This window comes from Limosilactobacillus urinaemulieris (assembly GCF_932750685.1).
GTDB lineage: Bacteria > Bacillota > Bacilli > Lactobacillales > Lactobacillaceae > Limosilactobacillus > Limosilactobacillus urinaemulieris.
The window spans coordinates 115,343-170,808 of the sequence record NZ_CAKOBX010000005.1; the positions used below are offsets into that span (position 1 = coordinate 115,343).

Annotated in this window: 49 protein-coding genes, 2 tRNA genes, 1 pseudogene and 1 other annotated feature (1 of these 53 cut by a window edge); of the genes and pseudogenes, 22 read left to right on the top strand and 30 right to left on the bottom strand. The window is 40.3% G+C overall.

Annotated features, from left to right (window positions below):
- The 12 genes from dnaB to dnaA all read right to left on the bottom strand — a co-directional run.
- A protein-coding gene (gene dnaB, locus MR181_RS05025) for a replicative DNA helicase (RefSeq protein ID WP_242335608.1) crosses the window boundary here: on the bottom strand, positions 1–938 show its 5' portion. Its footprint begins 463 nt before the window's first position; only the first 938 of its 1,401 coding nucleotides appear in the window; the start codon lies at positions 936–938; its stop codon lies off the left edge, out of view.
- A gap of 27 nt (positions 939–965) precedes the next feature.
- A complete protein-coding gene (gene rplI / locus MR181_RS05030; RefSeq protein ID WP_242335611.1) occupies positions 966–1,418 on the bottom strand; it encodes a 50S ribosomal protein L9 in 453 nt (150 codons plus the stop codon).
- Positions 1,419–1,423: 5 nt separating this feature from the next.
- A complete protein-coding gene (locus tag MR181_RS05035) occupies positions 1,424–3,448 on the bottom strand; it encodes a DHH family phosphoesterase (protein WP_191910954.1) in 2,025 nt (674 codons plus the stop codon).
- Positions 3,449–3,780: 332 nt separating this feature from the next.
- A complete protein-coding gene (gene rpsR, locus MR181_RS05040) occupies positions 3,781–4,017 on the bottom strand; it encodes a 30S ribosomal protein S18 (RefSeq protein WP_003716302.1) in 237 nt (78 codons plus the stop codon).
- Between the two features lie 32 nt (positions 4,018–4,049).
- The gene (ssb, locus tag MR181_RS05045; RefSeq protein WP_242335613.1) at positions 4,050–4,595 is read right to left on the bottom strand and encodes a single-stranded DNA-binding protein; all 546 of its coding nucleotides are present in this window, start codon (positions 4,593–4,595) and stop codon (positions 4,050–4,052) included.
- A gap of 36 nt (positions 4,596–4,631) precedes the next feature.
- Positions 4,632–4,928, bottom strand: a complete 297-nt coding sequence (gene rpsF, locus MR181_RS05050; RefSeq protein ID WP_003716304.1) for a 30S ribosomal protein S6 — start codon at positions 4,926–4,928, stop codon at positions 4,632–4,634.
- 198 nt (positions 4,929–5,126) lie between these two features.
- The gene (gene gyrA / locus MR181_RS05055; protein WP_277956493.1) at positions 5,127–7,646 is read right to left on the bottom strand and encodes a DNA gyrase subunit A; all 2,520 of its coding nucleotides are present in this window, start codon (positions 7,644–7,646) and stop codon (positions 5,127–5,129) included.
- Positions 7,647–7,732: 86 nt separating this feature from the next.
- Positions 7,733–9,679 (bottom strand): DNA topoisomerase (ATP-hydrolyzing) subunit B, encoded by a 1,947-nt coding sequence (gene gyrB, locus MR181_RS05060; protein ID WP_191910951.1) that lies wholly within the window; start codon positions 9,677–9,679, stop codon positions 7,733–7,735.
- On the bottom strand, positions 9,676–10,800 hold the full coding sequence (gene recF, locus MR181_RS05065) for a DNA replication/repair protein RecF (RefSeq protein ID WP_242335616.1): 1,125 nt from the start codon (positions 10,798–10,800) through the stop codon (positions 9,676–9,678). The genes gyrB and recF overlap by 4 nt, the downstream gene beginning before the upstream one ends.
- Before the next feature lie 8 nt (positions 10,801–10,808).
- The gene (gene yaaA / locus MR181_RS05070; RefSeq protein ID WP_102168016.1) at positions 10,809–11,030 is read right to left on the bottom strand and encodes a S4 domain-containing protein YaaA; all 222 of its coding nucleotides are present in this window, start codon (positions 11,028–11,030) and stop codon (positions 10,809–10,811) included.
- Between the two features lie 212 nt (positions 11,031–11,242).
- Positions 11,243–12,382, bottom strand: a complete 1,140-nt coding sequence (gene dnaN, locus MR181_RS05075) for a DNA polymerase III subunit beta (protein ID WP_242335618.1) — start codon at positions 12,380–12,382, stop codon at positions 11,243–11,245.
- 174 nt (positions 12,383–12,556) lie between these two features.
- Positions 12,557–13,876 (bottom strand): chromosomal replication initiator protein DnaA, encoded by a 1,320-nt coding sequence (dnaA, locus tag MR181_RS05080; protein WP_242335621.1) that lies wholly within the window; start codon positions 13,874–13,876, stop codon positions 12,557–12,559.
- 495 nt (positions 13,877–14,371) lie between these two features.
- On the opposite strand from dnaA, the gene rpmH reads away from it, so the two are divergent.
- The 13 genes from rpmH to tpx all read left to right on the top strand — a co-directional run bounded on the left by rpmH (position 14,372) and on the right by tpx (position 29,503).
- Positions 14,372–14,506, top strand: a complete 135-nt coding sequence (rpmH, locus tag MR181_RS05085) for a 50S ribosomal protein L34 (protein ID WP_003665227.1) — start codon at positions 14,372–14,374, stop codon at positions 14,504–14,506.
- Between the two features lie 129 nt (positions 14,507–14,635).
- Entirely contained in the window at positions 14,636–14,992 is a 357-nt protein-coding gene (gene rnpA, locus MR181_RS05090) for a ribonuclease P protein component (RefSeq protein ID WP_098044945.1), read from the top strand.
- Positions 14,993–14,995: 3 nt separating this feature from the next.
- Positions 14,996–15,826, top strand: coding sequence for a YidC/Oxa1 family membrane protein insertase (locus MR181_RS05095; protein ID WP_098044946.1), 831 nt, complete (start codon positions 14,996–14,998; stop codon positions 15,824–15,826).
- 177 nt (positions 15,827–16,003) lie between these two features.
- On the top strand, positions 16,004–16,783 hold the full coding sequence (gene jag, locus MR181_RS05100) for an RNA-binding cell elongation regulator Jag/EloR (RefSeq protein WP_242335624.1): 780 nt from the start codon (positions 16,004–16,006) through the stop codon (positions 16,781–16,783).
- A gap of 187 nt (positions 16,784–16,970) precedes the next feature.
- Positions 16,971–18,359: a tRNA uridine-5-carboxymethylaminomethyl(34) synthesis GTPase MnmE gene (gene mnmE, locus MR181_RS05105; RefSeq protein WP_242335627.1), complete on the top strand. Its 1,389-nt coding sequence runs from the start codon at positions 16,971–16,973 to the stop codon at positions 18,357–18,359.
- 10 nt (positions 18,360–18,369) lie between these two features.
- Positions 18,370–20,268, top strand: coding sequence for a tRNA uridine-5-carboxymethylaminomethyl(34) synthesis enzyme MnmG (gene mnmG / locus MR181_RS05110; protein WP_277956494.1), 1,899 nt, complete (start codon positions 18,370–18,372; stop codon positions 20,266–20,268).
- A gap of 149 nt (positions 20,269–20,417) precedes the next feature.
- Positions 20,418–21,659 (top strand): carboxylate--amine ligase, encoded by a 1,242-nt coding sequence (locus MR181_RS05115; protein WP_191910944.1) that lies wholly within the window; start codon positions 20,418–20,420, stop codon positions 21,657–21,659.
- Positions 21,660–21,676: 17 nt separating this feature from the next.
- Positions 21,677–23,584: an asparagine synthase (glutamine-hydrolyzing) gene (asnB, locus tag MR181_RS05120; RefSeq protein ID WP_242335630.1), complete on the top strand. Its 1,908-nt coding sequence runs from the start codon at positions 21,677–21,679 to the stop codon at positions 23,582–23,584.
- Positions 23,585–25,123 carry a UDP-N-acetylmuramyl-tripeptide synthetase gene (gene murE / locus MR181_RS05125; RefSeq protein ID WP_242335633.1) on the top strand — a complete coding sequence of 513 codons (1,539 nt, stop codon included), beginning with the start codon at positions 23,585–23,587 and terminating at the stop codon, positions 25,121–25,123.
- A 75-nt stretch (positions 25,124–25,198) separates the two neighbouring features.
- The gene (gene lepB / locus MR181_RS05130) at positions 25,199–25,804 is read left to right on the top strand and encodes a signal peptidase I (RefSeq protein WP_242335636.1); all 606 of its coding nucleotides are present in this window, start codon (positions 25,199–25,201) and stop codon (positions 25,802–25,804) included.
- Between the two features lie 219 nt (positions 25,805–26,023).
- Entirely contained in the window at positions 26,024–27,028 is a 1,005-nt protein-coding gene (locus tag MR181_RS05135; RefSeq protein ID WP_242335640.1) for a DUF1002 domain-containing protein, read from the top strand.
- Positions 27,029–27,576: 548 nt separating this feature from the next.
- Positions 27,577–28,944 (top strand): branched-chain amino acid transport system II carrier protein, encoded by a 1,368-nt coding sequence (gene brnQ, locus MR181_RS05140; RefSeq protein ID WP_242335643.1) that lies wholly within the window; start codon positions 27,577–27,579, stop codon positions 28,942–28,944.
- Positions 28,945–29,008: 64 nt separating this feature from the next.
- Positions 29,009–29,503, top strand: a complete 495-nt coding sequence (gene tpx, locus MR181_RS05145; RefSeq protein ID WP_242335646.1) for a thiol peroxidase — start codon at positions 29,009–29,011, stop codon at positions 29,501–29,503.
- Positions 29,504–29,579: 76 nt separating this feature from the next.
- On the opposite strand, the gene MR181_RS05150 is transcribed toward tpx, so the two are convergent.
- Positions 29,580–30,137: a PepSY domain-containing protein gene (locus tag MR181_RS05150; protein WP_242335650.1), complete on the bottom strand. Its 558-nt coding sequence runs from the start codon at positions 30,135–30,137 to the stop codon at positions 29,580–29,582.
- A gap of 178 nt (positions 30,138–30,315) precedes the next feature.
- Between MR181_RS05150 and MR181_RS05155 the strand changes: the two genes are divergently transcribed.
- The 3 genes from MR181_RS05155 (at position 30,316) to MR181_RS05165 (ending at position 31,365) form a co-directional block, all read left to right on the top strand.
- Positions 30,316–30,387: transfer RNA gene (locus MR181_RS05155), tRNA-Glu, on the top strand.
- A gap of 6 nt (positions 30,388–30,393) precedes the next feature.
- Positions 30,394–30,465: transfer RNA gene (locus MR181_RS05160), tRNA-Gln, on the top strand.
- Positions 30,466–30,702: 237 nt separating this feature from the next.
- Positions 30,703–31,365: an LPXTG cell wall anchor domain-containing protein gene (locus tag MR181_RS05165; protein ID WP_242335653.1), complete on the top strand. Its 663-nt coding sequence runs from the start codon at positions 30,703–30,705 to the stop codon at positions 31,363–31,365.
- 72 nt (positions 31,366–31,437) lie between these two features.
- Here MR181_RS05165 and MR181_RS05170 read toward each other — a convergent pair whose 3' ends face one another.
- Positions 31,438–32,460 carry a cation diffusion facilitator family transporter gene (locus tag MR181_RS05170; RefSeq protein WP_242335656.1) on the bottom strand — a complete coding sequence of 341 codons (1,023 nt, stop codon included), beginning with the start codon at positions 32,458–32,460 and terminating at the stop codon, positions 31,438–31,440.
- A 55-nt stretch (positions 32,461–32,515) separates the two neighbouring features.
- Positions 32,516–33,676: a MalY/PatB family protein gene (locus tag MR181_RS05175; protein ID WP_242335659.1), complete on the bottom strand. Its 1,161-nt coding sequence runs from the start codon at positions 33,674–33,676 to the stop codon at positions 32,516–32,518.
- Between the two features lie 265 nt (positions 33,677–33,941).
- On the opposite strand from MR181_RS05175, the gene MR181_RS05180 reads away from it, so the two are divergent.
- Positions 33,942–34,790: a DUF3737 family protein gene (locus MR181_RS05180; protein ID WP_242335662.1), complete on the top strand. Its 849-nt coding sequence runs from the start codon at positions 33,942–33,944 to the stop codon at positions 34,788–34,790.
- A gap of 112 nt (positions 34,791–34,902) precedes the next feature.
- On the top strand, positions 34,903–35,823 hold the full coding sequence (locus MR181_RS05185; RefSeq protein ID WP_242335667.1) for an L-lactate dehydrogenase: 921 nt from the start codon (positions 34,903–34,905) through the stop codon (positions 35,821–35,823).
- A 102-nt stretch (positions 35,824–35,925) separates the two neighbouring features.
- Here the strand turns inward: MR181_RS05185 and MR181_RS08860 are convergent.
- Positions 35,926–37,131: pseudogene (locus MR181_RS08860) on the bottom strand (chloride channel protein).
- A 153-nt stretch (positions 37,132–37,284) separates the two neighbouring features.
- Between MR181_RS08860 and rbsK the strand changes: the two are divergent.
- Positions 37,285–38,214, top strand: a complete 930-nt coding sequence (gene rbsK, locus MR181_RS05200; RefSeq protein ID WP_242335672.1) for a ribokinase — start codon at positions 37,285–37,287, stop codon at positions 38,212–38,214.
- 37 nt (positions 38,215–38,251) lie between these two features.
- Here the strand turns inward: rbsK and MR181_RS05205 are convergent, their stop codons facing one another.
- The 4 genes from MR181_RS05205 to MR181_RS05220 form a co-directional block, all read right to left on the bottom strand.
- Entirely contained in the window at positions 38,252–39,118 is an 867-nt protein-coding gene (locus MR181_RS05205; RefSeq protein ID WP_242335675.1) for an NAD(P)H-binding protein, read from the bottom strand.
- A gap of 102 nt (positions 39,119–39,220) precedes the next feature.
- A complete protein-coding gene (locus MR181_RS05210; RefSeq protein ID WP_242335678.1) occupies positions 39,221–40,015 on the bottom strand; it encodes an EAL domain-containing protein in 795 nt (264 codons plus the stop codon).
- Positions 40,008–41,321, bottom strand: a complete 1,314-nt coding sequence (locus tag MR181_RS05215) for a glycosyltransferase family 2 protein (protein WP_242335681.1) — start codon at positions 41,319–41,321, stop codon at positions 40,008–40,010. The genes MR181_RS05210 and MR181_RS05215 overlap by 8 nt, the downstream gene beginning before the upstream one ends.
- On the bottom strand, positions 41,321–41,824 hold the full coding sequence (locus MR181_RS05220) for an ABC transporter permease (RefSeq protein WP_242335684.1): 504 nt from the start codon (positions 41,822–41,824) through the stop codon (positions 41,321–41,323). The genes MR181_RS05215 and MR181_RS05220 overlap by 1 nt, the downstream gene beginning before the upstream one ends.
- 257 nt (positions 41,825–42,081) lie before the next feature.
- Between MR181_RS05220 and MR181_RS05225 the strand changes: the two genes are divergently transcribed.
- Together MR181_RS05225 and MR181_RS05230 are read left to right on the top strand one after the other, a co-directional pair.
- Entirely contained in the window at positions 42,082–43,224 is a 1,143-nt protein-coding gene (locus MR181_RS05225; RefSeq protein WP_242335687.1) for a GGDEF domain-containing protein, read from the top strand.
- A 27-nt stretch (positions 43,225–43,251) separates the two neighbouring features.
- A complete protein-coding gene (locus tag MR181_RS05230; protein WP_277956495.1) occupies positions 43,252–43,953 on the top strand; it encodes an EAL domain-containing protein in 702 nt (233 codons plus the stop codon).
- A 65-nt stretch (positions 43,954–44,018) separates the two neighbouring features.
- Here the strand turns inward: MR181_RS05230 and MR181_RS05235 are convergent, their stop codons facing one another.
- The 10 genes from MR181_RS05235 to MR181_RS05280 form a co-directional block, all read right to left on the bottom strand.
- Positions 44,019–45,203: an MFS transporter gene (locus tag MR181_RS05235; RefSeq protein WP_242335693.1), complete on the bottom strand. Its 1,185-nt coding sequence runs from the start codon at positions 45,201–45,203 to the stop codon at positions 44,019–44,021.
- A 213-nt stretch (positions 45,204–45,416) separates the two neighbouring features.
- Complete coding sequence (gene asnS / locus MR181_RS05240) at positions 45,417–46,715, bottom strand: asparagine--tRNA ligase (RefSeq protein WP_242335696.1); 1,299 nt, start codon at positions 46,713–46,715, stop codon at positions 45,417–45,419.
- Between the two features lie 29 nt (positions 46,716–46,744).
- Positions 46,745–47,755: an aspartate--ammonia ligase gene (gene asnA / locus MR181_RS05245; protein WP_242335699.1), complete on the bottom strand. Its 1,011-nt coding sequence runs from the start codon at positions 47,753–47,755 to the stop codon at positions 46,745–46,747.
- A 64-nt stretch (positions 47,756–47,819) separates the two neighbouring features.
- Positions 47,820–48,075, bottom strand: a binding site (T-box leader).
- A 69-nt stretch (positions 48,076–48,144) separates the two neighbouring features.
- A complete protein-coding gene (locus MR181_RS05250; protein WP_242335702.1) occupies positions 48,145–48,651 on the bottom strand; it encodes a DUF1440 domain-containing protein in 507 nt (168 codons plus the stop codon).
- Positions 48,652–48,657: 6 nt separating this feature from the next.
- Positions 48,658–50,094, bottom strand: a complete 1,437-nt coding sequence (locus MR181_RS05255) for a PTS transporter subunit IIC (protein ID WP_242335705.1) — start codon at positions 50,092–50,094, stop codon at positions 48,658–48,660.
- Positions 50,095–50,241: 147 nt separating this feature from the next.
- Positions 50,242–50,445: a helix-turn-helix domain-containing protein gene (locus tag MR181_RS05260; protein WP_191910920.1), complete on the bottom strand. Its 204-nt coding sequence runs from the start codon at positions 50,443–50,445 to the stop codon at positions 50,242–50,244.
- Positions 50,446–50,458: 13 nt separating this feature from the next.
- The gene (locus MR181_RS05265) at positions 50,459–50,959 is read right to left on the bottom strand and encodes a DUF2975 domain-containing protein (protein ID WP_242335708.1); all 501 of its coding nucleotides are present in this window, start codon (positions 50,957–50,959) and stop codon (positions 50,459–50,461) included.
- 146 nt (positions 50,960–51,105) lie between these two features.
- Entirely contained in the window at positions 51,106–52,287 is a 1,182-nt protein-coding gene (locus tag MR181_RS05270; protein WP_242335711.1) for an acetyl-CoA C-acetyltransferase, read from the bottom strand.
- A gap of 97 nt (positions 52,288–52,384) precedes the next feature.
- On the bottom strand, positions 52,385–52,999 hold the full coding sequence (locus MR181_RS05275; RefSeq protein ID WP_242335714.1) for a sugar O-acetyltransferase: 615 nt from the start codon (positions 52,997–52,999) through the stop codon (positions 52,385–52,387).
- Between the two features lie 126 nt (positions 53,000–53,125).
- Complete coding sequence (locus MR181_RS05280; protein WP_242335717.1) at positions 53,126–53,806, bottom strand: NAD(P)H-binding protein; 681 nt, start codon at positions 53,804–53,806, stop codon at positions 53,126–53,128.
- Between the two features lie 159 nt (positions 53,807–53,965).
- Here MR181_RS05280 and MR181_RS05285 point away from each other — a divergent pair, with 159 nt between their 5' ends.
- Positions 53,966–55,288, top strand: coding sequence for a C1 family peptidase (locus MR181_RS05285; protein WP_242335720.1), 1,323 nt, complete (start codon positions 53,966–53,968; stop codon positions 55,286–55,288).
- The last annotated feature ends 178 nt before the right edge of the window (positions 55,289–55,466 follow it).

The window sequence follows — 55,466 nt, forward strand, 5'->3', positions numbered from 1 at the left end:
TTGCCCTTTTCCTTAGCTAGTCGACGACACCGTGCACGAATTTCTGCAACCTTAATTCCAGCAGTATCATCAATATAAATATTAGCCTTAGAAAGAGCACCAGTTGCGATAAAGAGGCTGTTCCACTCATCCTGAGTTAGCTGCCCCGTCCGCAAGTGGTTGGCGTTAATGTTTCCCTCAGCACAGATCATCCGGTTAACAAGAGATTCTGCTCCCATTTCCAAGCTAAAGATTGCCACAGCAGTATCTGAACTAGTCGCAACATTCTGAGCAATATTTAGTGCGAATGCAGTTTTCCCAACAGCAGGCCGTGCAGCAATAATTACTAACTCGTCCTTATGCAGCCCAGTTGTCATTTCATCCAGTTGCTGATAACCAGTTGATAATCCTGTAACTTCACTATCGTTTTTCGATAAGTCATTAACGTGTTTTAAAGAAGCTTCTAGGACATCCTTAATGTTTTGAAAACCACTTTGGGTATTGTCTTGAGAAACCTGCATGATTTGCTGTTCAGCATTATCAAGCAGATCCGACACACTATCATTATCAGCATAACTATTATTAATAATCTTGGTTGCTGTATTAATTAACCGTCGTCTTGTTGCCTTATCATGAACAATTTTAGCATAATAGGCGACGTTGGCTGCTGTTGGCACTGCTGTAGCAATTTCAGCAATATAAGCAACTCCACCAATATTTTCAGTCTGATTATCCTTGTCCAGCGCACTCCGGATCGTCACCACATCAATCGGCTGATCTTCATTATTTAAATCAACCATCTTCTGAAAGATGATTTGGTGGGCTTTACGGTAGAAATCGCGTGGTTCTAAATATTCCATTGCATCAGCCAGGGCATCCTTACTTAAAAAGACAGCTCCAAGAACTGCCTTTTCCGCATCGATGTCACGTGGCTCTTCTTGCACTGGTGCATTATCCATGACGATACGCTCCTTTAATCAATGAGCTTACTTTTCGGCAATGTGAACCCGAATTTCAGCCATCACTTGTGGGTGCAGTTTAATTGGCACGTTAACATAACCCAACGCCTTAATTGGTGCTGCAAGCTCAATCTTCCGCTTATCAATCTTGACGTTGAATTGCTTTTGTAATGCAGTCGCAATTTGTTTAGTTGAAATCGAACCAAACATCCGGCCGTCAGTTCCAGCCTTTCCACTCAATTCGACAACGGTCTTGTCATCTTCAAGAACCTTCTTCAACTCTTTAGCCTCAGCCAATTCTTCAGCAGCGTGCTTTTCTTCTGCACGTTGTTGACCAGTTAACTGGCTCATTGCAGCGTGGGTAGCCTGTTTTGCGAGTCCTCGCTTAATGAGGTAGTTTTGCGCATAGCCATCGGGAACATCTTTTACTTGCCCACGCTTACCGCGGCCACGAACGTCTTGAATAAAAATAACTTTCATCTTAGTCACTCCTCAGTTGATTCTTTATTTCCATCATCCTCTGTTTTAGCCAATTGGTCAATCAGAGTTTGCTTAACTTCCGCAATTGTTTTCCCCTTAATTTGGGTTGCAGCATTAGCTAGGTGACCACCGCCACCCATTTTTTCCATGATTAATTGAACATTCACGTCACCCATTGAACGTGCGGAGATACAGATCATTCCATCAGCTCGTTTAGTAATAACAAACGAGGCCTCTATCCCGTTAACCTGAAGAAGCATATCTGCCGCTTGAGCAGCTGTTACCGGATCATAGATCTGGTCTTCCTCTCCAGCACAGATCGCAATTGAACCATTTAACTCTGCTAATGAGATTAAGTGATTACGTTTCATGAAACTATCTGCATTTTCTTTCATGAACATTTGGATCATCATCCCGTCAGCTCCGGCAGATCGTAAGTAACTTGCCGCATCAAATGTCCGGGTTCCCGCACTTTTGGTAAACGATTTAGTATCAATTTGAATTCCCGTCAGCATTGCCGTAGCTTCCAGTTTATTCAACCCTTTACCTTCTCGTGGTTGATATTCAAACATTTCTGTAATTAACTCACAAGTTGATGATGCATATGGCTCGATATAAACCAATAATGGATTTTCAGGAAACTCTTCACCGCGCCGGTGGTGATCAATAATCACAAGACGGTTTTGTAAACGTTCATAAAGTTCTGGAGCAATCGTAATTCCTTTCTTAGCATGGTCAACCATCACCAGAAGGCTATTAGGAGTGGCTTTCTCAAGAGCCTCTTCAGGGGTAATAATATGTTCCTTGATTTCCTGAAAATTATCCATTTGCTTCAGGAGACGCTGAACATCAGAGTGAGCCTGCTCGTCATCAACGACAATCCAACATTCACAGTTATTCATTTCCGCAATTCGGCGAATTCCTAAACAAGCACCCAGAGAATCCATATCAGGATTCTTATGTCCCATTACAAAGATTTGATCTGCCTGGGCCATTAGTTCTTGAAGGGCCTGACTAATCATTCGCGCTCGAACCCGTGTCCGCTTTTCCATTGGATTGGTCTTTCCGCCGTAGAACCGTGCTTCAGAATCCTGAGCGCGGACAACAACCTGATCGCCACCTCGTCCTAGCGCAAGATCAAGGTTGTTTTGAGCAGTATCAGCTAATTTTACCAGATCATTTTCACCATAAGCAATTCCAACACTTAACGTTACTGGTGAGTTCTGTTTTGAAGTATTTTCCCGAATAATATCGAGAATCTTAAACTTCTTTTCTTCCAACCGGTTCAATGAAATTTGATGTCCGATAATCAGGTAATTATCATCGTCAATTATCTTCATTAATAAGTGATTCTCTGCTGCCCACTTACTAATTTCTGACGTCACATAATTATGTAAATTAGAAACATCTGAATCGCTCATCCCCTGGGTTAGTTCAACATAGTTATCTAAATAGATGTTTCCCAGGAAGATTTGCTGTTGTTTATAACGCTTATTAATTTCTTCATAGCTTGTCACGTCCATCATGTAGATAACATGATTATCTTTTTGAACCAAGAATTCAAATTGACGATCCTGCCACGTAACGATCGTCGGCTGCTTATCATTCCGATGCTCATTTTCTAGTTTGGCAAGCTCGTTATCAACTTCTTTAAGTTTCTTCCCAACAACAATTTTTAGATCAAAGTACTTAGCCATATAAGGATTAATCCATTGAATTTCGCCCTGCTTATTCATCAGGATCATTCCTAAAGGCATTTCAAGCAACGCTTCCTGTTGTCCCTGCTCAACCCGATAAGTTAGATCTGCTAAGTACTCATGAGCATCAACGACGATCGTTCGTAAACGACTTATACTAAGCTGACTACCAAAAAGAGCCACCACTAGGATCGCAATCCCAAGAAGCCAATTAATATAAAATCCCAATACTAGACTAAGAATCGTTAAAATTAAAATGTAAATAAAATTCCACCGAACTGCTGGCTGTTTAAACAGCTCTCGCCAGTATTCTCGACTAATAAGATCTCTCATACTGGTCCTCCTGATTTTAACGTTTTTCGTTAATTATTAATTTTTGTTAAACAATCAGTATCTATAATATCACATTGGTCTATTTGACTGCATCTCAACACTTACGGAATGAAAAATCTTTTAAAAATAAAGCTGGGAATTAACCCATTCAAGAGCCTGGTTGGCTAACCTAGAACGACGAATGATAATGAATTCATCAGAGTCGTTCGTAGTTAGACTCGAAGGCTCGGGTTAATTCCCGCGATTAAACTCGGTAAGTTCGGTTACTATTAGTTACAGAGAGAGGCTGAGAAAAAACGAATCGTTTTTTCTCAGCCTCTTATTTTACGGAATTAATCTTCAGCAACGAATGGCAAAAGACCCATAATCCGTGCACGCTTAATAGCGATAGTTAACTTACGTTGGTTCTTGGCGCTAGTACCAGTAACCCGACGTGGTAAAATCTTACCCCGTTCAGAAATAAACCGACGTAATAAATCAGTGTCTTTGTAATCGATGTAGTCGATGTGGTTTGCGGCGATAAAGTCGACTTTACGACGACGACGGCCGCCCCGACGTTGTTGTGCCATGAAATTACCCTCCTATCTGGTTAAAGAATTCTTTAGAATGGTAATTCGTCATCAGATAAGTCAATGGATTGACCATCGTCCCCACCATTAGGGAATTGGTTATCTGGTTGACTTGGTTGGTTATTATTACCACCAAAGCCATTAGACGAATTAGATTGAGGAGCATTATTTCCAGGTTGCGGTTGATTATTATTGTACTGCGGTTGACCTTGACCACCAAATGGTTGTTGGTTGCCATATTGTTGACTACCACCGTTTTGGCGTGGTTCAAGCAGTGCAAAATTATCGACAACAATTTCGGTAACATAAACTCGGTTACCTTGCTGGTTTTCGTAATTCCGGGTTTGAATCCGTCCTTCGATACCAACTAAGGATCCCTTATGAGTAAAGTTACTAAAGTTTTCAGCAGACTTACGCCAAATGACGCAATTGATAAAGTCAGCATCCCGATCCCCATTTTGGTTTCGGAATTGACGATCAACAGCTAAAGTAAATGATACAACAGCTGTTCCACTGGTTGTGTACCGCAACTCAGGATCTCTTGTTAAGCGTCCAGTAAGTACTGCACGATTAATCATTAGATCTCGTCTCCTCTCTATTAATTGAAAATCAAATTAAGCTTCACGCTTGATGATCATGTGACGTAGGATATCATCGTTGAACTTAGCTAAACGATCGAATTCGTTTAAGGCTTCGTCAGTGTCGGTAGTAAGGTTTACCACGTGGTAAGTACCTTCAGTGTACTTGTCAATTGGGTAAGCAAACCGGCGTGTTGACCAATCCTTGGAATCAGCGATGGTTGCACCATTGTCCTCAAGAATCTTGTCAAAGCGAGCTACAAGGTCGCTCTTTGCAGATTCTTCCATATCAGGACGAATGATGTAAGTAATTTCATATTTACGTGTTTCCATGAATGTTACACCTCCTTATGGACTCTGGCTCTTCCCGTAAAGATTAAGAAGAACAAGGAGAGTAGACGTCTGTTACGTATACTCACAAGAATAAAATATACCACAGACATTGGTTTAAAACAAGGAACAGGTAACAAGAAAATCCTGAATTTGCGGTCTACTTAATAAAGACGTAACAAATCAGGATTTCTACTTTATTTATTCAGTTTTTTCTTCCGTAGTTGCTTCTTCAGTTGAATTTTCATTTGATAAAGAATCGTCTTCGTCATCTTCATCACTTTCCTTTTCAACCTTCGCAATCGTCGCAACATGCGTCCCAGCATCCATCTTAATTAGGTGAACTCCTAGTGCTGATCGACCAGTTTGCGATACTGTTTCAACACCGAAACGAATAATCACACCATGGTCTGTAACCAGCATAATGTCTTCGTCTCCCTTAACAGTTGTTAGGCCAACCAGAGGACCATTCTTCTTCGTTACGTTAACGGTCTTAACACCTAAACCGCCACGACCCTTAATTGGGTACTCGCTAGCAGGCGTTTGCTTACCGTAACCCAACTCACTAATTACTAGGACGTTGCTATCATCATCAAGTGGTGCAGTACCAATGACATAATCGTCATCCCGTAAGCGAATTCCGCGAACTCCTGCTGCTGAACGTCCCATTGACCGGACAACAGATGAGTTAAAGCTTAAGGCATAACCGTGGTGTGTTCCGATAATCATATTTTGTTGATCCTTAACTATATCGACATGGATCAGCTCATCATCATCGTGAAGGTTAATCGCCTTCAACCCATTACTTCGAATATTCTTAAACTCGGTAACTGGTGTCCGTTTTACGGTTCCCTGCTTAGTGGTAAAGAAGAGGAACTTATCATCGTCGTTAGTTTCATGTGAAACGTTAATCACAGCACTAATCTTCTCTTTGTTATCAATTCCAAGTAAGTTAATGATTGGAATTCCTTGAGCAGACCGACCATACTCTGGAATTTCATACCCTTTCATGGAGTAAACCTTTCCTGAATTGGTAAAGAAGAGGAGCAAGTCATGAGTATCACTAGAAATTAATTGTTCAATAAAGTCATCCTTGTGAACACCCATTCCCTTAACACCACGACCACCACGGTGTTGAGACTTAAATTCATCTACCGGCAACCGTTTAATGTAACCATTATGCGTTAAGGTCACAATGATTGACTCTTCCTCAATCAAATCTTCATCTTCAATGTTAGTAATATCACCAACTTGAAGTTCTGTCCGCCGCTTATCACCAAACTTCTTTTGAATTTCTAATAATTCATCGTAAATAATTTGGTTGATCCGTTCTTGGTGAGCAAGAATGTCTTTGTAATCGGCAATTGCTGCCATTAACTTCTTATATTCGGCCTCAATCTTTTCTCGTTCCAAACCGGTTAACCGGACTAACCGCATATCAAGAATTGCTTGGGCTTGACGATCCGATAGTCCATAGTTTTCCATCAACTGATTTTTCGCAATTTCACTTGTTTGGGAGTTCCGAATAATATTAATGATTTCATCAATATGATCTAAAGCAATTCGTAACCCAGCAACAATATGAGCACGGTTTTCGGCTTTTTTCAGATCAAATTCTGTCCGCCGCCGAACAACATTTTCCTGGTGTTCTAGGTAATACTGAAGGATTTCCTTCAAACTAAGGATTTTGGGTGCACCATTAACAATTGCTAACATATTGAAATTGAAAGTTGTCTGCATCAAGGTCATCTTGTACAAATTATTCAAGATCACTTCAGCACTAGCATCACGACGTACATCAATTACGATCCGCATTCCTTCACGGTCGGTTTCATCATTAACGTCAGTAATCCCTTCAATTTCCTTATTCCGAGCTAAATCAGCAATCCGTTCAATCAGCTTTGCCTTATTAACCATATAAGGAATTTCGTGAACAACAATTTGTTGTCTACCGTTCTTTCGTTCTTCAATATCGACTTTAGCCCGAACAACAATTGTCCCTCGACCGGTCTCATAAGCCTTCCGAATTCCAGACTTGCCCATGACAACACCACCAGTTGGAAAATCTGGTCCTGGCAAGACTTTCATTAAGTCTTCAGTTGTAGCGTCCGGATTATCCATCAATACGTGGATTGCACTAATAACTTCCCCTAAATTATGGGTTGGGATATTCGTTGCCATTCCGACAGCAATCCCTGAAGCACCATTAACAAGTAAGTTGGGGAACCGAGCTGGTAGCACAGTCGGTTCCTTTTCGGTTCCGTCATAGTTGTCTTGAAAATCAACAGTATTCTTGTTAATATCCCGTAACATTTCAACGGCAATTTTACTCATCTTGGCTTCGGTATACCGCATAGCAGCGGCACTATCACCATCAATTGAACCAAAGTTACCGTGACCATCAACCAACATGTACCGGTAACTAAAATCCTGTGCCATCCGTACTAGCCCTTCATAGATTGAAGAATCACCATGGGGGTGGAATTTCCCCATAACATCCCCAACAATCCGGGCAGACTTCTTATATGGCTTATCAGGAGTAACCCCTAATTCATTCATCCCGTACAGGATCCGTCGTTGTACTGGTTTCAACCCATCACGCACATCCGGGAGTGCCCGAGAAACGATAACACTCATGGCGTAGTCTAAGAATGAATTTTTCATCTGACTAGTCAGGTTAACGTCCGTGATCCGGTTATTTGATAGATCGTTTTCAGCCACTATCGTTGTTCCTCCTTTAAATTTGAGTATGATGCCCGAAAAAAGCGCTAATAGTTAACAAGCTTAATTCGGTTCACACACCAATCTTATAAATCAAGATTTTCTACAAACTTAGCATTCTTTTCGATAAATTCACGCCGCGGTGTAACCTTATTCCCCATCAACATTGGGAAGATTTCCTCTGCCGCCTTGGCATCATCAAGGTTTACCCGGAGAAGGTGGCGTTTTTCGGGATCCATCGTTGTTTCCCAAAGCTGTTCAGCATCCATTTCACCAAGCCCCTTGTAACGTTGAATAACAGGTTTAGGACTTGGTTGAAGTGAGTTAACAACCCGGTCAAGCTCTTCGTCTGATTCAATGTACTTTACAAATTTTCCTTGACGAACTTGGTATAGAGGTGGTTGGGCAATGTAGACATAGCCATGGGTAATCATTGGCTTCATAAACCGGTAGAAGAGCGTCAATAGTAACGTCCGAATATGAGCACCATCAACATCGGCATCGGTCATAATAATCAGCTTATGGTAATTAGCTTTGGTAATATCAAAGTCCTCGCCAAAGCCAGTTCCTAACGCTGTAAACAGCGACCGAATTTCATCATTTGCTAAGATTCTGTCAAGGGTCGCCTTTTCAACATTTAAAATCTTTCCCCGAATTGGCAAAATTGCTTGAGTCAACCGAGAACGTCCCTGTTTAGCAGAACCTCCAGCTGAGTCCCCCTCGACGATGAACAACTCAGAAATATTTGGATCCTTACTAGTATTATCAGCTAGCTTACCTGGTAAGTTGCTAATTTCCAGACCACTCTTTTTCCGGGTAACTTCACGTGCCCGTTTTGCTGCTACCCGAGCTTTAGAAGCTAGTTGTCCCTTTTCGATAATTTGCCGTGCTTCATCAGGGTGTTCAAGTAAGAATCGGTTAAATGTCGCTGCAAAAACATGATCAGTTGCCGTTCGTGCATCAGAGTTCCCAAGTTTTGTCTTAGTTTGTCCCTCAAATTGTGGATCCGGGTGCTTGATAGAAACAACCGCGGTTAATCCTTCACGTACATCATCCCCGGAAAGTGTTTCATTTCCCTTTAAGACTCCTGACTTATGTCCATAATCATTTATTACCCGAGTTAGGGCCATCTTAAACCCAGTTTCGTGCGTTCCACCTTCATAAGTATGGATATTGTTGGTAAACGTCAATAAATCACTTCTGTAAGAATCAGTGTATTGAAGAGAGACTTCTACAGTAATACCATTTTCTTTTCCTTCAACGTAAATTGGTGGTTCAAAGAGAGTGGTTTTCCCTTCATTCAAGAAGTCAACATAGTGTCGAATTCCACCTTCATAATGGAATTCTTGCCGTTCTGACTCCTTATCACGCTTATCTTCAATTGTGATTTTCAGTCCCTTGTTTAGGAATGCTAATTCACGAAGACGGTTTGTTAAGGTTTTAATGTTGTATGTAGTTGTTTCGCGGAAAATTTCCGGATCCGGCTTAAAGTGAACAGTTGTCCCATGAACATCTTCCGGCACGTTTTCATCAATTACCTTCATTGAGGTCTTAACGTGACCATGATCAAAGTCCATGTAGTAACGCTTCCCCTGACGTGAAACCTTAACATCAAGTTCTGTAGAAAGGGCGTTTACAACTGAAGCACCAACACCGTGTAATCCACCGGAAACCTTGTATCCGCCACCGCCGAACTTACCACCGGCGTGAAGAACAGTAAATACTGTTTCAAGGGCTGGTTTCCCGGTTTCCTTTTGGGTATCAACAGGAATTCCCCGGCCGTTATCGGTAACAGAAATACTATTATCTGGTTCAACAACCACGTTAATTTCATCACAGAATCCAGCTAGGGCCTCATCAATTCCGTTATCGACAATTTCCCAAACTAAATGGTGTAGTCCTTGAGCCGAGGTTGAACCAATATACATCCCTGGCCGTTTTCGTACTGCATCAAGCCCCTTAAGAACCTGAATTTGACTGGCATCATACTCGCTCGCTAACTCAGCTTTTGTTTCTTTTTGCTCGTCGCTCACTGTGTTTCCCCCTTGCTCAAAGTACCATGTTCAATTTCAAAGATTTTCGGTTGATGAATTAACTGCCGTGCAACATCATTTAAGCTTGTTGTTGTCAGAAAGGTTTGCACCTTATCTTGAAAGGCAGTTAATAAGTGTGTCTGACGAATAGTATCTAATTCAGATAGGACATCATCTAAAAGCAGTAACGGGTATTCCCCCGTCTGCTCCTTCATCAAGTCGATCTCCGCCAACTTAACAGATAATGCCGTTGTTCGTTGCTGGCCTTGTGAGCCAAACGACTGAACGTTTTTCCCGTTAACCATAAAGTGAATGTCATCCCGTTGCGGTCCATACATTGTGGTTCCCTTTTCAATTTCCCAATCTACATGGGACTGATAAAGGCCAAGCAAGTTTTGATATGCCTGCTCAACAGTCGTCTCCTCACTCAGCTTTAATTGGGTAATGTAGTCTAATCTTAATTGTTCAGCATTCAAGGATATTTTCTCGTGAAGCTGTGAAGCCCACTTTTCCAAATGCTGCAAGAATTGATAACGGGCAATGATAACCTCTGCACCGTATGCAGCCAACTGATCAGAAAGTACTCCAAGTAAAACCTTATCGTGTTGCTGACCGTATTTTAACTGCTTCAAATACTTATTTCTTTGACGCAGTAAGGTTCGATACTGCCCAGCATTATAAAGATACTTACTACTCATCTGACTAAATTCCATATCCATAAAATGGCGCCGCAGTGCTGGTGCTCCCTTAACTAGGGACAAGTCCTCCGGCGCAAATAAAATGGCATTTAGTTGACCAACATATGTAGATAATCGAGCCTGCTCAAGATGATTGACTTTAGCTCGTTTTCCCTTAGAAGTAAATTCTAGTTCTAGCGGAACGCGTCCACTCGTCTTTTGAACAATTCCGCTAATGGTCGCTGATTTATGCTGCCAATTAATGAGTTCTCGGTTGTTATGGGTCCGGTGGCTCCGTGTTAATGACAATGCATAAATCGCCTCTAACATATTCGTTTTTCCCTGAGCATTGTGACCAATCAGGACATTAACTCCAGGAGCAAAATGAACTGTCAGATCTTCGTAATTACGAAAATTATGTAAGTGCAATTCTGAAAGAATCATGCAAATTCCTACTTACTCTTAATCATAATTGGTTCATGTTCGGGAATGATAACAACATCTTCCGGATATAATTTCCGGCCACGACGATTCTCAAGTTCGTCATTAATCCGAACATCATGCTCCTTCAAAAACCACTTGGCTGCACCACCAGTTGGGATAATTCCCTCTTCCTTGAGCAGTTGTCCCAAGGTGATGAAAGGCCGATCTATTTTTATGGTCTTGGTTTCCACACTTAATCACCTACTTTTCACAAATACTATTATACCACATTTAAGAGGTTAAAAACGCGCAGATAGCCTTTTTAGGCTTCTTAGTGGTTATTAGTCTTTTTTGTCAAAATCAAGTTAAAAACGCTTAATTTGCTTAAAACACGATTTCAGCAAATTTTTAAAATAAAAAAAGGGTTATGACAAACTGGTTATCATAATCCTCTTACTTGTCATTAAAATGTCCGAACTGGCGTGATCAAATGAACAAAGTTTTCTGTATCTTCCGTTGGAACTAACGTAAATGGACGTAGTGGAGAAGTGAATGAAATCTTAACCGTTGATTGACCAAAGGATCGTAGTGCATCCTTCATGTAATTAGGATTGAAGGAAATTTCTAAATCATTTCCCTCAACCGCTGATGTGGCAACATCTTCCTCTACCATTCCGATATCTGGTGAATCACCGCTAATCCGAACCAGCTTTTCGCCAGGCTTAATGGTTAATTTAACAACATCATTCCTGCTTTCATGTGAAAGTAATGAAGCCCGGTCAATTGAAGATAAGAAAGTTCCGGCATCTAATTCCACTGTCGTATCTGATGTATCTGGAATCAACTGACTCGTTTCTGGATAATTTCCTTCTAACAATCTGGAGTAGAAGTGCGTATTACCAAAAATAAATAAAACTTGATTATCAGTAACTTGCATCTTTACGTCATCATCAACGTCACTAATCATTCCGGAAAGTTCATCCAAACTCTTCCCTGGAATAATAACATCGTAATTAACATCGCCAACACCATCTAATTGCACTTTCCGTTGTGCGAGTCGATGACTATCAGTAGCAACTGCTGTAAGTAATCCATCACGCAACGTTACGTGGATCCCAGCAAGGATTGGCCGACTTTCTTGTTTAGAGACGGCAATTACGGTCTGTCGAATAACTTCTTTAAGCATATCATTGGCAAGAATAACTGTATTATTTGCCTCAACTTCTGGTAAGTGAGGGAAGTTTTCAGCGTCTTGTCCATTAATTTGAAATTTGGCACTTCCTGAAGTGATATCCGCTTGGAAACCACTAGTAATTTCAATAGTTACATGTTTATCTGGAAGTTTCTTAACAATCTCACTAAAGAACCGGGCTGGAAGAACAATTGAACCAGGTTCGTCAATTTTTAACTCATAATTTTCATTGCTAGCGGCCATAACACTTTCAATTGTAATATCTGAATTACTACCAGTTAGTGTAATGCTATCGTTAGCTACTACCATTTTTAACCCAGTTAGAATTGGAATAGTAGTTTTAGATGAGATTGCCCGAAGAACATTATTTAATTGACTAATAAATGCTGAACGATTGATGGTAAATTTCATTATCAATGCTCCTTTGGTAGGTTTATATATATTTATATTAATACTTTAAAATATAGTCGAAGTAGTAGAGCCTGTTAATATTGTGGATAACTCAATTCGGCTAAGAAAAAACAACTTATTTGCTTGTGGATAACTTGTGGATAAAATTGGGAATAACTTCCTAGTTTTCCACAGCTACGCTTTTAATTTTGCTTTTAATGTATTTAGCTGATCTTGAAGTTCATTATCAGTTTGGAGCTCTTCTTCAATTTTATCAATTGCGTGAAGAACGGTTGTGTGATCTTTTCCGCCAAATTCTTTCCCGATTTTTGGTAATGAATAATCAGTTAATTCACGAGAAAGGTACATTGCGATCTGACGCGGAACAACAATTTGCTTGACCCGCTTCTTACCAATAATGTCGCTTTGGGTAATATTGTAAAAGTCAGCAACATTTTTTTGAATTGACGTGATTGTAATTGTTGTTTTAGTAGTCCTTTGCAGTCCGCGAAGAGCTTGTGATGCGAGATGCGGCGTAATTGGTTCTTGGCTTAAGTTAGAGAATGCCTGAACCTTGGTTAGTGCTCCCTCAAGTTCACGAATATTGGTATCGATCTGTCCTGCAATGTAGTTCAAGGTGTCATTTCCAATATTGATGTGATCTTCTTCAACCTTACTCCGCAAAATAGCAATTCGGGTTTCCAGATCTGGTGGGGTAATTTCAACCGTTAACCCCCAACGGAATCGCGAAACAAGACGATCCTGCAACTCTGGAATTTCGTTTGGAATTCGATCAGAGGTCATGACAATTTGCTTTTTATTGTCGTGTAGAGCATTGAAAGTATTGAAGAATTCAAGCTGGGTTCCTTCCTTATTAGCAAGAAATTGAATATCATCAATTAATAATAAGTCCAGATTACGGTACTCTTCACGGAATTTCTCCGTAGAGTTACTTTGAATAGAGTGGATAAAATCATTAGTGAATTCTTCGCTAGTAACGTATTTAACTTTTGCTGCCGGATTGAGTTGAAGCATATGGTTACCGATTGCTTCCATTAAGTGGGTTTTCCCTAATCCCACTCCCCCATAAATGAAAAGCGGATTATAAAGACCACCGGGACTTTCGGCAACTGCAAAGGCAGCAGCATGGGCCATTTTGTTTCCTTCACCAACAACAAAAGTTTTGAAGTTGTAGTGTGGATTAAGTGGCGTATCCATTTCAAAATTATTTGATTCCGCTGGTCGATCATTTTGATAAGGATCGAATTCTCCCTCAAGAACAAAGTGCGGTTCAATCTCTTGATTAGTAACCGTTTTGGCGTACTGTTTTAGTTCTGCCTTTAAGTTTTTTTCCCAAAAATCACGATGGACTTTTGTGGGTACTTCAACTTCTAATTGATTTTGAGAGAGAGAGAGTGGTTTTGCCGGAGCAATTAATGTGTCAAAGGTAACTTGGCTTTTGCTTTGACGAAATGAATTTTGGATCGCTTCCCATAGAGAATCGAGCTCAGTCAAAATAGTTCCCCTCCTAATAGTTATTAAATTACAAACGACATTTTATCATTATGAAAAAAAGTTTTCCACAGGTGAGTGGATAATTGAAAAATATTTACACAACACTGTGTGTAAATTAAAAAAAGGAATGTGGAAATTGAGGATAAAATAAAAAAATAGCAGTTTTCCACTATCCTTGTGGATAACTAAATACTATAGCAAAAGGGTTAAGCAGACTTATGAACAGTTTTATACAGGCCTGTGGATAACTTTAATAACAGGATGTGAATTGTTGAAAAATGCTGTGAAATCACGGTTAATAACTTATCCACAGGAAGAAGAAATACACAACGCTGTGGATTATTTTTGTTCTTCTGTGGATAAACAAAAAAATCTAAAAAAATTTCACGTTTAATATTTGAGAAAAGTATGTTATACTTCCAGAGTATGTTTGAAGAGATCGTCTTTTTAGACTATAAAAACCAAACCATTCAGATTGAATAGGAGGTGCATCGTATGAAGCGCACGTTTCAACCAAAGAAGCGTCACCGTGCACGTGTCCATGGCTTCCGTAAGCGTATGAGCACCAGTAACGGCCGTAAGGTATTAGCACGTCGGCGTCAAAAGGGCAGAAAAGTATTATCTGCATAATTACGGCCACTTTTATAGTGGCTTTTTTTATTGCAAGGGCAGGGCAGTCAGCTTGACGAGCTATCGTTTCGTTGAAGCTGCAATGTCCGGCCCTTTTTATATTTAATAAGGCTGGAGATCTACATTATTATGAGAAAATCATATCGGGTAAAAAAGGAAAGTGAGTTTCAACGAGTATTTGAAACTCATAATTCTGTTGCCAACCATAAATTTGTCATCTATCAAATGGCAAAACCAGGTCAAAAGCATTTTCGAGTTGGTATTTCCGTGGGGAAAAGGATTGGAAATGCAGTTCACCGAAACTGGGTTAAACGCCGGATTCGCCAAACACTTCTTGAAGTAAAACCTTATCTACGGCAAGACGTGGATTTCTTAGTAATTGCTCGTCCAGCTGCAGATGGCCTGGAAATGGCGGAAACAAAGAAAAACCTTGTCCATGCTCTTAAAAGGGCGCATCTATTAGAAGAGAAAAGTGAGGATCGTTAATCAATGAAAAAGGTAAAGCGTGTCCTAAGTCTTGCTGCAATTGGAAGTTTGACGCTTTTTCTTGCAGCTTGTTCAAATAAGCCAGTTACAAGTCACAGTACTGGTTTGTGGGATCACTACATAGTTTATAACTTCTCTCGGTTTATCATTTGGCTATCAAATAATTGTGGTGGCTATGGTATGGGGATCATTATTTTCACGATCATTATTCGGGTCCTCCTCTTGCCATTGATGTTCTACCAAACGAAGTCAATGCTGAAAACTCAGGAGTTAGCTCCTAAGTTGAAGGCAATTCAAAAGAAGTACTCATCACGGGATCGTGAATCCATGGTGAAGATGCAGGAAGAAACCAGTAAGCTTTATAAAGAAGCAGGAGTTAATCCTTGGGCTTCAATGTTGCCAATGATTATCCAATTGCCAATCATGTGGGCCCTTTATCAAGCTATCTGGCGGACACCAGAGTTACGGCATGGGACATTTCTGTGGCTCCAATTAGGACACACAGATCCCTATTACATTTTGCCAATTCTGGCGGCTCTATTTACTTTCTTAAGTTCATGGTTATCAATGGCTTCAATGCCTGAGCGAAATGCAATGACTTCCGCAATGACATGGTTTATGCCAATTATGGTATTCTTCATGGCATTAGGATTCTCTTCCGCAATTACTTTGTATTGGGTAGTTTCAAACGCCTTCCAGGTAGTTCAAACACTCTTATTGCAAAACCCATTTAAGATTCGCCGTGAACGAGAAGCTAAGGAAAAGCAGGCAAAGGCAAAGAAGCGCAAACTTGAAAAGGCTAAACGCCGTGCATACAGCAGTCGTCGGAAGTAGTATTTTCTACGATTAGACTCTCTAAGTTCGGAGATTACTAAGTATATTAGAGGCTGAGAAAAAACAAAACGTTTTTTCTCAGTCATTTTCTTTTTGGCGTAAATTAGAACCGATTTGTCGCGGCTTATGGTTCTGTTGTAAAATAAAACGAGTATTTATTTTGGGAGATGAAATTGAATGGGACGTTATACAGGAGAAACTGTTGAGGAAGCAGTTGCCTCTGCTAGTAAGAAACTTGGGGTAGCAGTAGATCAGTTAGAAATAAAAACTATCCAACAACCGCGTCATGGTTTCTTAGGAATTGGTCGTCGAGAAGCGATCGTTGAAGTATCTATTAAAAAGGCCCAAAAGAAAGATAAGAATAAAAAAAGTCACGGTTACCAAGAAGTAAACCAACAAACCAAGGTTCAGCAGCAACCAAAAACTTACCATAAATCAACACCAGACAATGAAGTTGATCCTGCTGAAATGAAGCGCCGCCATGAAGAAAACGTTAAGCGGGTGGAAAAAGTTAGTCAGGAGCTTGCGGATTACTTAAAGAACGTCTTTGCAAACTTGGGAATTGAAGTTAAACCAATTGTGAGCGATGTTCGTTCTCATGAGGTAAGAATTGATTTACAAAGTGAGCAGTCTGGACGAATTATCGGTCATCATGGTCGACGAATTAATGCAATGGAGCAGTTAAGTAACGCCTTTATGAATTATCATGGTGCAGAGAAGACAATGGTAATTTTAGATACAGCTAATTATCGGAAACGGCGTGAAGAATCATTGCACCAGCTGGCAGAACGTTCTGTAATGGAAGTTGTTTCAACTGGTCAGGCAGTCTTTTTGGATCCAATGCCTGCTCGAGAACGAAAACAGCTCCATCAAGAACTGCAGGAAAATGATCATGTTAAGACCTATTCTCATGGACGCGAGCCATACCGGAGCGTTGTAATTGCACCGAAAAATTAGGTTGCTTGCAGTCTTGTCAAAGGGTGAAATTTCTTATTTGACATTTTAATGTGATGAAATTAAAATAATTGCGGTTATACAATTTAAGATACTTGTTAAAGTAGTGAAAGTGCTTTGACCATGTGATTATCAGATTGACTGGTGAATAACGTGGGGGCACTTTTTTTATTAGAAAGGAGTCTGGACGGTGGCAAATACTGATAATGATACAATTGCAGCAATTTCGACCCCGGTTGGTGAAGGAGGGATCTCGATCATTCGGGTTAGTGGCGATGATGCGATCGCAGTTGCACAAAAGATCTATCGTGGCAAAGATCTGAATAAGGTACAGACTAATACCATCAATTATGGTCACATTATTGATCCCGATAATGGTGAAGAAGTTGATGAGGTAATGGTTTCAGTAATGCGAGCTCCTCACACATATACCTGTGAAGATGTAGTTGAAATTAATTGTCATGGTGGGTTGCTTGCGACTAACCGGATCCTTCAGTTGGTACTGAGCTACGGTGCACGAATGGCCGAACCAGGTGAATTTACTAAGCGGGCATTCTTAAATGGGCGGCTTGACTTATCGCAGTCAGAAGCCGTTATGGATTTAATTCGGGCAAAAACAGATAAATCAATGAAAGTTGCTTTAAATCAGCTTGACGGAAACCTTTCTCATTTAATTCGAAAGTTACGGAAAGATATCCTGGATGTTTTAGCTCAGGTAGAAGTTAACATTGATTATCCTGAATATGATGCTGTTGAGGAAATGACAACGAAAATGCTGAAAGAGAAGGCTACGGAAATTCGTCAACGGATTGAAGCGTTGCTGAAAACGGCAAAGCAGGGAAAAGTTCTTCGTGAAGGACTCGCCACCGCGATTATTGGCCGACCAAATGTTGGTAAGTCAAGCTTGCTAAATTCACTATTGCATGAAGATAAAGCAATTGTTACAAACGTTGCCGGGACAACCCGTGATGTAATTGAGGAATACGTTAATGTTGATGGGGTACCGTTGAAATTAATTGATACTGCGGGAATTCGTGACACTAAGGATCAGGTTGAAAAGATCGGGGTTGAACGAAGTCGAAAAGCCTTAGATGCTGCCGATTTGATTCTGTTACTAATTGATAATTCAGAAGAGTTAACTGCTGAGGATCGAGAACTTCTTGAAGCAACTAAAGACAAGCAACGGATTGTAATCTTGAATAAGACCGATTTGCCAAATAAGGTTGACCGAAATGAATTGAAGAAATTAGTTGGCAGCGATAAGTTAATCGAAACTTCAATTGTAAAGAACGAAGGGATGAACCAACTAGGGGAAACGATTAGTAAGATGTTCTTTGAGGAAGGAATTGAAAATAACCAAAATAGTGTAATGGTAACGAACGCCCGCCATATCGGATTATTACACCAGGCCGATGATGCCCTTGGTGATGTATTAAAGGGGATTGCGGCAGGGATGCCCGTTGATTTAGTCCAAATTGATATGACTCGTTGCTGGGATCTGCTTGGTGAGATTACCGGTGATAGTTACCAAGATGAATTACTGGATCAACTCTTTAGCCAGTTCTGTTTAGGAAAGTAGGAGGAAGAAAATGCAGACAAGTGAAGCAATTCAGTATGATAGCGACAACTATGATGTAATTGTTGTTGGGGCTGGTCATGCGGGAAGCGAGGCCGCTCTTGCCGCTGCCCGGATGGGAAATAAGACGCTTTTAGTCACCATTAACCTTGACATGGTCGCATTTATGCCATGTAATCCGTCAGTTGGGGGCCCAGCTAAGGGAATCGTGGTTCGGGAAATTGATGCTCTTGGTGGCGAAATGGGCCATAATATCGACAAGACTTACGTTCAAATGCGAATGCTCAATACGGGTAAAGGCCCTGCTGTGCGTGCATTACGGGCACAAGCTGATAAGCACGCATACCACCGCTCAATGAAGGAAACAATTGAAAAACAACCAAATTTGGACCTGCGCCAAGCAACCGTTGACCAGCTAATTGTTGAGGATGGCGTTTGTAAGGGGGTAATCACTAACACTGGTGCTCGTTCCCACGCTAAGACAGTTGTTCTAACCGTGGGAACTGCAGCCCGGGGGAAGATTATCATCGGTGAGCTCCAATACGAATCGGGACCAAATAATTCTAAGTCAGCAGTAAAACTTTCTGAAAACTTGGAATCATTAGGCTTTGATCTCGAACGATTTAAAACTGGAACACCGCCACGGATTAACGGAAATACGATTCACTATGACGAAACTGAGGAACAGCCTGGTGATAAGGCGGTTCACCACTTCAGTTTTGATACACCAGACGATCACTACTTGTCATTAAGTGAGCAAATTTCCTGCTGGTTAACATACACTAATCCGGGGACGCACAAATTAATTCGGGATAACCTTGATCGGGCACCGATGTTTTCTGGAGTAATTAAAGGCGTTGGTCCACGTTATTGTCCTTCAATTGAGGATAAAATTGTTCGATTTGCGGATAAGAGTCGTCACCAAATCTTCCTTGAACCAGAAGGCCGGGATACTGATGAATGGTATGTTGACGGATTATCAACTTCCATGCCAGAAGAAATTCAACAAAAGATTTTACATTCCGTTAAGGGACTTGAAGACGCCCAATTAATGCGTCCTGGATACGCAATTGAATATGATGTCGTTGCCCCATATCAACTTCACCCAACCCTAGAAACGAAGCTGGTTAAGAACCTTTATACAGCCGGACAGACTAACGGAACTTCAGGTTATGAAGAGGCTGCTGGCCAGGGCCTAATTGCCGGAATCAATGCTGGATTACGGGCCCTTGGCAAGAAGCCATTTGTCCTTAAGCGTTCAGATGCTTATATCGGAGTAATGATTGATGACTTAGTAACTAAGGGAACCAAGGAACCATATCGACTGTTAACTAGTCGGGCTGAATATCGCCTAATTCTTCGTCATGATAATGCCGATTTCCGTTTAATGGGCAAGGGTCACGAAATTGGTTTAGTAAGTGATGAACGTTATGCCAAGATGCAACAAAAAGAAGAGCAAGTTCAAAATGAAATTGCTCGGTTAAAGAATGAAAAGCTTAAGCCAAATAACGATGAAGTTAACCAATTCATTGAAGCACACGGCGATAATCGGTTGAAAGATGCAATTACAGCGGCTGACTTTATTAAACGTCCATATGTTGATTATGAAACGTTAATGAAGTTTATTCCGGCGCCAGCCAAAGAGCTTGATCGTCACGTGATTGAACAAGTAGAAATTCAATTAAAGTATGCCGGTTATATTAAGAAAGAAGAGGAAAAAGTTGCCCGGTTAAAGCGGATGGAAGCAAAGCGGATCCCTGCCAATATTGATTATGAAAAAATCGATGGTTTGGCAACTGAGGGACGGCAAAAACTTGAGAAGATTCGTCCAGAAACGCTTGCTCAGGCTTCACGAATTAGTGGGGTAAATCCAGCCGACCTAGCAATTTTAAGTGTTTATATTCGGAAATAAGATCATTTCCCGGGAAATTAAATTACAGAAGATAAAGTGAGACGGAGTTAAAGTTAAGTTTGACTTACGCCTCATTTTATTCCATTTACAAACATTCTGAGAATCGCTATACTGAAGATTGATTTAAAAAGCAAACGAGGCAAGTAGAGATGAGTGAAAAAGTTAATCAGACCCGCGAGGATTTTCAACCAATCCTTTTAGGGACAGATTTTAATTGTTACGGAATGGCGCGGTCATTCTATCAACAATATGGTATTAAGAGTATCGCCTATGGGGTAATGCATATGGCGCCAACCCGTTATACTAAGTTAGTGGACGTTCATGTTATTGAAGGTTTCAACGAAGATCCAGTTTTCATTGAAACAATGCGCAAGATTGCAGCTAACCTTGATCCAAAGAAGAAGTACCTGCTGCTTTCTTGTGGGGATGGTTATACTGAATTAATAGCTAAACACTTGGATGAGTTAAAGGAACACTTTATTTGTCCGTATGTTGATGCAGAATTGTTTAATAAGCTAGGAACGAAAGAAACCTTCTATGAAGCGGCTGAAAAGTACGGGTTGCCATACCCAAAGACAAAGATCATTACTAAAGAAGAAGTCGAATCTGGTAAGGCAATTGAATTACCATTTGATTTTCCAATTGCCCTAAAGCCTTCTGATAGTGTGGAATGGCTTGACGTTCAGTTTGAAGGACGAAAGAAAGCCTATGTTTTGGATAGTCGTGAACAGTTTGACGAATTGATGCCGAAGATTTACAAGGCAGGTTATACCGGGAAGATGATTGCGCAAGACTTTATTCCTGGTGATGACTCTAACATGCGGACTGTTAATGCCTACGTTGACTCTAACCATAATGTTCGGATGATTAGCCTTGCACACCCGTTGTTAGAAGATCCATCACCAGTTGCGGTGGGTAACTATATGGTGATTTTGCCAGAAAAAGACATGGCAATTTACAAGACAATTCAAAAATTCTTGGAAGAAGTAAAGTACGTTGGTTTTGCTGATTTTGATATGAAGTATGATCGGCGAGATAAGCAATTTAAGATTTTTGAAATCAACCTTCGTCAGGGACGGAGTAGTTATTACTGTACTTTAAATGGCTATAATCTGGCTAAATATGTGGTTGATGATGTAATTGATCATAAGCCGTTCACTGGTACCGATTATGCTGAAGGAAACAAGTTATGGTTAAATGCACCGAAGAAGGTTTTCTATCAGTACGCTAAAGAAAATGAATATAAAGAAAAAGCCAAGAAGTTACTGGAAGCAGGACAGTGGGGAACGACTGCCTTTGACAAGAATGATAGCTTAAAACAACGCTTGTTAATGCATTATTCTTTCTGGCTAATTAATAAAAATTATCAAAAATACTTTGTTCAACGCTAAGTAAAGGAGTATTTAATATGTGCGGAATTGTAGCATTCGTTGATAACGAAGATCCAAAGGTTAAAGATAGCCTAATTCGTAAAATGAAGAACCGGATTATTCACCGGGGACCTGACTCAGAGGGCCAATACGTAGATGAAAACGTTGCCCTTGGATTTCGGCGGTTAAGTTTTATTGACGTTAAGAGTGGTAATCAACCAATCTTTAACGAAGATAATAGTATGGCCATTGAATTTAATGGTGAAATTTATAACTTTAAGGAATTACGGGAAGAATTAATCGACTTAGGTCATACTTTCAAGACCCATGCAGATACCGAAGTAATTTTGCATGGTTATGAGCAATGGGGTGACGATGTCCTGAAACGGCTTCGGGGGATGTTTGCCTTCGTAATTTGGGACTTTAAAAACAAGGATATGTTTGGTGCCCGGGACCATTTTGGAATTAAACCGCTCTATTACGGAAAGATGAACGGGACTTTCTTTGTTGGTTCTGAAATTAAAGCATTTATTGATCACCCGCATTTTGACAAGAAACTAAACAAGAACGCTTTGAAGCCTTACATGACGTTCCAGTATTCAGCAACCCAGGAAACATTCTTCAAGGGAATTTACAAGTTGCCAGAGGGACACTGCTTCCACTATCAAGATGGTCAATTCAGTATGAAGGAATATTGGGATGCTGATTTTGATCCTAAAGATGAAGGCTTTGATAAGGCAGTTGATAACATTGAAGATATCGTAACGGATTCAGTTAAGGCTCACTCATTTGCTGATAAGGGGATCAAAGTTGGTTCATTCCTTTCAGCAGGGGTTGATTCTAGTTACGTTACTGCAATGATGCGACCAGATAATACATTCTCAATTGGTTTTGACAGTACCTACGATGAAACCAAGCAAGCGCGCGAGTTAGCTGCTAAGCTTAACCTAAAGAATACTGATGCTAAGCTGACAAATGAGGAAGCTTTCCATACATTCCCATTAATTCAGTACTACCTGGATGAACCTGATTCAAATCCATCAGTTATTCCGTTGTACTTCTTAACCCGTCTTGCCAAGGAAAATGGCTACAAGGCGATGCTTTCTGGTGAAGGGGCTGATGAATTATTTGCGGGTTACATTGACTATGGATTTAACTCTAATTCGATGCTGATCCGGTGGTTTACTGACAAGCTTCGTGAATTACCACAAGAAAAGCGGTACAAGATTGCAAAGTGGCTTGATGGCAAGCACTTCCACGGGCAGTTACACATGTTCCGGGCATTAGCGCCAGTTCGTGAATCCAAGTTTATTGGTCAAGCTTACATCTTCTCACCAGAAGAAGCTGCCGATGTTCTTCAAGAAAAATATAATTGCGGACCAACGATTGATGACATCATTGATCCAATTCTAAAGAACGTCGAAGACAAGGATATTGATGAAGTTGCCAAGAAACAATACCTTGATATTCACAAGTTCATGCCTGGCGATATTTGCTTGAAGGCGGATAAGATGAGTATGGCTAACTCGCTAGAACTTCGGGTGCCATTATTGGACCGTGAAGTAATGCGGGTTGCTGGTCATACACCAACCAAGTACCTCTTTAACCGCCACGGAACCAAGTGGGCATTCCGGATGGCCGCTAACCGTCACCTTCCAGAAGAATGGGCAACTCGGCCAAAGATGGGCTTCCCCGTTCCAGTTCGGGCATGGTTACGAGAAAAGAAGTACTACGAAGAAGTTCGTGAACTCTTTGAACAGGACTTTGTTAAGGAATTCTTTGATCAAGATAAAATTTTGAAGTTGCTTGATGATAACTTCAACGACAAGATTGATGGTCGACGGAAGATTTGGACTATTTACACCTTCTTGGTATGGTACAAGCAATACTTTATCGACGACTTTATCCCTGAAGAAGTTAAGAAGCTTGACGAGGTGGCTGAATAAATGCTCACACTAAAAGAAATCACTGATTTACTAAAAGAAAATGGTCTTTATAAGGAAATCATTATTGACGGTGACTGGTATTATACTGTGCCAGAAAAAGCGGCTCACGCTGAGATTACCGACCTATCCTATGACTCGCGGAAAGTCAGTGATGGCACCCTGTTTTTCTGTAAGGGGTTAAAATTCAATCCTGAATATTTAACAAGTGCCATTAAGGAAGGGGCAACTGCAGCGATCTCTGAGCTTGTTTATACTGACAAGTTAGATCAAGAAGCGCAATCAACGCCACAAATTATTGTTACTGATGTTCAAAAGGCAATGGCAGTCATTGCTCGTCATTTCTATGGTTGTCCTGATGAAAAGCTCGAATTAATCGGTTTCACGGGGACTAAGGGAAAGACCACTTCGGTTTACTTTACTCGTCATATCCTGGCTCATGAGTTTGGTCCAGTAGTAGGACAATTCTCATCTATTGATGAATGTGTAGATGGTAAAAACTTTATTGAAGCTCACCTGACCACACCAGAATCATTGGATCTTTTTCGGATGATGAAAGAAGCCGTTGATAACGGGATGAAATATTTGGCAATGGAAGTCTCTAGCCAAGCATATAAGAAATCTCGCGTTTATGGCCTTCACTTTAATATTGGTGTTTTCCTGAATATTTCTCCAGATCACATTAGTCCTGTAGAACACCCAACCTTTGATGATTATTTGTGGTGCAAGAGTCAGATTATCGTGAATAGCGATACTGTAATTTTGAATCGGGATATGGATTATTACGAGTTGCTAGCTCAAAAGGCTCACGAATTAGGGAAAAAGTTAATTACATTCGGTAGTGATAAAAGTGATGCGGACTATCGTTACCACGGCAAGGATCATGGTTACTTTGACGTATCAACGCATAATGATAACTTGCCCGAAGTTACTGGCGAATTCCGCGTTATGATTCCGGGACACTTTAACTACAGTAATGCGTTAGCTGCAATTACAGTGAGTGCACAACTTAAAGACGACACTAGTGACTTTGCTCAGGGCTTGAAGGAAACTAAAGTCCCGGGTCGAATGGAATTTTTGAAAAATAATGCTGGAATGGTTGCCTGCGTTGATTACGCTCATAATTACTTGAGCTTGTCCGAAAGCTTTAAGTTTATGAAGCATGAATATCCTAATGGCCGGTTGATCGTTGTGATCGGTGCTGCTGGTGGTAAAGCAGAATCACGCCGGAAAGATATTGGTCGGGCGCTTTCTGAATATGCTGATGTTGCAATTTTAACGAGCGAAGATAACTTCTTTGAAGATCCGCATCACATTGATGAAGCGATCAAGGAACATATTACTAACCCAAACGTTGAGGTAATTATCAATGTTGATCGGGTGGCAGCAATTAAGCAGGCGTTTGAGATGGCAAAGCCTGGCGATGCAATGTTTATGGCTGCTAAGGGCCGAGAACAATTCATGCACGAAAAGGGACGGGATATTCCTTATGTTGGTGATTACCAATTGTCACAAAAGCTAATGAAAGAGTATGATAAATAGTTGAGTATGATAATTACTTTTATGGTAAACTTTTCTTAGCTTGATAATGATTTTGAAATCGAGGGATAATAGGTAATGAAAGCATTTCGTCAAACGATGAGCTGGATAATTCCAATCGTAATTGGGTTGTTAATTGCCCTGCTGATCAAACAATTCTTATTCCAAATTGTGCGGGTTGATGGGCCATCGATGCAACCTAACTTACAAAATAATGAACGGGTTTTTTGCTTGAAAACCGCAAAGATCCATCGTGGGAGTGTCATTGTCTTTGATGCCAACGGAGTAGATCCACAAGTGGCTACGAAGACAGACTATGTTAAGCGGGTAATTGGTGTTCCTGGTGATACTGTTCGTTCCGCAAATGGTAATATTTATGTTAACGGACGAAAGGTTAACCAAAGTTACATTAATAATACTCAACGAACTTCTGGGACCGGAAATTGGACACTAAAGAGTATCTCAGTTCAAAATAACTGGTTACGAGATAGTGGTGCAACGAAGGTACCAAAGGGTCAATATTTTGTTCTTGGTGATCACCGAAGCGTTTCTAATGATGGGCGTTATTGGGGATTTGTACCAAAGAGTAAGATTGATGGTGTTGTTAAAGTACCTTCTTGGACCGGAACTGCCACAACTCGTTATAACGTTAACCAGGAGTGGAAACATTACTGGGCAAATTAAGGCGCAGTACCAACCTAGTTAAATTAGAAAAAGTAAAAATTCATAAACTGTTCTAAAGATTCTGGTTAAAGGCTAGAATTTTTAGAACAGTTTTTTTATCCTAATTGAAGTAAGAAAAGGGGATCGAATTAGCTTGCTTAGTTCATCGCCCTGCCTACTGTCTTTGAAATATTAAAGAGGGCGAGTTAATTCCTAGCTTCGCCTGATAGGAGAATAACAATGCGTTCAAGGAAATTATCAACAATTCTATTAACATCGACATTAACGATGGCCTTAGTAGCTACTCCTGTTTCTCAGGTTATCGTTCATGCGGATGATCAGGTAGCAACAAGTACTAGTTCTGCATCTTCCACCCAAACACATACATTGAATAAGTCATATGTTGTCTATGGAGCAGGAACTGCAGATAAGGATGAGCTGAGTAATATTCTGGGCGTTAACAGTGATTTCACAACGCTTACGGCTACCGCTAGTGATTACCAAAAGTATATTAACGCTAACGATTCGACAACTAACGCAGCAATGGTCAGTTCAGTATCAATTGTGCCGACCGATCCAGGATCTGGGGTAAAAGTGAACGTTAAGAAGTTTAATGGTCAGAGCAACATTACCAAGGTGACGGCCCAGCAGTATGCAATGGTAGCGCAAATGGCCGGGGTAACGGATGTGACAATTACGGTCTCGGCTAATCGTCCGGTATCTGGAGAATCGGCGCTTACGGGAGTATACAAGGCGCTGAGTGAGGATGGAATTAACCTAAATAATCAAAATACCCAATCAGCTAACCAAATGCTAAGCGCCACTAATGATGCAATCAACGCCAACAAGGGCGATAGTAGTTATCCAGGAAAGTTAATGGCTGCTGTCGGTGATACAACTAAACAAATTAATAAGCAAAAGCGACAAGGAGAACAACCAACTCAGGTTCAGATTGAAAACATCCTAAACCAAAACCTAAAGAAGCAAAATATTTATAACGAAACCAAGAACCATACGACCACGATTATTAATGCGTTGGTTCAATTTAATAACGCGCCAATCAGTTCAAGCAAGGATTATAGTTCTCACGTTACTGATACGATCAATAATGTTAAGAACTCCACGGGCGATATGATGAATAAGGCAAAGCAGTTCTTAAATTCAAAGGATGGTAAAGCTGCTCAGCAACAGGCCCAGTCCTGGTGGGATCGCTTTGTGAACTGGATCCAAGGATTTTTCAACTAAAGGATTGACGAACGGGAACGGCTTCTGTATATTAATAACCGGTAGTTAACGGTTAGAAACACAGTGAGTAGGAGAGTAACCTTTTACTAGTCAGTATTAGCGACCCTGAACGAGTGTAAGCAGGGATGACTAGTTTTAGGTGAAGGTAACCTATGAGTGGCCAGGGCGACGAAATGAAGTCTTGATCGGGAGCGCCCGTTACAGCGTCAGCGTATCTATGTACGGAATGAGACATTATTAGTGATAATAATTGTAAATTAAAGGTGGTAACACGCTCTGGCGAGGGCGGGGAAAAACGTTAAGTTTTTTCCCGCCCTCTATATATACTTATTAATCTCCGAACTTAGAGAGTCTAATCGCGGGAATTAACTGAGGGACTCGAGCCTAACGCAGCGAAGCAAGCCTATTCGGCTACGAACGACTCTGATGATTTCATCATCATTCATCGTTCTAGGTTAGTCAACCGTCCCTCCGAGAAAGTTAATTCCCAGCTTCGCTTTTTTCAATCGTTAATGATTAAGAGTGATTCATTTTTGGGGGAATAAAAATTGACAGAGACGAAGATCACGGAGCGACAAACAATTGTAATTGCCTCCCTAATTTTTGGTGTTTTATTTGGTGCAGGGAACCTAATATTTCCGGTTCATTTAGGTCAATTAGCGGGGGCTCACTGGTTAGGTGCGAGTAGTGGCTTCCTAATTTCTGGCGTCCTGTTACCGTTAATGGCGTTATTGGCGATTAGCATTACCCGCTCTAATGGTATCTATGACCTGGCACGACCTAATGGACACTACTATGCATTAACCTTTCTTATTTTGGTTCAGGCTACTCTAGGGCCGCTATTTGCAATGCCCCGGACTGCTACCGTTCCGTACACAATTGGTTTTGCCCCGCATCTTTCTGCAAGTGGTAATGTTGTTGGATTATTGATTTATACGGGGCTCTTTTTCGCAATTGTTTTTGGCTTGACCGTTACTGAAGCTAAAATTACGGATTTGATTGGGAAAATTCTTAACCCGATTTTTTTAGTTCTTTTGTTTATTATCTTCTTCCTTGCTTTCATCAGCCCGATGGGAAGCACTTGGACGACACCAGTTACGGCAGATTATTCGATTCATGCATTCTCAAGCGGCTTCCTCCAAGGGTATAACACCATGGATATTTTAGGATGCCTTGCATTTGGGATTGCAATAATTAGCGCAATTAAGGAATTAGGGATTGCGGATACGAAGAAAATTTCATGGATCACAGCCAAAAGCGGGACAATTGGAATTATGGGGATTGCCGTAATCTATATCTGTCTAATTTGGCTTGGAGCATCTAGTCTTCACCAGTTTAAGGTTGCTGATAATGGGGGAACGACACTTGCGCAAATTGCTCACTATTATATGGGCTTTGTCGGGGATGCGCTATTGGCGACCTTAACCTCCGTAACTTGTCTAACGACGGCAATGGGACTCGCCGCTGCTTTTTCAGAGGACCTTCACCGGTTATTTCCGCGGGTTTCATACAAGGCGTTCTTACTGCTTAATTGCCTTTTTTCGTTTCTAGTAGCTAACTTAGGGCTAGATAAGATTATTGCCTGGTCTGCTCCGGTATTGGTTTTCCTTTATCCCTTGGCAATTACGCTAACGATTTTGGGAATAACATCACCGCTATTTAAGACTGCCCCAATCGTTTACCGAGTTACGACAGGGTTAACTTTTATTCCAGCTGTTTTTGATTTGGTAAATAATTTACCAGCAGGATTGAAAAAGACACCAATTGCTCAAGCAATGATTGCATTTGCTCATCAGTATTTTCCGTTATTTTCACAGGGTTTCTCGTGGATTCCATTTGCTATTATTGGATTTATCATTGGAATTGGAATTTGCTTAGTCCGAAAGCGGCAGGAAAAAATTAAAGAGCTAAAATAAATGAATCTTTAGCTAAATTTAGTTATACTTAGTTCAACTAACAGAAGTAAGGAGTAGATGAAAAATGGAAATCACAATTAATGGTGAACCGCGACAACTAGTTGGTAATCCGCCAGAAGTTGGCGATGAGTTTCCACACTTTAAGGTTTTTGATAAGAATCATGACAAGATCAAGACTCGGCAATTACTTGGGAAGGTAACGTTATTAAGTGTTGTTCCTAACATCAATACTCCAGTATGTAGTATCCAGACAAAGAAGTTCAATTCAACGATGGATCAATTCCCGGATGTTAACTTCTTAACGATCTCAACCAATACCATTGAAGAACAACAAAAGTGGTGTGCTGCTGAGGGTGTGCAAAATATGCAGCTGGTATCTGACAGGGAGGAATCCTTTGGTTACGAATCTAAGTTGCTGATCCCGGATGAAGGGGTCCTGGCTCGTTCAGTTTGGATCCTGGATAAGGATGGCAAAGTAGTATACCGGCAAATTGTCAAAGAGTTGACTGATGAGCCCGATTACGATCAGGCATTAGCAGAGCTGAAGAAGTTATTATAAAAAAGATCCCCAAAAGGCAATCTCCAATTGGTAGTTAACCGATCTGAGATTGCCTTTTTATTCTTTAAACAAATTTTTAGTCATCAGTTTCGACGCTAATTACTTTCTTGTTTTGAGCATTAACCTTAACCTCAGTTGACTTCTGACCGTTTACGACTTCAACGTCCCATACTGGGGTGCCGTTGTCGTTTTCAAGAGTCCAGGATTGCCCTTGTCCTTTTTTAGCGGCCTTTTCAGCGATCTTATTGGCTTGCTTCCGACTAATGGCCTTATCTAAATCAAGATTAGTCTTTTGCTCACCGTTTTCTAACGTCTCTGACTTGGTATTGGTAACCTTACCAGACTTTGCGTCAATATCAGCTGAATATTCTTTTTGATTATCCGCACCAGAAATTTCGTAAACGAACTTGTTTCCTTTGGTTTCTAATTGAATTTCATCAACCTCAACGTTCTTAAATTGCTTGTGGAACTTTTTCACAGCATCCTTTTCGTTAAGTTTAATTTTACTGGTTGAGACGGTAGCGGCAGAGACAGTTGTGTTTGTGACGAGAGCGATACCACCTAAAGAACTGGCGGTTAAGACAGTAACTGCTAGCAAATGAGTGAGTTGCTTCTTAAATGATTGTTTTTTCATAATAACCTCCTAGTTAAATGTTATTTTCGATTAACCTAAGAATACCTCATAAAAATGAAGATTATTATGTGGCAATTCTTGCTTATTTCTTAAGTTAGTTGAAAAGCAAATAAATTTAAAAAGATGCTTGTAATTTAGAGAAAGACTTGATATTATTATTTGTGCTGTGTTATAGTATGACCCGTTAGTCAAGTGGTTAAGACACCAGCCTTTCACGCTGGTATCGTGGGTTCAAATCCCGCACGGGTCACTTTATTGGGCTATAGCCAAGCGGTAAGGCAACGGTTTTTGGTACCGTCATGCGCTGGTTCGAATCCAGCTAGCCCAATACAGTAGACACCTGCTAAGTCGTTATGATTTAGCAGGTGTCTTTTTTGTTTCAAAGATGAATTTAGATAATAATTATATTAAAATTAAGCTAGATGCATCCATTGGTTATTAGGTAATTCTTAAACACGCTAGTATATCGGTTGTTCCTGATAACCCTGGACAACCAGCAAATCCAGGAAGCCCGGTTTTCCCAAACACAGTTGCTTTATATGCAGCGTCAAAGGCCAAATCACAAGTGGTTGCTGAACAGCCGACGATTTACTACGCAATTGTTCAGCACGGTAAAATTTTGGCACAAGATTTAGACGAACAACAAGCTAAGTCAAAGCTATTTGACGTGGTTTCACCAACGATTCCGGGGTACCGGTTGGTTGATGACAAGCAGAAGCTAATCGATCAAATGCTGGTCGATGCTAAGTCCAATAAACACACTACGATCACTGTTTACTACACTAAGAATAGCAGTACACCAGCACAGCCGATAACGCCAACGACATCAGAGCAACCAAGTACGCCAACGGAGAAGCCAACAACTCCTCAGCAACCAACAACACCAGTTGCTCCAGAAACTCCTACTTCCCCGACTACTCCTGGAGAGACCCCAGCTCCTGATCCAGGAACTAATGAAACTCCAGAAGGACCAACGGACGGTGTTAAGGTAATTCCTGGAACTCCCGGTGAACAGGTTGTCCCTGACAAGCAGGTTAATAATCAGTTATTAGTTAATAAAACAAGCTGGCCTGTACAAAGCCAGGACAAGGGAGTGACTAATACTCCAACAACGCAAAGTCAATTGCCACAGACAGGTAATCAGCGTCATACAGGCTTGATCGGGCTTGCTGTCCTTGGAGTATTGTTCAGCTGGCTAGGATTCAAAGGGAAACGAGACAATTTCTAAAGATTATATTGATAACAAAAAATGAGGTTCAATTTTGAACCTCATTTTTTGTTTCATATGAAACATCACAAATTAGAAGTGCCCCTTAACGTCCTTATCAGAGAATGTTCCGGGAGCGGGAATAAAGGAAATATCAGTATCAACGATTCCAAATTTCTTTCGCAGAGTTCGTTCAATCTTTTCAGAAAGCTGATAACTTTCCAAGATGGTCATTTTGGCATCAACCAAAACAGTGGCATCGAGGGAAACGACATTCCCGTTATAGTGAGCCTTTAGTTCAGCGACGTTTTTCACTTTTTTGACCTTCAAAATTGCTTGCTTATATTCCCGCTCGGCTTTTGGATCAAAATAATCGACCAAGTTTAAGCTCGTCTGGAAGAAAATTTTTAATCCAGAGTAGAGGATAAAGAAGCCAACGATAATACTGGTAACCCCATCAAGCCATGCCAAATCAAAGAGGAGGGCCCCAGCGATCGCAACCATGGTTCCAATACTAGTAAAGGCATCGGCAAGACTATCTTGAGCCGAAGCTAGGAGGGCAGCGTTTTGTAGTCGTTGTCCCGCTTTACGGTTCATGTACCAGACGACAAGCATGATCACCGAAGCAATTCCGGCCCCAATAAGGGCAACTGGTTGAGGGACCACTCGGCTAGCAGGATTTAACAGAGCTTTGATTCCGTCAAGAATAACATCAAATGCAATCACAACCATGATAACAGCGGTTACTAGGGAAAAGACAGTTTCATATCGCCAGCGAATAAACTGCATCCGTTGATCGCCACCAAGAATACTTTCATTTTCGTCCGGCATTTCCACACCAGCAATATCATCATCGTCAATGTCTTGTGCAATATGAAGTCCCATCATTAAGAGAAATGTTGAGATAATTCCAGATAAGTTGTTAAATGCATCGGCCCGTAAAGTTTGCGACTTACTGATTTCAGCTAACCAATATTCAATAATTGAAATTGAAACATAGGCAATTAAGTTGTAAATCAGGTGACGCTGTGATGCACGAATCTTTGCTAACTCGTTTGCTTGATTATGTTCCCAAAGATCCATTTCACGATTAATATGCTTTTTTAGCTTACTCAAACTTAGATACTCCCTAAAATATGATTAACTTCTATCATAACGCTAATCCAAGAAGTTAGTTTTTTATTGCCTTAGCTAACCGGCTTAATCCATCCCTAACTTGGGCAAGCGGGTAGGCAATGTTGATCCGGATAAATTCGTTGCCGTTACCATGATAGTAAGTTCCTGGATTAATAATTAAGCCAGTTTCTTGACGGATCTTTTGTGCAAGGGCATTGCTATCATTGGTGACTTCACTAACATCAATCCAGACAAGGTAGGTAGCTGTACCAGGAACAACGTGAAGCTGTGGCAAGTTATCACTAATAAACTGTTCTAAATATTCTCGGTTACCTAGCAAGTACTTCTTAAGCTGGTGAAGCCAATCAGCACCCTGAGTATAAGCAGCAATGGTACCAGGGATTGCAAGAAGGTTCGGTTCAGCAACTTCATACTTATTAATTGCCCGGGTAAAGCGTTCGCGCAGGATCGGATTAGCAACGATTCCTGTTGCGGCGTGAAGGGCAGCAACGTTAAATGTTTTACTTGTTGAAACTAAGGTAACTAGGTTTTGACGATATTCTTCAGGAAGAGAGAAAGTCGGTGTATAATCAGGGCCCTTTAAGACTAAATCACCATGAATTTCATCGCTAATAACAACTACACCGTGTTTTTGTGCTAATTTGATAATCCGCATTAGCTCATCACGAGTCCAAACATAACCGGTTGGGTTGTGCGGGTTACAGAGAATCATCAAGGTTGTTAACGGATTGCTCATCTTTTCTTCGAGGTCATCCCAGTCAACGGAATAAGTATAGGTAGAACGATCATACTTTAATTGACTTGCTAGGGCGTGACGACCGCTATTTAGGATTGAATTATAGAAGGTATTGTAGACCGGTTCCATCAGGAGAACATTATCACCCGTATGGCTTAGATGATTAACGCTAGCAGTAATCGAAGGAATTACCCCCGTAGCAAAACGCATCCAGGAAGGCTGTGCATCTGCATTATGTTCAGTCTTATACCAGTGAGCAACGGCGTCAAAATATTCTTGGCTAGGGTATTCATAGCCAAAAGCACCGGCATTAATTTTATCCTTCATTGCCTGCATGATTTCAGGAGCCGTTTTAAAGTCCATATCAGCAGTTGTCATTGGTAATTCGCCTGGCTTAACATCCCATTTCTCTGAATTAGTATGCTGGCGATCAAGAATTGTGTCAAAATCGTACTTCATAATTATCATTCCTTTATCTATCCTTAAACTAAAATTGCTTCATCCTTGATTGTACATCAATTTATATTGACGCCCTAGGTAATGCTTCTCGACAATTAGTTATTCAAGAACCGAATATAACGTAATTAGGTATAAGTATTTTTACTTTTAATTAGTTAGTGCTATTTTAAAATAAGGATATTAATTGCACTAATTAATATTATAGGATTATTCTTAGTTAGTGGAGATCTTGATAAGAAGAGGATCACAAAGGGGAATAACTAACATGCAAGAAATTAAAGACGACTATTATGATGGTGAACGACCACTCTACGGGATTCACGACACAAAGTTAATTAACACCACATTTGGGAAGGGTGAATCACCCCTAAAGGAGACAGCTAATTTAACATTAGATGGTGTTCTTTTCACTTGGAAGTATCCACTTTGGTATTCTGATCACATTAAAGTAACGGACACAATTTTTGAAGAGATGTCGCGTTCCGGAATTTGGTATACCAATGACATTGAGATTACTAACAGCACTATTCAAGCCCCAAAGGAATTTCGACGGTGTGATGGAATTAACCTTGATAACGTTCATTTCTCTGACGCTGAAGAGACGATGTGGAGCTGTAAGAACATTAAAATGCATGATGTGTATGCCAATGGAGATTATCTAGGGATGAACAGTGAGAACATCTATGTTGATCACCTTGATCTAGTGGGTAACTATGTTTTTGATGGCGCTAAGAACGTTGAGGTTCATAATTCACGGTTAGTTTCAAAGGATGCTTTTTGGAATTGCGAAAATGTTACCATTTATGACTCGAAGATTAGCGGTGAATACCTTGCTTGGAATACCAAGAACATCACTTTTATTAACTGTACGATTGAGAGCGATCAAGGGCTATGTTACGTTGATCATTTGACGATGAAGAACTGCCGGACACTCCGAACAGATCTGGCTTTTGAACTGTGCAGCAATATTGATGTAGAAATTAAGGGATCAATCATGAGCATCAAGAACCCAATCAGTGGTCAAATTAAGGTTGATCACGTTGATGAAATTATTATGGATGATCCGAAGATTGATCAAAGTAAGATTAAAATTACCCAAACCGATCAGGATTAGGCGCCTAATATAATTTGGTCTAGTGATTTTAAATGATTTGAATTATTAAAGGTGGTATCATTAATATAAGTTAATTTTAATCTTATTTTAATGTGTGAAGGGAGTTTTCCGAATGTCACGAAAAGTTGCCGTTATTGGGATGGGGCACGTTGGTTCAACGGTTGCCCACTACATTGTTGCTAACGGATTTGCTGATGACTTGGTATTAATTGATTCCAACGAGGATAAGGTAAATGCCGATGCCCTTGATCTAAAGGACGCAATGCCTAACCTGCCTTATCATACCAATATTGTGGTTAATGATTATTCGGCGTTAAAGGATGCTGAAGTAGTCGTTTCAGCAGTGGGGAATATCAAGCTTCAGGATCAGCCACAGGCCGACCGGTTTGTCGAATTGCCATTTACGCGGGACGCAGTTAAGGATGTTGCTCCAAAGATTAAGGCAAGTGGCTTTTCTGGAAAGCTCGTTGTAATCTCAAACCCAGTTGATGTGATTACATCCTTATACCAAAAACTGACGGGACTGCCAAAGAATCAAGTTATCGGAACAGGAACGTTACTTGACTCTGCCCGGATGAAGCGGGTCGTTGCGGATAAATTTAATGTCGATCCGCGTTCTGTTAGTGGGTATAATCTTGGTGAACACGGGAACTCACAATTTACCGCTTGGTCAACCGTTCGGGTCCTTGATCAGCCAATTACTAAACTTGCGGCAGAACGGAACATTGATTTACCGGAATTGGATAAGGAATCTAAGCTTGGTGGCTGGTATGTATTCAAGGGAAAGAAGTACACTAGCTATGGAGTTGCTACGGCCGCAGTACGGTTAGTTAATGTTATTTTAAGTGATGCACGGACTGAACTTCCTGTATCGAATTTCCGTGAAGAATACGGTGTTTACCTTTCTTACCCTGCAATTGTCGGTCGGCAAGGGATCGTTGAACAAAGTCAATTAGACTTGACCGAAGAAGAATTGCAAAAGTTACAGAACTCTGCTAATTTCATTAAGCAAAAATACAATGAAAGCTTATAAGAGATCAGCCTCTTGTAAAGTGGGTACCTTTAATTAGCAGCTAAAATTAAGAATCCTCCCTAATCTTTGTTTGAAAGAAGAATAGGGAGGATTTATTAATTTTTAAGAGTTGGGGAGAAATTTTTTAACTAACCAATTAGTAGCGATTGAAACAGTAATTATTACCGGAGTTAATTCAATGGGGACTAGGAGAATCAAAAGGATACTAGTTAGCAGGGGTTTCCCCAGGATAACGGTGAGACTGGCAGCTAAGACAATGACAGCATTAACGCGAACATCGCCGGGAAGTACTAGTGCACATGCACAACCGATGGCTAAACTTGAAAAAATTGCCGGGAAAATAGTTCCACCACGCCAGCCCATCGCAAAACCAAGGTTAGTAACAACTGCTTTAACAAAAGCAATCGACAGTAAGAAAGGAACAGATAAAGTTAATGCTTCATGACTAAAAGGAACAATTCTAAATTCACCCGAAAAAAGGATATCATTACTTAGTAAAGAGCAAGTTGCTAGAATTAAGCCAAAGATACCTCCTTGCCAAACTTTGCTTAGTTTAACGTTAATGATCAATGCTGACCAATTTTCAAGCCGGATAAATAACCAACCAAAGGCAATCCCGACAATCATTATCGGAATAGCAGTAAGCAGGTTTTCCCATTGCCAGTTAATTGTGTGGTGGTGAATGCCGAAGACCCCCTCTTCAGGAAATAGTTTGAAGACAATGGCAGCTCCCAGAATGCCAATAATGACAAGAAAAGATACTATTAGATTTTTTTGCTTTTTACTTCGAAATAATTGACTAAAAAGTGGCGCTGATTCTAGTTGATGGCGATTAAGCCGATCTTGCCAGATATTATTTTCTTGACCATTGTGGTGGCAAAAGATCGACCACCTTAACCGGTCACCAAGTCAATTAATCATACTGCTAGTTAGTACAGTGGTGGAGGCCTCTGGACCGACACTTCCACCAGCGCCAAGAACAAGTAATCCTAAAGTGAATGACTTCCACCAATTGTGATAGTCTAACTTGTCCCGCATTCGGACCTTGGTAAGAACTTCCTCAATTGTTAACGGATAATTGCCTAATTTATGACTAAGAAAGCCGATTAGGAAGCCAAATGGTAAACAAATAATAAATGGGTACCAGGTTTTAAATTCGGTTGGAGAACTAAAAAATTCATTCCAAATAATGTTAATGACCCAGTTTACCAAGTTTAAATATCCCGCTGTTAGGATCCCGATTATTAAACTCCAGATAATGGCATATATTCCAATATTGATTTTCCAATATTCTAGTTTGAATTTCATAGTAGCTCCTTAATTAGTAATGAAAAATCTATTAGTTTAACTTCTACTATATCTTAATAGCTGATTTTAAGGAAGTTAGAGTCAACTGGTTGTGGAGTAATTGCTGGAATTCGTATAATAATAGTAATTAGATCTAGGAAAGAAGTGGGAAAAATGGTAAATCGGGTAATGATTCTTGGTAGTATTAACGTTGATTCAATCTATCAAGTAACGCGGTTCCCTCAACCAGGAGAAACAGTTGCGGTCAAGCAGAAAAGCTATGCACCGGGTGGTAAGGGCGCCAATCAAGCTGTTGCAGCAGCTCGCTCTGGAGCGAAAGTTTCGTTTATTGGTGCGGTTGGTGCCGATAATGATGGACAGGAAATGGTCAAAACATTAGCAGAAAATAACGTGGACACGAGTAAGATTGCTGTTGATCCGGATAATGGAACTGGCAGTGCGGTAATCACGGTCGATGAAAATGGCCAGAACGATATTATGGTTTATGGGGGTGCTAATCAGGCAATGACTACGGTCCAGCTTAGTGATTTGGAGCAGGAATTAGTCGGTACCGACTTTATTGTTGCCCAACTGGAAACACCACAAGAAGTCACGCTAGCTGCTTTCAAGCTTGCCAGGCAGCAAAATGTAATAACAATTCTTAATCCAGCTCCCGCAACAGACTTGCTTCCGGAATTGCTGGAGTATACCGACATTATTATTCCGAATGAAACTGAAAGTTCCTTATTAACGGGAATTTCGGTTAATGATGAACCATCAATGCTTCAGAATGCAAAGTTCTTTAAGTCACAGGGGGTAAAAAACACAATTATTACCTTAGGCGAGCAAGGCGTTTTTTACGTAACGGTAGATGGTCACCATGGATTAGTTCCGGCATTTAAAGTAAATCCAGTTGATACCACAGCAGCGGGTGATACGTTTATCGGTGCACTTAGCTCACAGTTAAGTCCTAACCTGGGAAACTTTGAGTCGGCAATAACGTACGCCCAGCGAGCTTCCAGTTTAGCTGTACAGGGGATGGGCGCAATGCCATCGATTCCGCTTGCTGAGGAAGTTGAGAAAGCATTAGGATCGCAAAAATAAAGTCTGAGGGAAGTTGAAGTCCCACAGACTTTGTTTTTTAATGATTCGATTGATAATTACTTATTAAAAAGTTTTTCATATTTTGGGGCTCATGTCCCGTAATATGTTGGAAATCATTAGTAATATCATTCATCAATCCCATTGCCGCTGCTTTATACATGGAAGCTAGTTCATCACCATCGCCCTCAGAACGGTAAAGATCAGCAAACTTGCTAATTGATACTGGGTTGTAACCGATTTTGTTACCAGTTGCGGTAGTCATAATCTGACTTAGTTCAACCATATTGTAATTTTGTTTCATCGTTAAAAGGTAATTTTGTCCATGATTATAGAGATACGGTTTTACAGCAACATTTGCAATTGCTTCAGCACTATCTTGACGACTGATAAAGCTCATTGCTTGATCACCAATTGGGTAAATAATATTTTGGCGTTTAATGAGTTCGGGAAGATAGGGAATTAGTGGATCAGCATAGAGAGAATTCTTGATAACTGCATACTGGAGTCCGGTACTAGCTAAGCGGGCTGGAAGGTAGGCATAGTAACCAGCCATCTGAAATGGATTATTCGCTTGGTCGGCGATGAAACTAACATCTATAATCGTTGATATGCCAGCTTCTTTTACCGCCGTAAGGGTGTTTTCAAATTCATTAATTCGTGTTTGAACCTTGTAAGTAAGACTAGGGATGTAGATTAAAACATCAATATTCTGAAATGCGTGGTTCATTGTTGCGGTGTTCCGATAGTCGATTGTTGCAAGTTCGTACCCTGTTCTTTTGAAATCAGTTGCTTTTGCGGGAGTGTGGACACCTAAGCGGATATTGTTGATAGGGACCTGCTTACTAAGTTCTTGGACAACAAGACGACCGAGATGGCCAGTAGCACCGGTAATTAAATACTTCATTATAATCATCCTTTCTGAAGCAATTGTAACTTTTAAAGTTACGAAAATCAAACAAAATAAGAGTGATAGAAGTCATTTATAACTTTTATCACTCTCTAATATTTAAATTCTTTTCGGCTCTCCATAAGCATATCCCTGACGCAAGTTGATATTAAGCTGATCGGCTAGAGCGACTTGATCAGCATTTTCGACTTTACCTACGATTGGGGTAGTTCCTTCTTTGCTGGCGAATCGCTGCCATTGAGCAAGCGTAATGTCAATCCAGTGGGAAGGCGATTTCTTAAACGAGTGGATATCGAATTTAAGAAAATCAGTATATGGAAGGTAGGATTTAATAATCCGGTAGGTCTTTTTAGAAGAATCAACGTTTTCGATCGTTATTTTAATATGAGGATGATCGATTTGCTTTAATATCTTTAACACTCTATAGCGTTGAACAAAATTAGCTTGGCAAAGATCGGTAGCGTCAATTTCAATTAATAATTGGTGGTGATTGATTACCCCAAGAAGCCATTTAAAAAAGTAAGCTGCACGGAAATCAGATATTTGACTAACAGTCATGTTCAGAGAAAGAAACTTAATATTAGCAATAATTTTGGGATCACTTTTTTGGATAGTGTGAACAATTTTACTTAATGGAAAGTTATTCACATTGGATGGTAGTTGCCAGCGCTGTGTTTGTGGATCAAATTCACGGAGAAGCAATTCATAACCCTGAATCTTTTGCTGGTGATTATAAATTGGTTGGCCAAAGTATTTGTATTTGTTTGAAAATCCTTGATCCTGATCGATTCCCTTTTTATTCCTGTAACGAATCCGTGCTTCAACGCAAAGTAAACAGCAACTGAGGGTAAAAATGATAAAGACCCACCAGAAAAATATTTTTAAATCATTCATCAGAACTAACCTTTCGTTTTGGACTAACCCATTTACCGCTTCCGTGTCCCAATACCGTCTTAACTGCTTTAACAAAGGTGGTAACGATTGTTAAGGGATTGACGAGCCATGTAAAGAGGAGGTAAAGGGGCGAGAAAGCAAAGTAGCGTAATTTGGTTCCGTTAAAGTCAAGAATTAACGCGGCTAAAACTTGGAAAAGGCCGGCAATTAACTGGAAACTAACGAAAATCATGCTCATTACAAATCCGTGCCAGACTCGTTCGTAATTACCTGTAAGGAAAAATGACGTCATTAAACTAACAAAAATTAAGCTTGTAATCCAAAAGAAAAAAGACCAGACGATTGAAAGGGTCGTATCAACTAACATTGGGATAACAAAGCGAAAGCGCCAAGGATGAGCGATGATCTTAGGAAAATTGGTTAACCAGACTTCGGTTCCACCTTGGGCCCACCGAGTTCGTTGGCGGTAAAGATCACAGAACGATTCTGGAACGTTCATGTGGAAGACAATGTCAGGTGCAAACTTGGGAACAACATTCATGAAAGTATGATCCCAGGCAATACTGATGTCTTCTGTTGCCCGGTCTTGGCGAAAACCGCCGACGTTAATTAAAAAGTTTCGTCGATACATTGTATTCGCCCCGCTATAGGCATACATTGTGTTGTTTACGGCAGTTTGGCTACGTTTGATAATTCCAACAATGCTAGAAAATTCAACGGTTTGTGACTTTCCCCAGAGCGTTGATCGGTTATAAACATCCATATTAGCTGTAATTGCAGCATAATTAACCCCATTTGGACTAGAAAAATATTGCATGTACTTAATTAATGCATCTGGTTCTGGGATTGTATCGGCATCGTTGCTAAGAATATATTCTCCTTTAGCAAAAAAGATGCCAATATTAAAGGCATGGGCTTTGCCTTGATTTTCTTCGATCCGAATTACCCGGAGCCGGGGAAATGACTTTTGCATTTGGTGCAATATCTCTGGGGTGCGATCAGTGCTTCCATCATCCATTACTAAGACTTCGTAGTTATGGTAATGAAGCTTGGTTAAGAGATATTCAAGGGTGCTTTGGATGACAACCTCTTCGTTGTGGGCCGGAATCATGATCGTAATGAATGGTTCGTTTTCTAATTTCGTATCAGGAAGAAGTTCCTCATGATGACGGAAAAGCATGTATGATACCGCACCGAAAAACCAGAACATTGCGCCCAAAATTGGGTAGAGACAAAGAATCAGGGTGATAACAAAGACCCAAGGTGTAGCAGTATTCAAAGCAGCGTCAAAAATATTAGAAACCATTAACTGTCAGCCTCCATATTCTTATTGGCGATAACTTTTTTAAGTTGGTTCTTGGTAAGGTTTTGCTCAGGCTTTACCGTGTAGTTTTGTAAATTTTGCCGTTGCTTTTCAGCACCAAAACGGGCGGTCATGAACTTCTCTGCTGTTTGCCGTTCCCATTGATTTTTAGTGATGTCAAATAGCGGCCACTTATTAACTAACCCGCGAGATCGTTGAAACTGGATATATCCCATTGCTAGACAAAAAACAGCGATCATTCCTAAAGCAAAGGTTAAAAAGATTACCAAGAAGTTTAGTTCCTGAAATCCTTCAGCGTAATGCCAAAAGAAATGACCGTGTCGTCCATGAGTCAGATAAGCTAAATAGGTAGCGCTTGTAATGATAATTGGTATGAATAGGATTAACCAACAAGCTAGTGCAACCAGTACTTGGCGAATTTTAATTCCCCAGTGACCATGTTCAAAGAAATGGTCCCGATAATTATTACGTGTGCTAGTATTCATAAAATTAAATTGGTAATGAAATCCCCATGATAATCATTACCGTTCCCCCTAGTTAAATGAATAGAAAATTTCCGCAAAAGATTATATCACAAAATTACTATAAAATGGCTAATAAGATAAACACTGATAGACAGTTGATTATTTTAGGTGGATTAAGGTGGAATATGAATTTATTCTCTAGATTTTCCTAGATTAAATTAGCCAGGAGCAGTAAAATTTGAAAGTTATCAAAATTACAACGAAAAGGTGAAGTTAATTTGGCAATCCAACTATTTAGTGCAGTTATCTATTTGCCAATAATTGTTATCTGTATGATTATTAGTCAAATTTACTTTGAACGGTATTGGGAATCGTTTCAGGGAAATAAACTAGCAAATTGCGGATTAGTTGCGGCGATTATGATTACATATTTTATTCAGGAGTTCTGTCTATTACAGCTATCTTTGTTTAATATTAATGAAGTTGCCTTTATGCAGGTTGTTTCAGTCACAATGGTCTTTCGTAATAGTAAAAACAAGCTTTGGTGGGGACTCTTAGCGATTACGCCTATATTTGCAAATGCGATTGAAGTGCTTTTGGGGATTGAATCGCTAAATACTTGGTGGATTTGGCTTGGCGAATCAGCAATCTTTCTGCTAATTTGTGGGATGTTAGTGCAATGGAAAGGAATCTCAATTCGGATTCGCTATCCCTTGGCAATTTTAAGTTTAAGCTTGGTTGAAATTATCTCATTAGGAATAAATAATAATTTTACCGTTGTTAATGTTGCTGCAGCGACGCTTGGTCTCTTGATAATATTAATTTTTGAGAGTCGGCGGTATGAAAGTGAAATTAAAAATGAAGAAAAGATTAAGCTTCTGCAAAGAGAAAGTGAGCGGGATGATCTCACCGGATTACTTAATTATCGGGCTCTTAGTCAAGAAATTAGTGCATTAACCAAGAATCGGGATATTCATAGTATTGTGATTGGCGGACTTGATATTGATCATTTTAAGCGAATTAATGATACTTACGGTCACTTTGTAGGGAATGAAGTTCTTAATTACTTTTCAACGGTATTTCGCAAAGAAATTCATGAGGCTTTTCCTGATCACGGGTATGTTTATCGGTTTGGTGGTGAAGAATTTACAATCGTTGTTTCAAATCATTCAATTGAGGAAGTCTATGCGCTTCTTCAATCGATTGAACGACAATTTAGTGAGCAACCAATTGTCACTAAAGAAGGAGTCAAAATCACAATTAGCTTTTCTTGTAGTTTAACTAATCATTTGAATGGTGAATTGCTCGATTTGACCTTGAAGCGTGCTGATAAAATGTTGTATAGTGTAAAGAATAATGGGCGTGGTTGGATCGTGACCGATCACCATAGTATGCCAGAAGAGAACGTCGCAATAAATTGATAAGACAATAAAAAGTAAAGTGAATGAGTGATAAAAATTATAACTAGTAGTGAGAAATTACATAATATCTTTCAGCCGATTTTTCAGGTTGACCACGAGATGAACGCCAAAGTGGATACGTATGAAATGTTAATGCGGAACTCTTCAGGAGTATTTCCGGGAATGGAATTCTTGCAAGGGTTGACCACCCAAGAAGGGAACGATCAATGGATCACCATTAGTAAGAAATCACTTGCCACTGCTTTAACTAACCATCCACAACGCAAAATTTATATTAACCTTGAGCCCTGCCAAATGGAATTTGATTGTATTTGGCGGTTCCTGGAAGAAGTTCATGAACAATATGGCTCTCAAGTAGCAATCGAGATTACGGAAAGGCGAGAGACAATCCACAGTCTTGACTACCTTGATGAAGAGATTCTCCGGTTAAAAAAGATGGGGTTTGAATTAGCAATTGATGACGTTTGTGCTGGAAGTAATAGCTATGCGTTTATTGTTCGTCAATTATCAGCTATTCAGCGAATTAAACTTTCACTATTAGTATTTAAAAATGAAGATCATGAGACAACAAATGATTTTATAAATGCCTGGTTAACCTTCGCCACCCATCACCACCTCGATTTTGTAATTGAAGGAATTGCTGATCGCCAGCTTGCGGAGTCTTTTGCTGGTAACCCAACTGTTCTTCAGCAAGGCTTTTACTGGGGTAAAGGCTCGGCAGAAATTTAAATATAATACGAAGAAAGCATCAGAGATCGACTAGCAAGTCGGTTTCTGATGCTTTTTAATACTTTTTAGAACCGTTTAATATTATAAGTTAATTTGCTAATGATAATAATTGTTAGCTCGACTAAGCCGATCACAGTTGAGCAAACAATAAAGAGAATGTGATATGAAAATAATTCGATTATTATTCCACCAATTAAGGGCCCGCCTGCTTTGCCTAAGGAGGTTGCTGCATTAAAGAATCCTTGATACTTTCCCTTTAGTTTTTGGGGTGAGAGATCAGCGATAATTGCTGGAATACTTGGAAACGCGGTTGCTTCTCCTAATGTAAGAATTATCATTCCTAACACAAATAATAGGTAAGTGTGGGCAAAGATTAGCACAACAAATGATAGACAACAGGCGGAAACACCAAAATAGACAAACCAAAAGTCGTTTTTAATTTGTTTAGTTAACCAGTTAATAATTAATTGAAAGACAACGATCAAAAAGCCGTTGATCGTCCAGAGAAAACTATAAAGTGACATCGTAATCCCATTGTCGGTCATGTAAACTGATAGGTTGCTTGACCATTGAGCATATGTTAACCAGATAAGAGCAATTGAACCGAATAAGGTGAAAATAATAATTCGGTTAGCCATTGGTAGTTGATAGCTTGTAGTTCCGCTTTTCACTTTCTTTGACTGTAAATGGGTTGGCTTAATACGGAAGTGTCTAATAACCACAATAGTATAGGCTAGGTACATTACAATTGTAATTACGAAAAGCGGGGCAACTTGATTACCGGCCATTTGATAAAATGGTCCGGCAATCATGGTTCCTAAAACCACTCCTAAGTTATTAGTGAAATATAACATGTTAAAAACAAACCGACTACTTTGTTTCTTTAATTGGGTACCAAACGAGTTTAAGAGGGTAATTATCCACCCGATAAAAAAGCCGAAAAGAGTTAAGAGAATGGGATAAGCGGGCCAGCCATTAAACATCACTAATATAGTCATAATGATGATTGAACTAATGAGTCCGCTAATCATTAGTTTCTGTGGATCATACCGATCAAATAATGCTCCAGCGGTTGAACTGCCAATTACATTTGCACATGAATAAAGCATTAAGACAATTCCCGAAATTGTTAATGATTGGTGCAGTTGATTATGCATATAAATAGTAGTTAAAGGCCAAATAAAACTGTTTCCAAAGCTACCGAATAGTTCTCCCAGTAATAGCCAATGTAATTTGAGTTCTTTATCCATAACAACATTCCTCCTTTTTTAATAAAAAAAGGGTTGAGAAAAATCTCAACCCTTTGGTCCTCTAGCCAAATAAATGGAGAGGCTTGGTTAGTGTTATTTAATTGTTCCAAACTAGATGTATTTTACAACTGTTGAGCCCAAACGTGTTTGCTAAAGATAACGTTTTAGACTACACAGTAGAAAGCGTGCTCCGCCTAAGCTCCACCCTCTACTCTATGGGTTCAACCGGTTAAGCATCCGTGGGAACGGAATGTTTTCCCGAATATGATCTTGGAGGGTAATCCATGCCAGGAACCGTTCAAGCCCCATTCCAAATCCAGAGTGAGGTACTGAACCGTACTTCCGTAAATCGTCATACCAGCCATAGTCTTCTTTACTTAAGCCGTTTTCTTCAAGCTTGTTGGTAATGTATTCATAGTCATATGAACGTTCTGAACCACCAATGATTTCACCATATCCTTCTGGTGCAAGCAAGTCTGCACAGATAACTTGACGATCGTCTTCAGGATCAGATGGCATGTAGAAGGCCTTAATTTCTTTTGGATAGTTCTTAATAAAGACTGGCTTCTTGAATTGGTCAGCGAGGTAGGTTTCCTCTGGTGAACCAAAGTCATCACCATACTTAGAATCAAAGCCACCTTCTTGAAGCATTTTAATAGCTTCTTTGTATGTGATCCGTGGGTAAGGAAGTTCGGTGAATGGCTTGAGGCTTTCAACACTTCGGCCAACCATTTCTAGTTCAGTTGCACAGTGGTCAATTAAGTCTTGAATTAAGTAAGCAATGTATTGCTCTTGGATTTCTTCACTCTCATCTTCGTGCATCCAGGCCATTTCGGGTTCAATCATCCAAAATTCCATTAGGTGACGACGAGTTTTGGATTTTTCAGCCCGGAATGTTGGTCCCATTGAATAAACACGACCAAGTGCCATTGCACCAGCTTCTTCATATAACTGCCCAGATTGGGAAAGGTAGGCAGAACGGTCAAAGTAATCAGTTTCGAATAATTCGGTTGTCCCTTCTGGAGCACTACCGGTTAATTCTGGAGCATCAAATTGAGTAAAGCCGTGCTTGTCAAAGAATTCCATTGTGGCAAGTTTAACCCGACTCCGGATCCGCATCAATGCCCATGGCTTACGAGAACGGAGCCATAAGTGACGGTGATCAAGTAAGAATTCAATCCCGTGTTCCTTGTTACCGATTGGGTAATCTTCGCTTTCACTAACGATTTCAAAGTCCTTGATGTGGATTTCGTAACCGAACTTAGAGCGCTTGTCTTCAGCGATTTCACCAGTTACCCAAAAACTGGTTTCTTGGTGAAGATCGTGCTTGGCAGAATCAAACTTAGCTTCATCAACATCATTTTTCCGGATAATACCTTGGAAAAAACCAGTTCCGTCACGTAATTGTAAGAAAGCGATCTTCCCACTAGACCGCTTATCAGTTAACCAAACGCCAATCTTAACGGTTTCCCCAACGTGTTCTGGGGCTTGACTAATTGTAATTGTTTCCACTTTAATACTCTCCCTTAATCAATTAATTTTTATAGAATTTGAATATGAGCAGCTTCACACTTCTTGAGCATGTCTTCTGGCCAAATGCTGGCTTGAACTTCACCAACATGTGCCTTGCCAAGTAAGAGCATGCAGAGCCGAGATTGACCAATTCCTCCACCAATTGTATATGGTAATTCGCCGTTGAGCAACATCTTATGGAATGGTAATTTTTCCCGGTCGGTAGCACCAGCTTGTTCGAGTTGGTACTTCATTGATTCTGGACTAACCCGGATCCCCATGCTGGAAATTTCAAGCTTCTTTTGCAGTGGCTTATACCAGAAAATAATGTCACCGTTAAGGCTCCAGTCATCGTAGTCGGGTGCTCGACCATCATGAGGCTTACCAGAACGCTTCAACTTGTCCCCGATCTTCATTACAAAGACAGCGCCCATTTCTTTGGCAATCTTATCTTCTCGTTCCATTGGAGTAAGATCTGGCCACCGGTCTTCAAGCTCTTGGGTGGTAACAAAGTGAATGTCATCTGGCAATTGGTAAACAGCATCAGGATAAAGGTACCATAATTCCTTTTCGATCCGCTTAATAACCTTGAAAATTTGCCGAACGGTAGACTTTAATGTTTGTTCAGTCCGTTCTTCCTTAGTAATAATCTTTTCCCAGTCCCATTGGTCCACGTAGATCGAGTGGAAGTTATCCAAATCTTCATCTTTCCGGATGGCGTTCATGTTGGTATAAAGTCCTTCGTGAAGACCAAAGCCATACTTCTTGAGTGCCATTCGCTTCCACTTAGCAAGGGAGTGAACGATTTCGATGGTTTCACCAGGAAGATCCTTCATTTCGAATGAAACAGGCTTCTCAATGCCGTTAAGGTTATCGTTCAACCCGGTACTCTTATCAACAAACATTGGTGCTGACATCCGTTGCAAGTGTAATTCTTGACCAAACTCATCCTGGAAGTTTTCTCGGATGTAACGAATGGCAGCTTCGGTATCACGAATTGACAATTTTGGATCGTAGTCTTTTGGAATAATTAAACTCATAATTAGCAACTCCTTAATATGCTTAGAATCGGAGATAAATAAAAAAGCCCTTCATCCCCAACATCTAAGGGACGAAAGGCTTTTGTTCCGCGGTACCACCCAAATTGTCTAAAATATTTTTAGACCATCTTATCAAGTACATAAATACTTTTCCGGTGAGATAACGTGCCGGTGACGACTAAGCCTACTTTAAACGAGGTTATTTGGGTTAGTAGCATGGAAAAAGGGTTTTTCAATAATCCAGGTGCTATCGGTCTCCCACTATCACCGACTCACTGTTAGACTGAAAATTATTTACTCGTCTTTTTCATCGCTTTTGAAATTCTTTAATTGTATTTTAACCGAATTTTTAGAAATTGCAACTACTTTTAAAATTTTTTTCTTAGTAGTTAAAATTTTGTGCGGTTCTTTAACTGTCTCAAAACTTCGTCAGCAATTTCGTGGTTAGTCCACATCCAGATTGCATGACCAAGACTTTCGGAAAGATGTTCCTCAAAAGGCTGCTCCTTGGCACTAGGAACTGTTTTCATTGCAGGCATGATTACTAAGTGGAAAGCGATCCAAACGGCGATCCCAAACGGAATCCCTTCACCGAGAGTCAAAAATTTAACTTTCTTTTCTAGTAGGGCAGCATAAGCAGTCGCAAATGAAATCGAGAAGCCAAAGTGAACTAGGTATGATACCCAAGGAAGTTGCTGACCAGAGTACGTATAGGTAGCTTGAGTAAGTTTAGCGGGAACCCCGAGTTGTTGCAGGAGGGTTTGCGGTGGATTAACCTTGTCCCGTTCTGGAGTTCTTGGTGGAAGGATATTTTCCCACCCGAGTTTAACAAGGCCAGAGATTATCCCCGCAGCTGTTCCGGCAATCAAAGTATTCTTTAAATTCAATTTTGACATTCTAAATCACTCCTTTGATGGCTTAATAGTATTCTTATCTGCCATTCGTTTAAGATAATGCCAAATTTGTGGTCGGTAGCGACGAAGGCAGTATAGTAGTAATAGGTAAACCAAAATACATAAACCAATCCAAACTGGATCTTGTGAAATAAAAGCAGCAAAAACCAATGCATTAAGTGGTCGTGCCATTAGGTTAAAACTTGTTACAAGAACAATCCCAGCAGGAATGGCAGCTCCATAATGTGAAATAGCTCCGGTATAGATCTGAGCTAGCCAACTAGAGCAGTATAATCCAATGCTGAACCAGACAATTCCGTTAGCAATCACTTTAAGGATATTTCCGTTAGTGATAGCAACAATTGACTCCACCATGAAGGGCAGGGCGATTAGATCGACCACTGGTAAAGTGCGGTTGCCAGGTAAAATAAAGGCAATTACAACCATAATTGGGATTAAAATAATTCCTGAAATAATTGTTGCTGACTCGCCATAACCAACACCGTCATCGACAGCGAGGAACCAGCGCTTCCGGTCGTTAATTGGATCGGTAATTGCCTGCTTATCAGCAGCAGCTCTTCGTTGCTGATCAATACTTTTAGCAAGTGGTTTAAATGCCTTAGCAAAGACATCTGTAACTAACGGGAAAATAGTCATTACGGCCGCTAATTGAACGGCAAATTGGAAAATCTGTCCCCAGGCATGATAGCTAGTGAGCCGGTTAAGGTTACCGAGAATTCCGATTAACAGACCAAGGATTGCCCCAAGAGTGGTTGGCTGGCCAAAGACACCAAACTTCCGTTGAAATGTCTTGGGAGTTAAGTGAACTTTATTGAAACCAAGCATATTCCATAACGGATCTAGTAAGATTGCCGGGACTGTTTGGACGATATTTTGGGCAGCACAGACCGTTGTATTTTTAATTTGGTAATAAGATGACCAACGATCGGCTTGAATTTCAGCTAGTTCAAGAGTGTAAAGAAGCATGAAAAATGATAGCCCCATTGATAACCAAAAATTATGGGTAACATAATAGGCAAGGGTTCCCCAAATCATAAAGCCAAAATTATTCCACAAGTTAGACGGCATAAAAACTTTTGTGATGCCGAGTGCGAAAAGAAGAAATTCAGCAATCAGACCGAATACAAAAAAAGCCAAGCCAACTGAAGAATTAAAACTCGCCAAAGAACCTGCTTGCCAGCCAATATCAACCACTGGAAGCTTGATACCAACATTATTAACCATTTGATGAATAATTTTAGTGACAACCGGAGTAAACTCACTAATAATCCAAGAAAATCCGGTTAAGCCAACCCCGGCGTATAGTGCAGACATTAATGCGGTCTTTAATTTAACCTTAAGAAAAAGGGCAATGATAAAGATCATAATTGGTACAACAACCGTAGCGCCGAAAGCATTAAAAAAATGACTTACAGATGAAAGCAAGACGCCATCCTCTTTCTATTTAGCGTAAAGATAATAGCAGAAACAACTACTAGATAAGCTTAATAATTAACAAAATCTATTTACTAGTCATCATCCTTTTTTATTGTACAACGAAAGAGGAAAAGAGTTTGCTTAGACGCTTATTAATTAGTTCTGGTCGTAACTTAGAATATCTCCAGGCTGACAGTGCAAAATTTGACAGAGTTTATTTAAGGTTGCAAAACGGATTCCCTTTGCCTTGCCCGTTTTTAAGATTGAGAGATTAGCTGGTGTGATCCCAATCTCCTTAGCCAATTCTTTAGAAGAGATTCCTTGCTTTTCCATAACAACTCCAAGATTAACTTTAATCATCTACTTTCACCCTCTAAATAATACTGTTATTTTCATTTTGCAAAGCCAATCCACGCTTAAAGATAAAGTAAACGAGGTAGCAAATAATTAGTGAAACAAAGTAAGCGTAATAATTACCGCACGGGAAGAAGTCGAGCTGTGTTGTTACATTAATAAAATGGTTAACGACCGTGTTAATTCCGTCAAGGATGGTAAGGATAAGAAACGAGAACATTAATTTACGTAAAGCTACCATGTTTGCAGGAGCAAAGTATTTCTGAAAATTAATATTGTTGAGGATGTGATGCAAAGCAAGACAACCGTACAAGAAAACAGCCATAAAAAGTAAAATATCGAAGTAGAGGAGAAGTTCAATTGCCCAGTTATTACCAATCTGTTTGAAAGAGATAGCGTTAGTGAAAATATAAATTGGACCGACAATTAGAAACCCAATTCCTAAAAGACCGTTTGAAATAATTCCCAAATCAACCAATACTTGAATAGCTCCAAGAAGAAACCGATTAACCTTTTTCATTTTTGACACCGCTTTCATTTTGTTGTGGTTTTATTATAAAACGATAATAAATTACTGTAAAGCAATAATTTAATATTGAATAACAATAAATTGATCATAAAAAAGCCTGAAAAAGCAAATTCCTTTCCAGGCTCCGTATTTAGATATTAATTAGGTAAACTTACTAAAGCAGCGATTCCCATTCCGCCACCAACACAGAGAGAAGCGACACCGGTTTGCTTCTGCAAATCTTGCATTTCATGGACAAGAGTGACAACAATTCGGGCTCCAGAACAACCAACAGGGTGACCAAGGGCGATTGCGCCACCGCGGGGATTAACCTTATGATCATCTAGCTTTAATAATTGTTCACAAGCGATTGACTGACCAGCAAACGCCTCATTTAGTTCGAAAAGATCAATGGCATTTTTATCAAGACCAGTTTGGGCAAATAACTTACTGATAGCATAATACGGTCCAAGGCCCATTACCGCGGGATCAAGACCGACAGTAGTAGAAGTTTGCCATTCCGCAAGCGGAGTAAGGTGGTATTTTTGAACCGCTGACTCGCTAGCGAGGACAACCGCAGCTGCCCCATCATTTAATCCAGAAGCATTTCCGGCCGTAACGGAACCATTCCTTTTAAAAGCGGGCTTTAACCCCTGAAGTGCGGCTAAAGAAGTATTAGCCCGTGGTGCTTCATCAGTATCGATTGCCGTATCTTGATGGTGAACAGTGACGTTGACCGGAGTGATTTCATCATCAAATGCGTGGTCCTCTTGAGCTTGAACAGCTTTTTGGTGACTCCGGAGAGCAAATTCATCTTGTTGATAGCGGGCAATGTGGTAACGTTCATTAACGTTTTCGGCCGTAATCCCCATCGCGTAGCCACCCCAAGCATCTTGGAGGGCATCATTTTGCATGGTATCAACTAATTCACCATTCCCGAATTTATAACCATGACGGGCATTTAAAAGAACATATGGCGCTCGGGACATGCTTTCCATTCCGCCAGCAACAATCACTTGAGCTTGTTTAGATTGGATTAGTGAAACCCCAAGGATAATGCTAGATAATCCAGAACCACAAACATCATTGATTGTAATTGCCGGAGTTGATTGATCTAGCCCGGCAGCGATGGCAGCTTGACGAGCGGGATTTTGACCAGTACCGGCCTGAAGAACATTTCCCATTAATACCTGATCAACTTGCTTATCAGAAATGCCAGCCTTGTGCACTGCATCTTTAATTACAGTTGCTCCTAATTCAACTGCAGACTTTGATGAAAGAGCACCACCGAATTTACCAATTGGTGTCCGTTGAGCTGCAACAATAAAAACTTTTTCCATCAATTATTTCTCCCCACAAAATAAAATTACTGTATTAGTTTAGCGAGAAAAAATTCCCCTCGCAAGCTTTTAGCACCGACTTTGTGAATCATTAATCTTATTTTAAAAGTTGAGAATTAATTCGTCGATCACGGTAATAGAATTGACGGTCATGTTCAGAGATTTGACGAGAGACCTTTGCTGGAACTCCCATTGCAACAACATTTGCTGGAATATCGCGAGTAACAACTGCTCCAGCACCGATAACAGAATTATCACCAATAGTAACTCCAGGAAGGACGATTACTCCGGCACCGAGCCAACAATTGCTACCAATTTTGATGGGAAGGTTATATTGATAACCGTGCTTTCGTAATTCGGGCAAAATTGGATGAGCAACGGACGACATAGTGACGTTTGGACCGATCATCGTATTGTCGCCAATGGTTACATAGGTATCATCAGCAATTGTTAGATTAAAGTTTGCGTAGACGTGATTACCAAGTTTAATGTGGTGGCCACCCCAATTTGCGTGGAAGGGTGGTTCAATATAACGATCTTTACCAACCGCCGCAAACATCTTTTTGAGCAGTGCCTGCCGTTTTTTTCCTTCAGTAGGTAAAGTTTGATTGTATTCATACATTGGTAACATTGCTTGGGTTTGCTCAGCAAGGATTGCGGGATCTTCTGGTGAATAGATATCCCCAGAATGCATTGATTTACGGTTAGTCATGGTAGTCTACTCCAATTCATATAGTTATCATCAAGAATGTAAACGAATACATTATAACAAAAAACAACAATTACTAGTTAAACTAATAATTGTTGAATGAATATCCATTAAACTCAGCTTTAATAATTAATCAGCTAAGCCAGCATCATTGTAGGCAACAGGATCACCAATGTTACTCAAGGCGTCCTCAATAGGAGTCTTGCCTGAACGCATCATGATAATATGGCCGATCGTATTCTTATATTTGAGTGTATCAGCAAGAACCTTTGCAACATCTGGGATTGGGTTAGTGGTATCATCACCTTCGCCTAGTGTAACCATTCCCGTTCCTGGCTCGTCAGTGAGGGATGCAGGTTGGATAATTGTGTAAGCTAAGTTAGTGTTGTGGATCAGGTAGTTATCTGCAAAGAACTTAGCGATATTATAGTCGGTAATCTCAGCTAGAGCCTTGTATTTAGACCACATTTGCGGTTGGAGTGCGTACATTGAGCTTAGCATAATATAACGTTCAATGCCGTCTCGTTCAGCGGCCATCATTGTTTTGACGGCACCAAATGCGTCTGTCTGAAGAAGATCTTTTCCTCTGGAGCCGGCAACAAAGTAAACTGCATCGCACCCATCCATAATCTTAGCAATTGCGTCAACATCTGCGTGAAGATCAAGCTTGACTGCAGAAACTCCTTCAAGTTTAACGATCTTTTCTGGGTTACGAGAACCAGCAACGACCTCATTATCATCTTTAACAAGGTCTTTAATTAGTTCAGTAGCGACCCGACCTGAACCACCAGCAATAAATACTTTACTCATGGTAATTCCTCCTTTGGTATTACTATTCTAATTTTAACGGTTTGATTTAATTCAAGAAAGCGATAACACTTCTAGGTCAATTAATAGACGGTTAACGAAAAAGTGAGTTATGATTAAAGGGTAATAGTCACCGAAAAATTAGTAAAAGAAGGGATTATCGTGACAGAAGAAAAGCATTTGACCACCGAAATGGTTAAGAAGTATCAAAAAGTTTTTCATGCGCGAAAAGATGCGGAAGTAATTGCTCGTGCGGTTCAAAAGAACGGAATTAAAAATGCCAGTGAGGACCCGATTGCTAGTCAACGCCTTCATAGAGCATTTTCTTACGAGATTAAAACAGGGAAGCCAAGTAACCAGCGCCATAGTGGTCGGTGCTGGTCATTTGCGACCCTGAATACGATGCGGCACAAGTTTGCTAAGAAGTATAACTTCAAGGATTTTGAACTTTCACAAAACTACCTCTTCTTCTGGGACCGGATTGAACGGGCAAACATGTATTTCCAAAAGATTATTGAAACCGCGAAGAAGCCTCTTCATGATCGGACTGTTGATTTCTACTTGAGCTTTGCCTTAAATGATGGTGGTCAATGGGCTAATGCAGCCTCAATCATTGAAAAGTACGGTGTTGTTCCAGAATACGTAATGCCGGATACACATAACACTCGTGATACTAGTGACGTTGCTGAAGTAATGAATTACTTAATGCGGAAAGATGCATTAGAATTACGGCACATGGTTAATGATGGTGCTGACGAAAAGGAGTTAGCAGAAGCACAACAACGAATGATGGCTGATGTTTATAAGGTTGCTGCTTACTCCTTTGGTGAACCACCGACAAAGTTTGATCTTGAATTTCGTGACGATGATAAGAAATTCCACCAAGTTCTTGGTCTTACGCCATTGAAGTTTTACCGTGAGTACTTTGATACTAATCTGAATGATTATGTTGTAATCACTAACGCACCTGATCACGAATATAACAAGGTTTATGCAATGCCAACTCAAGATAGTGTTGCTGGGGGAATTCCAATTAAGTTTGTTAATGTTCCATTTAAGGATCTTCAAGAAACAGCAATGAACCAATTAAAAGCAGGTGAAACCGTTTGGGTTGGTAACGATGTCCTTCAACAAATGGACCGAAAGCGCGGCTTAATGGATGCTAAGTTGTTCCAACGTGCCCAATTGTTAGATGTTGATTTCGTAATGGATAAGAAGGATCGCCTCGAATCGAAGCAAGCAATGGTATCTCACGCCATGACATTAACTGGTTTTAACCTTCAAAATGGCGAACCAAACCGGTGGAAGATTGAAAACAGTTGGGGTAAGGATAATGGCGATAACGGCTACTTTGTAATGACCCAAGATTGGTTTGAAGAGTACACCTACGAAGCCGTAATCAACAAGAAATACCTTAGCGACGACCTCAAGAAACTCGCCGACAGCGAACCCGTCACCCTGAAAGCATGGGATTCGTTGCAATAAAGAGAGTGCGAGCCCGTTAAGACCTTCCGGTGGCTAACGATTTCTCCACCGAACGACGACTTGCCGTCGGAGGTGGAGGTCGTTAGCTTGAGGAAGGTTAGGGCGAGCAGATCTTCTACGTTAAGTCAAGCGTATTATTGATTTTAAGGGATTTAATTCTATTACTCTCAACTTAATT

Excerpts from the sequence above, each read along its gene's own strand:
- rnpA (WP_098044945.1), top strand. The coding sequence starts at position 14,636 with ATGAGAAAATCATATCGGGTAAAAAAGGAAAGTGAGTTTCAACGAGTA.
- MR181_RS05235 (WP_242335693.1), bottom strand. The coding sequence starts at position 45,203 with ATGGATAAAGAACTCAAATTACATTGGCTATTACTGGGAGAACTATTC.
- murE (WP_242335633.1), top strand. The coding sequence starts at position 23,585 with ATGCTCACACTAAAAGAAATCACTGATTTACTAAAAGAAAATGGTCTT.
- MR181_RS05035 (WP_191910954.1), bottom strand. The coding sequence starts at position 3,448 with ATGAGAGATCTTATTAGTCGAGAATACTGGCGAGAGCTGTTTAAACAG.
- rpsR (WP_003716302.1), bottom strand. The coding sequence starts at position 4,017 with ATGGCACAACAACGTCGGGGCGGCCGTCGTCGTCGTAAAGTCGACTTT.
- MR181_RS05175 (WP_242335659.1), bottom strand. The coding sequence starts at position 33,676 with ATGAAGTACGATTTTGACACAATTCTTGATCGCCAGCATACTAATTCA.
- asnB (WP_242335630.1), top strand. The coding sequence starts at position 21,677 with ATGTGCGGAATTGTAGCATTCGTTGATAACGAAGATCCAAAGGTTAAA.
- MR181_RS05275 (WP_242335714.1), bottom strand. The coding sequence starts at position 52,999 with ATGACTAACCGTAAATCAATGCATTCTGGGGATATCTATTCACCAGAA.
- jag (WP_242335624.1), top strand. The coding sequence starts at position 16,004 with ATGGGACGTTATACAGGAGAAACTGTTGAGGAAGCAGTTGCCTCTGCT.
- MR181_RS05180 (WP_242335662.1), top strand. The coding sequence starts at position 33,942 with ATGCAAGAAATTAAAGACGACTATTATGATGGTGAACGACCACTCTAC.
- rplI (WP_242335611.1), bottom strand. The coding sequence starts at position 1,418 with ATGAAAGTTATTTTTATTCAAGACGTTCGTGGCCGCGGTAAGCGTGGG.
- MR181_RS05095 (WP_098044946.1), top strand. The coding sequence starts at position 14,996 with ATGAAAAAGGTAAAGCGTGTCCTAAGTCTTGCTGCAATTGGAAGTTTG.
- recF (WP_242335616.1), bottom strand. The coding sequence starts at position 10,800 with ATGATTCTTTCAGAATTGCACTTACATAATTTTCGTAATTACGAAGAT.
- ssb (WP_242335613.1), bottom strand. The coding sequence starts at position 4,595 with ATGATTAATCGTGCAGTACTTACTGGACGCTTAACAAGAGATCCTGAG.
- MR181_RS05135 (WP_242335640.1), top strand. The coding sequence starts at position 26,024 with ATGCGTTCAAGGAAATTATCAACAATTCTATTAACATCGACATTAACG.
- MR181_RS05115 (WP_191910944.1), top strand. The coding sequence starts at position 20,418 with ATGAGTGAAAAAGTTAATCAGACCCGCGAGGATTTTCAACCAATCCTT.
- MR181_RS05250 (WP_242335702.1), bottom strand. The coding sequence starts at position 48,651 with ATGTCAAAATTGAATTTAAAGAATACTTTGATTGCCGGAACAGCTGCG.
- MR181_RS05215 (WP_242335681.1), bottom strand. The coding sequence starts at position 41,321 with ATGGTTTCTAATATTTTTGACGCTGCTTTGAATACTGCTACACCTTGG.
- MR181_RS05210 (WP_242335678.1), bottom strand. The coding sequence starts at position 40,015 with ATGAATGATTTAAAAATATTTTTCTGGTGGGTCTTTATCATTTTTACC.
- lepB (WP_242335636.1), top strand. The coding sequence starts at position 25,199 with ATGAAAGCATTTCGTCAAACGATGAGCTGGATAATTCCAATCGTAATT.
- rpmH (WP_003665227.1), top strand. The coding sequence starts at position 14,372 with ATGAAGCGCACGTTTCAACCAAAGAAGCGTCACCGTGCACGTGTCCAT.
- MR181_RS05205 (WP_242335675.1), bottom strand. The coding sequence starts at position 39,118 with ATGAAGTATTTAATTACCGGTGCTACTGGCCATCTCGGTCGTCTTGTT.
- rpsF (WP_003716304.1), bottom strand. The coding sequence starts at position 4,928 with ATGGAAACACGTAAATATGAAATTACTTACATCATTCGTCCTGATATG.
- rbsK (WP_242335672.1), top strand. The coding sequence starts at position 37,285 with ATGGTAAATCGGGTAATGATTCTTGGTAGTATTAACGTTGATTCAATC.
- MR181_RS05280 (WP_242335717.1), bottom strand. The coding sequence starts at position 53,806 with ATGAGTAAAGTATTTATTGCTGGTGGTTCAGGTCGGGTCGCTACTGAA.
- MR181_RS05150 (WP_242335650.1), bottom strand. The coding sequence starts at position 30,137 with ATGAAAAAACAATCATTTAAGAAGCAACTCACTCATTTGCTAGCAGTT.
- tpx (WP_242335646.1), top strand. The coding sequence starts at position 29,009 with ATGGAAATCACAATTAATGGTGAACCGCGACAACTAGTTGGTAATCCG.
- MR181_RS05185 (WP_242335667.1), top strand. The coding sequence starts at position 34,903 with ATGTCACGAAAAGTTGCCGTTATTGGGATGGGGCACGTTGGTTCAACG.
- MR181_RS05270 (WP_242335711.1), bottom strand. The coding sequence starts at position 52,287 with ATGGAAAAAGTTTTTATTGTTGCAGCTCAACGGACACCAATTGGTAAA.
- mnmG (WP_277956494.1), top strand. The coding sequence starts at position 18,370 with ATGCAGACAAGTGAAGCAATTCAGTATGATAGCGACAACTATGATGTA.
- MR181_RS05265 (WP_242335708.1), bottom strand. The coding sequence starts at position 50,959 with ATGAAAAAGGTTAATCGGTTTCTTCTTGGAGCTATTCAAGTATTGGTT.
- MR181_RS05260 (WP_191910920.1), bottom strand. The coding sequence starts at position 50,445 with ATGATTAAAGTTAATCTTGGAGTTGTTATGGAAAAGCAAGGAATCTCT.
- dnaN (WP_242335618.1), bottom strand. The coding sequence starts at position 12,382 with ATGAAATTTACCATCAATCGTTCAGCATTTATTAGTCAATTAAATAAT.
- MR181_RS05220 (WP_242335684.1), bottom strand. The coding sequence starts at position 41,824 with ATGAATACTAGCACACGTAATAATTATCGGGACCATTTCTTTGAACAT.
- asnA (WP_242335699.1), bottom strand. The coding sequence starts at position 47,755 with ATGAGTTTAATTATTCCAAAAGACTACGATCCAAAATTGTCAATTCGT.